Raw genomic sequence first — 56,405 nt, 5'->3', positions numbered from 1 at the left:
AGCGCGCCGTAGCCCTGGCGTTTCACCGAGGTCAGGGTGATGTCCGCCGGCAAGCCAAGCAGTGGCGCGACCTGTTGCGTCACGTCTTCGGGATTGGCTTGCGACCATTCACCCACCGCGCGCACCTCTTCGACGAGGGTCTTGATCACCTCGGGATTTTTCTGCGCGTAAGGTTTGGTCGCGAGATAGAACTGGTGGTTGTCGACGATGCCTTTGCCGTCACGCAGGGTGTGCGCTTGCAGTTGTTTCTCGGCAGCGGCCTGATACGGATCCCAGATGACCCAGGCGTCAACGCTGCCACGTTCGAACGCAGCGCGGGCATCGGCCGGTGGCAGGAACACGGTCTGAATATCGCTGTACTTGAGGCCGGCGTCTTCCAGCGCGCGCACCAGCAGGTAGTGCACGTTGGAGCCTTTGTTCAGGGCGACTTTCTTGCCTTTGAGGTCGGCCACCGATTTGATCGGCGAGTCTTTCGGCACGAGGATCGCTTCGCTGTTCGGCGCTGGCGGTTCATAGGCGACGTAGAGCAGATCCGCGCCAGCGGCCTGGGCGAAAACCGGCGGGGTTTCGCCGGTCACGCCGAAATCGATCGAGCCGACGTTGAGGCCTTCGAGCAGCTGCGGGCCGCCGGGAAACTCAGTCCATTGCACGTCGACGCCTTGCGCGGCGAGGCGTTTTTCCAGCGTGCCCTTGGCTTTGAGCAGCACCAGTGTGCCGTACTTCTGATAACCGATCCGCAATGTCTCGGCTTGAGCTTGGGTGATGGCGCCGAAGGTGACAGCCGCAGCAAACAGAGCGACCAGACCACGACGCAAAAATACAGTGCGCATAGCGCTCTCCTTTTTGCTGTTGGGTTTTGGCTGCACCTGCTTGCCCGTTGGCGGGCGAGTAAGGCCAGTACTTCAAATTTCGATGAGGCTTAAATGCTCCAGCGAGCACTCAACAAACGTTCGTTCAGCAGGCCCGGCTCCAGCGGTTTCGGCCGGCGCGCCATGGCGCCGATGAACTGGTCCAGGGCCTCGTGCAAGCGTTGCTCCAGGGCCGGCGCCAGTTGCGCTGCGGCACTGCCTTCGCCATAAGCGATCTGGCTGTCCTCGGCGAAAATGCCCTGAAGCATTTCCTGGGCCTTGAGTGCCGACAGCACAGGCTTGAGAGCGTAATCGACCACCAGCATGTGGGCGATGCTGCCGCCGGTAGCCATCGGCAAGACTACCTTGTGATTCAAGGCACGCTCGGGGAGCAGATCCAGCAGGGTCTTCAGCGCACCGGAAAACGAGGCCTTGTACACCGGCGTGGCGATCAGCAGGCCATCGGCGTTTGCGATCTGTTGCAACAGGTCGAGGACCTTCGGGCTGTCGAAGCGCGCGTGGAGCAGATCCTCGGCCGGGAAGTCCCGCACCTGATAACTCACCACTTCCACCCCTTGCTGTTGCAACCAGCGTTGCGAACGCTCCAGCAGCACCCCGGAACGGGAGCGCAGGCTGGGGCTGCCACCGAGTGAGACGACCAGCATTGCAGATTCCTTTAAGCGTTACGGGCGATTCGCAGGCTGCGATCTCGCTTCAATGGCAGTGACCTTACCAGCTGATTTATATATCCATAAATCATATTTATTCATTTGGTTATGCATTTAAGAGATATACCTCTGCGCAGAATACAGGCGAAAAAAAAGGCCGTCGAAACGGCCGAAATTCCCCTGCGTTGTAGTCACACGAAGATCGTTCCCACGCTCTGCGTGGCAATGAATCCATGGACGCTCCGCGTCCACTGTGACGCGGAGCGTCACGGGCGGCATTCCCACGCAGAGCGTGGGAACGATCAAAATCTCACTGACTTATTTGTTAGGCTGCGGCGTCAGGCGCAGGTACGGCTTCACCGCGCGATAGCCTTTCGGGAAGCGCTGCTTGATTTCGTCCTCATCCTTGAGCGACGGCACTATCACCACCTCTTCACCGTCCTGCCAGTTGGCCGGAGTGGCGACCTTGTAGTTGTCGGTGAGCTGCAGCGAGTCGATCACCCGCAGAAGCTCGTGAAAGTTGCGCCCGGTGCTCGCCGGGTAGGTAATGGTCAGGCGGATCTTCTTGTTCGGATCGATGACGAACAGCGAACGTACCGTCAGGGTGTCGTTGGCGTTCGGGTGGATCAGGTCGTAGAGATCGGAGACCTTGCGATCGGCATCGGCCAGGATCGGGAAGTTGACGATGGTGTTCTGGGTTTCGTTGATGTCCTCGATCCACTTGTGGTGCGAGTCCACCGGGTCGACCGACAGCGCGATGGCTTTGACGCCGCGCTGGCTGAATTCATCCTTGAGCTTGGCGGTGAAACCCAGCTCGGTGGTGCACACCGGAGTGAAGTCCGCCGGATGGGAAAACAGCACGCCCCAGCTATCGCCCAGCCATTCGTGGAAACGAATCTTGCCGGCGCTGGAGTCTTGTTCGAAATCGGGGGCGATGTCGCCGAGTCTGAGGCTCATGGTGCTGCTCCTGATGAGGAATGGGAGACAACAACTGTAGCTCGGGATCGATCAGTGTGAAAAAGAATAAATAACTAGATATCTAGATGATTATGGAATATTAAACATCTGTTCATTGGACACCGGCCGGCATCGCGACGAACATCCAACGCAAGGTTCGAGAAGGCCTTGAGTTGCAGCAAAGAGGGAAATCGAGAAAGGCTTACGGGGGTGAGCCTGACTCGAAACGCAAAAGCCCCGTCCGGCGCGATGCCGGACGGGGCTTTTTTTGCTTCAGTTGCTTGAGCGCTATTACAACAGCGGGATCGAGTAGCTGAGGATCAGACGGTTTTCGTCCTGGTCGCGTTGACCAGCGATGTCGGTGCGCCACGAAGCGTTTTTCCACATGAAGCCGACGTTTTTCAACGGGCCTTCTGGAACAACGTACGCTACGGTCAGATCGCGTTCCCACTCGGAAGCGCCATTCGAAGTCTGGACGCGACCGGCGTTGTACGTATCGACGTTGTCGCCACGCAGGTAAACCATACCGGCGGTCAGGCCTGGCAAGCCAACCTTGGCGAAGTCATAGGAGTAGCGTGCTTGCCAGGTGCGCTCGCCGGCACGGGCGAACTTCTGGATCTGCATGTCGGTGATGGTGTAGTTCGACGAACCGTCGCCCTGGTTCAGCCAAGGGAAGTCGCTGCTGCCGTTGCTCACCTGATAGCCGCCACCAAAGGTGTGACCGGCAACGGTGTAGAGGAACAAACCACTGTAGAGGTTGTTGTCGACTTTGCCGCGACCGTTGGCGAAACCAGAGTAGCTACCGTTGCTGAAGTAAGCAGGTGTGTTGCCGTTGGCGCCGTCGTCGGAACTGTTGAAGTAACGCAAGTCAGACTTCAAAACGCCCGGGCCGATTGCCCAGTTGTGAACCAGACCCAGGAAGTGTTGCTTGTAGAAATCTTCCAGGTTGCCGTAGTAGTACTGGGCAGTCAGGTCTTTGGTGATTTTGTAGTCACCACCGGCGTAGATGAACTTGTTGCTGTTAATGGTGCGCGCGCTTGCACCACCGATAGACAGCTGTTCATTGTTGCTGGAGTTACGACCTTTCACGTGCTCGATCTGGCCACCGACCAGAGTCAGGTCCTTGATCTCGCCGGAAGTGATCTGGCCACCCTGCCAGGTTTGCGGCAGCAGACGACCATCGTTAGTGACGATGACCGGGTTCTTCGGCTGCAGAGTACCCAGCTTCAGTTCGGTCTGGGAGATCTTGGCCTTGGCCGTCAGACCCAGGCTGGAGAAGTTATCAACCGCCTCACCGTTGGATTCGCTTGGGAAAACAGTGCCGCCGTAAGCAGTACCTGGGCCGCCGCCGGAGGCAACGTTACCGTTGGTGCCGCCGCCCGAATCCAGACGCACACCCAACAGACCGATGGCATCAATACCGAAGCCGACGGTGCCTTGGGTGTAACCGGAGATGAAACGCAGGTCGAAGCCTTGGCCCCACTCTTCGTTGCGACTTGGTTCGGCAGTGCCGTTACGGTTGTCAGTGTTGATATAGAAGTTGCGCAGACCCAGAGTAGCCTTGCTGTCTTCGATGAAACCGGCGGCGCCTGCCTGCTGCGCCATAACCCCAACGGCCACAGCCAGGGCCAAGGTGGACTTGTTCATGTATCGCTCCTCTCGTTCTAATTCTTGTGTTCCTGGTTCGGGGTCGATTTGCCCTGAATCCTAAGATGCGCGATTAGCGCCAGACCGTGACTGCCAAGTCAATCGTAACCTTGTGTGTCTACGACCATCGTCTAATCGCCAGTGATTGGGTCCCTGCAGCGTAAAGACTTCCTGATAATCCCAAAAAGAATTTATTCATCCTTTTTCATACCATTCGGACATATGGCCCATTAATGGCCCTTTGCGCCGGGAAACAGCGTATCGGCGCCTAAGCTCATTCCTAAATGGTATTTGTTGACCTTTTTTTAGATCGATTAGCTTTGCCTTGCTCCCAACACGGCAAATCCCATCGAAAAGGCGACGCATCATGGCGAAACGCGCACTATCAAGTCAATTTGTTACAGTTTGTGTGTCGGCACTGTTTTCTTTTTCCGCACATGCCGCCGGTCTGACGGTCGGCTACCAGACCGGGATCGATCCGAGCAAAGTGCCGCAGGCCGATGGTGTCTATGAAAAAACCATCGGCGAGAAGATCGACTGGCGTCGTTTCAACAGCGGCCCGGAAGTCGTCACTGCCATTGCTTCTGGCGACGTGCAGATCGGCAACCTTGGCTCAAGCCCACTGGCAGCAGCTGCTTCACGCAATCTGCCGATCGTGGCGTTTATCGTTTCGGCGCAGATTAATGCCGCCGAAGCCTTGGTGGTGCGCAACGGCAGCGGCATCGACAAACCACAGGACCTGATCGGCAAGACCATCGCCACGCCGTTCGTGTCGACCTCGCACTACAGTCTGCTTGGGGCGTTGAAGCACTGGGGCTTGACTACCTCGCAAGTCAAAGTGGTCAATCTGCAACCGGCCGAGATTGCCGCCGCCTGGAAGCGAGGCGACATCGACGGGGCGTTTGTCTGGTCGCCGGCACTGGGCGAGATCCGCAAGACCGGCAAGACCCTGACCGACGCCGCCCAGGTCGGCCAGTGGGGTGCGCCGACCTTCGAGGTGTGGGTGGCGCGCAAGGACTTTGCCGAGAAGCATCCCGAGGTCGTGGCCAAGTTTGCCAAGGTCACCCTGGACTCGTTCGCTGATTACGCCGCACACAAAGACAGCTGGACGGCCGACTCGGTGCCTGTGCAGAAAATCGCCAAATTGACCGGTGCCAACGCAGCAGATGTGCCGGAACTGCTGGCCGGTTCGGCGTTCCCGGATGCCAAGGCGCAGCAAACCACGGCGCTGCTGGACGGCGGCACCGCCAAGGCCATTGCCGAAACGGCGAAATTCCTGAAGGAACAGGGCAAGGTCGAGACGGTGCTGGCGGATTATTCGCCGTACGTCAGCGCCAAGTTCATCTCTGACTGAATGCAGAACCCTGTGGTGAGGGGATTTATCCCCGCTGGGTCGCGTAGCGACCACCTATGTTTTCACTTGGAAACGCTAGGGGACTGCTGCGCAGTCCAGCGGGGATGAATCCCCTGGCCACAGACCTCGCTGTTGTTCAAAGGGTCTTTTCGAAGATCTTCGAATTACGCTGATAGTTGTACAGCGACGCCCGTGCCGCTGGCAGGCGTTCGACGGTGCTTGGCTCGAACCCGCGCTCGCGGAACCAGTGCGCGGTGCGCGTGGTGAGTACGAACAGGGTCTTCAGACCCTGCGCCCTTGCCCGGGTTTCGATGCGCTCGAGCAATTCGTCGCCGCGACCGCCATGGCGGTATTCCGGGTTCACCGCCAGGCACGCCAGTTCACCGGCATCGGAATCGGCAATCTGATACAGCGCCGCACAGGCGATGATCATGCCTTCGCGCTCGACCACGCTGAACTGCTCGATCTCGCGCTCCAGCACTTCCCGCGAGCGGCGCACCAGAATGCCCTGCTCTTCCAGCGGACTGATCAGGTCGAGCAAACCGCCGACGTCTTCAATCGCCGCTTCGCGCACCAGTTCGAACTGCTCCTGCGCCACCAGCGTACCGCCACCGTCACGGGTGAACAGCTCCGTCAGCAGTGCGCCGTCTTCGGCGTAACTGACGATATGACTGCGCGCCACGCCGCCACGGCAGGCTTCGGCGGCGGCATCGAGCAACTCCGCTTGATAGTTGCTCATGCCCAGACGCTGCAAATGGGCCGGCACTTGCTGTGGGCGCAGTTCGCGCACCAGTTTGCCGTTCTCGTCGATCAGGCCGAGCTCGGCGCCGAACAACAGCAGCTTGTCCGCGCCCAGATCAATGGCGGCGCGAGTGGCGACGTCTTCGCAGGCAAGGTTGAAGATCTCGCCGGTCGGCGAATAGCCCAGCGGCGACAGCAGCACGATCGAGCGCTCGTCGAGAAGGCGGTTGATGCCCTTGCGATCAACCCGACGCACTTCACCGGTGTGGTGATAGTCGACACCTTCCAGCACACCGATCGGCCGCGCGGTGACGAGGTTGCCGCTGGCCACGCGCAGGCGCGAGCCCTGCATCGGCGACGAGGCCATGTCCATCGACAGCCGCGCTTCGATGGCGATGCGCAACTGGCCGACCGCGTCGATCACACATTCCAGGGTCGCGGCATCGGTGATGCGCATGCCGTGATGGTAATGCGGGGTCAGGCCACGGGCGGCGAGGCGGGTTTCGATCTGTGGGCGCGAGCCGTGCACCAGCACCAGACGCACGCCCAGACTGTGCAGCAAGACCAGGTCGTGGACGATGTTGCCAAAGTTGGGATGCTCGACGCCGTCGCCGGGCAGCATGACGACGAAGGTGCAATCGCGGTGGGCATTGATGTAAGGGGACGCGTGGCGAAGCCAATTGACGTATTCGGGCATGAACCTGGGCCTGTAATAAAGAGCAGCCGAAAAAAGGGGCGAAACGAAAAACGCACAGCGGGCTGATGGTTATCGTCGGAACAGGCTTGGCGACACGCGCGCTCTCCTCATGAATACGGGTTGGGGTGCAGGCAATTTACCGGGTTGATGCAAGACATTTAACCCTGTGGCAGCGAGCCTGCTCGCGAAAACGGTGGATCAGGTTCATCAATGGCGACTGACAAAACGCTTTCGCGAGCAGGCTCGCTCCCTCACAGGGCCATCATCGTTCGTCTGTCGTCAGGCAGTAATGTTCAATCAACTGCCGAATCAGATGCACGGTAGGCTGCAAACGTGACATTTCAAGGTACTCGCCGGGTTGATGCGCGCAGGCAATGTCGCCGGGGCCGAGGACGATGGTTTCGCAGCCGAGGCGCTGAAGATAAGGCGCTTCGGTGCCGAACGCTACTGCTTCGGCGCGATGGCCGGTGAGCTTTTCGGCGATGCGCACCAGTTCGGCATCCTCGGACTGTTCGAACGGCGGTACTTCCGGGAACAGCGGTCGGTAATCGATCTTCACCTTATGCCGCTCGGCCACCGGGTTGAGCTTGCGCAGGATTTCCGCACGCAGCAGGTTCGGGTCCATGCCCGGCAGCGGTCGCAGGTCGAACTCCAGCGAACACTGGCCGCAGATGCGATTGGGGTTGTCGCCGCCATGAATGCAGCCGAAGTTCATCGTCGGTTGCGGCACGCTGAATTGTGGATTGCTGAATTCGCGCTGCCACAACAGGCGCAGGCCGCGCAGTTCGCCGATGGCATCGTGCATCGCTTCAAGCGCGCTGTGGCCCAGACGCGGATCAGACGAGTGCCCGCTCTGCCCGAGAATGTCGATGCGCTCCATCATGATGCCTTTGTGCATGCGAATCGGCTTGAGCCCGGTCGGCTCGCCGATCACCGCCGCGCGGCCCAGCGGCTGCCCGGCCTCGGCCAGCGCGCGAGCGCCGGACATCGAGCTTTCTTCGTCGCAGGTGGCGAGGATCAGCAGCGGTTGCTTGAACGGCTGATCGAGCAGCGGCCGTACGGCTTCGATGATCAGCGCGAAGAAACCCTTCATGTCGCAGCTGCCCAGCCCGACCCAGCGGCCATCGACTTCAGTGAGCTTCAGCGGGTCGGTCTGCCACAACGCGTCGTCGTACGGCACGGTGTCGCTGTGCCCGGCCAGCACCAGGCCGCCGGGGCCGCTGCCGAAACTGGCGAGCAGATTGAATTTGCCGGGGCTGACCTGCCGGATATCGCAGCTGAAGCCCAGGTCACCGAGCCAGCCAGCGAGCAGATCAATGACGGCGCGGTTGGACTGGTCCAGGTTCGGTTGAGTACAGCTGACCGATGGCGCGGCAATCAGCGCGGCGAACTGGTCTTGCATGGACGGCAATGGCATCACTGACTCCAGGTCCCGGATTGAGGCCCACTATAGAACCATCCGGCGCGCGGAATAAACCGCCGCAGGGCGTAGGAAGTTTGACTCCTGTACACTGCACGGCCTTGGCAGCCACACATTCCCCCGGCTGCGCTCCCGATTCTGGATGTTCCGGCCATGCAAAAAGAAACTGAAATCAAACTCCGCGTCAGCCGCGAAACCCTCGCTGCCCTGCGCGAGCACCCGCTGCTGAAGAAACGCAACAAAAGTGGCTGGGAACGCCGTGAGTTGATGAACCAGTACTTCGACACCCCCGAGCGCGACCTCGCCCAAGCCAAAGTCGCACTGCGCCTGCGCAAGGACGGTGACGAAGTGATTCAGACCCTCAAGACCCGTGGCCAGAGCGTCGCCGGTCTGTCCGAGCGTAACGAGTACGACTGGAAACTGCCGAAAGCCAAGCTCGACGTAAAGAAACTCGACGGCGAATGCTGGCCCGAGGCATTGGCCGAGCTGGACAAGAAAACCCTCAAGCCGATCTTCACCACCGATTTCGTCCGCGAGCGCGCCGAAATCGCCTGGGGCCGTGGCAAGACCAAAGTGGTCATCGAAGCCGCGCTGGACCTCGGTCACGTGGTGGTTGGCAAGCAGAAGGAAGAGATCTGCGAGCTGGAACTGGAACTGCGCGAAGGCGAGCCTGCGGCGCTGCTGGAACTGGCTGCCGAACTGGCCGAAACCCTGGCGCTGATGCCATGCGATATCAGCAAGGCTGAGCGCGGTTATCGCCTGCACGACGCCAACAGCTACTCGCTGAGCCTCCCGGCGCCGCAGCTGACCAGCGAAACCCGTCTCGACGACGCCTTCGCCGCGCTGAGCTGGCATCTGCTCGGCAGCAGCCAGCGTCTGGCTGAACAATATCGTTTCAACGGCCACTGGCGCCTGTTGCAGGACTGGGTCGAGAACCTCGCGGAAATGCGCGCCCTGCTCAGCAGCCTCGGCCAGGCGGCGCCGCGTCAGTCGACCCACGATTTGCGCGTGGCCCTCGATGCCTTGCTCGAAGACTGGCGCCCGTTGGTGCAGGTCGGCATCGAGGACGAAGACGTGCGCAAGGCCGCGCCTGAGCAGTTCCTCGAAGAGCTGGAAGACCCGCGCTGGGGCCAGTTCTCGCTGAACGCTTCACGCTGGCTGCTGGCCCGCACCTGGACCGCCGACCGCAATACTCGCGGTAATCGTCAGGGTGACGCGCAATTGCACAGCTGGTTGCCGCGTCTGCTCGGCGAAGAAGCTACTGCTCTGCAGCTGCAACGCTATCAGCAGCAGCCGGAAGATCTTGCTGAACAACTGCCGCGTATCGAGCGCATTCAGGTCTGGTTGCACCATGCGCGCAACGTGCTGGACATCCCGGAAATGGATCGCCTGTACGGTGAATTGAACAAACTGGCGCAACTGGCCAACGAGCCGACCATCACCGACGAACTGCTCGATGCGCGCAAGCATCAGGCGATTGCGGTATACCAGAATCGCGCCTGGAAAATCCTCCTGCGCATGTGATGCCCCTGTGGCGAGGGGATTCATCCCCGCTGGGTCGCAAAGCGGCCCCGCTCTTGAAAAAGCGGGGACTGCTGCGCAGTCCATCGGGGATAAATCCCCTCGCCACAGTAAATACCCCCGCCACAGTAAAATCCCCTCGCCACGAAGGCCATCCGCACTAGACCGGCAGGCTGGTGGTGGACTTGATCTCCGACAGCGCCACGATCGAATTCACTTCCTGTATCCCCGGCACCAGCGACAGCTTCTCGAAAAAGAACCGCTCGTACGCCTCGATATCCGCCGCGACAATGCGCAGCATGAAATCCACCGCCCCCATCAGCACATAACACTCCAGCACTTCCGGAAAGCCGCGAATCGCCTCGGTGAACTCGGTGAAGTTCGAACGGCCGTGGGCATTGAGTTTGATCTCGGCGAAGATCTGCGTGTTCAGACCGATCTTCTTGCGATCCAGCAAGGTCACCTGGCCACGAATGATGCCCTCCTCCTTCATCCGCTGAATCCGTCGCCAGCACGGCGATTGCGACAGGCCCACCTGCTCGGCGATCTGCGCGCTCGACAGCGAAGCGTCTTCCTGGAGCAAGGCGAGAATCTTGCGGTCGTAGGCGTCCAGCTCGCTTTGCATAAAAAATCCTCAAAGATCAGCTTTCACGAATCAACTCTATCGATAAATCCGTTCAGACGCCGATCATAGCCAAGAAATACCCCGCACCGAATGTAAAAATTTCTCCAATGATTCTGGAGACTCGCCATGCCGCACCTCGAAGCCGTGAACAGCCCCGCCACCCGCGCCGATGTCTGGAACGTCAACAACGCCCACTGCCTGGCGCAATACCGGATCCTCGCCGAGGCCGAGCCGGATCTGCTGGTGCGGGTGCTGAATCTGTTCGCATTGCAGTTTCTGACGCCGGAGCAGGTCAAGGTCCAGCGCCAGGACGATCTGCTGTCGATCGATCTGCTCATGAGCGGCCTGAGCTGGCATCGCGCGCAAGTGATCGCGGAGAAACTGCGTAACCTGATCAGCGTCTGCGCGGTGGACCTGCACAACGCCGACACGGCGTGGCAGGCGCCCGCACAGGCTGCCGGCTGACAAATTCGGCAACGGCTTCGTCGGGTAGTGGCCCAACGGTCAGCGGGGCCACGACTATCCTTTTGCGCATGACGCTTAAAAAGGAAAGCCGCATGTCCGTTCAATTTGTCACTCAGGACCGCTGGCTGGACCTCAACGATGTATTACGGGAACTGGTCGCCCAAGGCTTCATCTGCCAGGACGCGGCGGAACAGGCGCTCAATGCCCGCCGTCGCCATGCTGCTCACGGGCAGATGCATCCGCTGGAATTCATCGCCAGCCAGCAACTCGACGACCTCAGCCGTCCGGGCAAACATCTGGATCTGGAAAGCCTGACCCTGTGGCTGGCGCAACAGGCCGGTCAGCCGTATTTGCGCATTGATCCGCTGAAAATCAATGTCGCGGCGATCACGCCGCTGATGTCCTATGCCTTCGCCCAGCGCCACAAGATTCTCGCCGTCGCCGTGGACCGCGACTCGGTCACCGTGGCCAGCGCTCAGCCCTACGTCAGCGGTTGGGAAGCCGACCTGACCCACGTATTGAAGCTGCCGATCAAACGTGTCGTGGCCAACCCGGTCGACATCCAGCGCTTTAGCGTCGAGTTTTTCCGGCTGGCCAAATCGGTCAGCGGTGCCAGCAATGCCGACGCCCAGAGCGGCAATCTCGGCAACTTCGAACAACTGCTCAACCTCGGCGCCAGCGATCAGGAGCCGGACGCCAACGACGCGCACATCGTCAACATCGTCGACTGGCTGTTCCAGTACGCCTTCCAGCAGCGCGCTAGCGATATCCACATCGAACCGCGCCGCGAGCACGGCACCGTGCGCTTTCGCATCGACGGCGTGCTGCACAACGTCTATCAATTCCCGCCGCAGGTGACCATGGCGATCGTCAGCCGCCTGAAAAGTCTTGGCCGCATGAACGTCGCGGAAAAGCGCAAACCCCAGGATGGCCGGGTCAAGACCAAGACCCCGGACGGCGGCGAAGTGGAGTTGCGGCTGTCGACTTTGCCGACAGCGTTCGGCGAAAAAATGGTCATGCGGATTTTCGACCCGGAAGTGCTGCTGAAGAATTTCGACCAGTTGGGTTTCAGCGCCGACGACCTGCGGCGCTGGCAGGACATGACCCGCCAGCCCAACGGCATCATTCTGGTCACAGGGCCGACCGGCTCGGGCAAGACCACCACCCTGTACACCACGCTGAAAAAACTGGCGACGCCGGAGGTTAACCTCTGCACCATCGAAGACCCGATCGAAATGGTCGAGCCGGCCTTCAACCAGATGCAGGTGCAGCACAACATTGAGCTGACTTTCGCCGCCGGGGTGCGCGCGCTGATGCGGCAGGACCCGGATATCATCATGATCGGCGAGATCCGCGATCTGGAAACTGCGGAAATGGCGATTCAGGCCGCGCTCACCGGGCACTTGGTGTTGTCCACTCTGCACACCAACGATGCGCCGAGCGCCATCAGTCGCTTGCTCGAACTGGGCGTACCGCATTACCTGATCAAAGCCACCGTGCTCGGCGTCATGGCTCAGCGTCTGGTGCGCACCTTGTGCCCGCACTGCAAGGCGCCGCTGACGCTCGAAGATGAAGACTGGCAAACCCTGACCCGGCCCTGGCAGGCGCCGCTGCCGAGCAATGCGCAACGGGCGATCGGATGCCTGGAATGCCGCGACACCGGCTATCGCGGCCGCGCCGGCGTGTACGAAATCATGCAGCTGAGCGACAGCCTCAAAGCGCTGATCACCCCGGATACCGACCTCACCGCGATCAGGCGTCAGGCCTTCAAGGAAGGCATGCGCAGCCTGCGCCTGTCCGGTGCGCAGAAAGTTGCGGCGGGGCTGACCACGGTGGAGGAAGTGCTGCGGGTGACACCGCAAAGTGAGTTGAAATAATTCAGCACGGAACTGGATCGGGGATCGGCTATCCAACGCCGTAGTCAATCCCAGGAGTCACCTCATCATGCGTCTCAAACTCGCTGTCGCCACCTTGGCCCTGCTGTCGCTTCCCGTTGGTTCGGCCATGGCGGACAGCTTTTGGCGTAACGTCATCTCCTCCGGTGCCACCACCGGCTCGACCTACCTGACCTTCAAGGATCACAAGCTGATCGTCGCCGCCCAGGACGACGCCGGCAGCTTCGTCGCCAGCGACGGCGGCATCCGTGGCCCGTACCTGGAAGCAGCCATGCAGAAAGTCCGCGCCGACAACCCTGGCCTGCAGGCTTCGGACATGGAACTGGCGAACGCGATTCTGGCGAAGAACGCCGTGGCTTCCGAGTAAGCCTCGCACCCTCAAAAATGCCGCTCGATCGAGCGGCATTTTTTTGCCCGGATTACCGCCTCACCACCATGCCTTGTGGGAGCGAGCCTGCTCGCGAAAGCGGTGAGCCAGTCACCGCAAATGCCGGCTGGACGATTGCTTTCGCGAGCAGGCTCGCTCCCACAGGGGCGGTGGTGGATTTAGAGATCAGCGGTAATCATCCACCGGCACACACGCGCAATACAGATTGCGATCGCCATAGACGTTATCCACCCGATTCACCGCCGGCCAATATTTGTGCAAGCGTGTGTGCGCATCCGGGGTGATGGCCTGTTCGATGCTGTAAGGCCGTTCCCAGATCCCAGTGACATCGGCCAAGGTATGCGGCGCACGTTTGAGCGGGTTGTCTTCGCCCGGCCAGTTGCCCTTCTGCACTTCATTGATCTCGGCGCGAATGCTCAGCATCGCCGCGATGAAGCGGTCGAGTTCTGCCTTGGATTCGCTCTCGGTCGGCTCGACCATCAACGTACCCGGTACCGGGAAGGACATGGTCGGCGCGTGGAAGCCGTAATCCATCAGCCGCTTGGCGACGTCTTCCTCGCTGATGCCGGTCTGCGCCTTCAGTCGGCGCAGATCAAGAATGCATTCATGGGCCACGCGGCCATTGCGCCCGGTGTAGAGCACAGGAAACGCGCCGGATAAATGCTGCGCCAGATAATTCGCCGCCAGAATCGCCACCTCGCTGGCGTCCGCCAGTTGCGGCCCCATCATGGCGATGTACATCCAACTGATCGGCAAAATGCTCGCACTGCCCCACGGCGCTGCGCTGACTGCGCCGTTCTGCGCCAGCGGCCCGTCAATCGGCACCACCGGATGGTTGGCGACAAACGGCGCCAGATGCGCGCGAACCCCGATCGGGCCCATGCCCGGCCCGCCGCCGCCATGGGGAATGCAGAAGGTCTTGTGCAGGTTCATGTGCGACACGTCGGCGCCGATGTCCGCTGGTCTGGCCAGGCCGACCTGGGCATTGAGATTGGCGCCATCCATATACACCTGGCCGCCGTGCTGGTGGATCACTGCGCAGATTTCGCTGATGCCTTCCTCGTAAACCCCGTGGGTCGACGGATAGGTTGCCATCAGGCACGACAACTTATTCCCCGCCTCGGCGGCTTTCAGCTGCAAATCATCCAGATCAACGTTGCCCGCCTCATCGCATTCGACAATCACCACACGCATCCCGGCCATCTGCGCCGAGGCCGGGTTGGTGCCGTGGGCCGACGACGGAATCAGGCAGATATCCCGCGCGCCCTCCCCCCGGCTCTCGTGATATTTACGGATCGCCAGGAGCCCGGCGTATTCGCCCTGGGCGCCGGAGTTGGGCTGCATGCAGATCGCATCGAAACCGGTAATCGCGCAGAGCCAACGCTCAAGCTCCTCGATCATCAGCGTGTAACCGACAGCCTGCTCCCTCGGCACGAACGGGTGCAGATCGGCGAACTGCGGCCAGGTGATCGGGATCATCTCGCTGGTGGCGTTGAGTTTCATCGTGCACGAGCCCAGCGGGATCATCGATTGGTTGAGCGCCAGATCCTTGTTTTCGAGCTGTTTGAGGTAACGCAGCATCTCGGTTTCGCTGTGGTGAGCGTTGAACACCGGATGTTGCAGGTACGGCGTACTGCGCTGGAGTTCGTCGGGAATTCCCGAGGCGATGTCCTGCGCATCAAGCGCATCCACGCTCAGGCCGTGATCGGCGCCGAGCAGCACATCGAACAGCTTCGCCACGGTGTGTTCATCACAGGTCTCGTCCAGACTCAGACCGACGCGGCCACGACCAAGAATACGCAGGTTGATCTGCGCTGCCTGAGCACTTTCGATGATCGCCGTTTGCGCACCGCCGACCTCCAGCGTCAGCGTGTCGAAGAACTGCCTGTTGAGCCGTTTGATGCCGTTGCGCTCGAGTCCCGCCGCGAGGATGCAGGTCAGACGATGCACGCGCTGGGCGATACGCTTCAAACCCTCGGGGCCGTGATACACCGCATAACAACTGGCGATATTGGCCAGCAGCACCTGCGCGGTGCAGATGTTCGAATTGGCTTTCTCGCGGCGGATGTGTTGCTCGCGGGTTTGCAGGGCCATGCGCAGCGCGACGTTGCCGCGAGCATCTTTCGACACACCGATGATCCGCCCCGGAATCGCCCGTTTGTATTCCTCGCGGCTGGCGAAGAACGCCGCGTGCGGGCCGCCATAACCCATCGGCACACCGAAACGCTGGGACGAACCGAACACCACATCGGCACCCAACTCACCCGGCGGCGTCAGCACCAGCAGGCTGAGCAAATCGGTGGCGACGCAGGCCAGGGCCTGTTGTGCGTGCAGGTGGTTGATCAAGGGTTTGAGATCGCGGATTTCGCCGTGGGTGTCGGGGTATTGCAGCAGCGCGCCGAACACCTCGTGCTGCGCCAGGTTATCCACCGCGTCGACGATCAGCTCGAAGCCGAAACCTTCGGCGCGGGTCTGTACCACGGAGAGAGTTTGCGGATGGCAATTTTCATCCACAAAAAACAGATTGCTCTTCGACTTCGCCACGCGCTTGGCCAAAGCCATGGCTTCGGCCGCTGCGGTAGCCTCATCGAGCAGCGAGGCGTTGGCCAGTTCCAGGCCGGTGAGGTCGATCGTCAGTTGCTGAAAATTGAGCAACGCTTCGAGCCGGCCCTGGGCGATCTCTGGTTGATATGGGGTGTACGCGGTGTACCAACCGGGATTTTCCAGCACGTTGCGCAAGATGACGGTCGGCGTGACAGTGCCGTGATAGCCCATGCCGATCAGGCTGGTGAACAGCTGATTCTGCTCGGCATAACCGCGCAGTTTCGCCAGCGCAGTCTGTTCGTCGAGTGCCGGCGGCAGATCCAGTGCGCGATTGAAGCGAATGCCCGGCGGCACGGTCTGCTCGATCAGCTCGGCGCGACTGCCCAGGCCGAGGCTGTCGAGCATCGCCTGCTGCTCGGCGGCATCCGGGCCGAGGTGGCGGCGCAGAAAGGCTTCGGGATCGCGTAACTGGCTCAGGGACGGCGACTGGGACATGACGGGCTCTCCTGGCTGGCGCTTGGCGTCAATCGACACGGTCAAACCAGCATAGCAGGCGAATTTTCAAGATCACGCCGCCCCTGTGGGAGCGAGCCTGCTCGCGAAAGCGGTGTTTCAGAAACCTTGGCATTGACTGATATGGCGCTTTCGCGAGCAGGCTCACTCCCACAAAGGGATATTCGTCTCCCATAAAAAAGCCCCGACGAATCGGGGCTTTGGGGCGCGCCGGCAAGTTACTCGCCGATGGCAGCCTTGTAAGCCGCCGCATCCAGCAGCTTGTCCAGCTCGGCCTTGTCGCTTGGCTTGAGCTTGAAGATCCACGCGCCGTACGGGTCGGAGTTCAGCAGTTCGGGCGAGCCGCTCAGGTCTTCGTTGATCGCGATGACCTCACCGCTGACCGGGGCGTAGATGTCGGAGGCGGCTTTCACCGACTCGACCACGCCGGATTGATCACCGGCGGCGAACACCTTGCCGACTTCGGTCAGCTCGACGAACACCACGTCGCCCAGCGCTTCCTGCGCGTGATCGCTGATGCCCACAGTGACGGTGCCGTCGGCTTCCAAACGCGCCCATTCATGACTTTCGGCAAATCGCAGTTCGGCAGGGATATCGCTCATCTTCGGTTCCTCGGAAATTGGTCAGCGGTCATGCCCGCCAGAAAAGGTTAGATCAAGGTTTTGCCATGGCGCACGAAGGTCGGTTTGACCACTCGCACCGGATACCACTTGCCACGGATTTCCACTTCGGCGCGGTCGGCGGTTGCCATCGGAACACGCGCCAGGGCAATCGATTTGCTCAGCGTAGGAGAGAAACTACCACTGGTGATCTCCCCTTCGCCAACATCGGCGATGCGAACCACCTGGTGAGCACGCAAAACCCCGCGTTCTTCCAGTACCAGACCGACCAGTTTGTGCGCCACACCGGCGGCTTTTTCCGCCTCCAGCGCCGCGCGGCCGATGAACTGCCGCGAGGCCGGCTCCCAGGCGATGCTCCAGGCCATGTTCGAGGCCAGCGGTGAAACGTCCTGATGAATGTCCTGACCGTACAGGTTCATCCCAGCCTCGACCCGCAAGGTGTCACGGGCACCGAGGCCAATCGGCGAAATGCCGGCGCCGACGAGGTCGTTGAAGAAACCCGGCGCCTGATTCGCGGGCAGGCAGATTTCCAGGCCATCCTCACCGGTGTAACCGGTACGCGCGATGAACCAGTCGCCGTCGATGGCGCCTTCGAAAGGTTTGAGTTGCTGGATCAGCGTGGCACGGGACTGGGTGACCAGTTCGGCAATCTTGTGCCGGGCCTGCGGGCCCTGGATGGCGAGCATCGCCAGCTCGGCGCGCTCGTGCAGTTGCACGTCGTAGGCGCCGAGCTGGGCGTTCATCCAGGCCAGATCCTGATCGCGGGTCGAGGCGTTGAACACCAGCCGGTACGCGTCGTCGAGGCGATAGACGATCATGTCGTCGACGATGCCACCGCGCTCATTGAGCATGGTGCTGTACAACGCCCGGCCGGGGCGGTGCAGACGTTCGACGTCGTTGGCCAGCAAATGCTGGAGCCAGGCTTTGGCCTGGGCGCCGTTGACATCGATCACGGTCATATGGGAAACATCGAACACCCCGCAATCGCGGCGCACTTCGTGGTGCTCCTCGACCTGCGAGCCGTAATGCAGTGGCATGTCCCAACCGCCAAAATCGACCATCTTCGCGCCGAGCGCGAGGTGCAGGTCATACAGAGGCGTACGCTGTCCCATGGGTTTCTCCTTCCGGGCGTGGCGAGGGTGCGGACCGCCGCTATACGGCTGAAAGCCTTGATGAATAAGGCTTTCAGCCGATTCCAGCGCACGGGTCTGTCAGACGAACCGCACCGAATGCCGCGCATTGTAGCCGCATGATGTAGGACTGACGACTAAGTGTTTCGGTGCGCCGAACGTCGAATCAATCCGATCACCGGCACCAACCCGACCAGCACCAGCGTCAATGCCGGCAATGAGGCGCGCGCCCATTCGCCTTCGCTGGTCATTTCGAAGATGCGCACCGCCAGCGTGTCCCAGCCAAACGGGCGCATCAGCAGGGTCGCGGGCATTTCCTTGAGCACATCGACGAACACCAGCAACGCGGCGCTCAAGGTGCCGGGCAGCAACAGCGGCAGATACACTTTGAAAAACAGTCGCGGCCCACTGACACCCAGGCTACGTGCCGCTTCGGGCAAAGATGGCCGTATACGCGCCAGACTGCTTTCCAGCGGCCCATACGCCACGGCAATGAAGCGCACCAGATACGCCATCAGCAACGCCGCGAGGCTGCCGAGCAGCAACGGTTTGCCGGCACCACCGAGCCAGGCGGAGAGCGGAATCACCAGTTCACGATCCAGATAACTGAAGGCAAGCATGATCGACACCGCCAGCACCGAACCGGGCAAGGCGTAGCCGAGATTGGCCAGACCTACGCCGGAGTTGATGGCTGGGGTCGGCGCCAGGCGCCGGGCAAACGCCAGCAACAGCGCAACGCTGACGGTGATAAGCGCCGCCATCGCGCCCAAGTACAGCGTGTGCAGAATCAGTCCGGCGTAGCGCTCATCCAAATCGAAGCGTCCACGCTGCCAGAACCACACGATCAGTTGCAGCACCGGGATAACGAAGGCGCAGGCGAATACCAATGCACACCAGCCCGTCGCCGCGAAGGCCTTGATTCCCCGCAGGTGATACAGCGCTTTCACCCGTGGCCGCTCGTTGCTGGCCCGATTCGCCCCGCGTGCCCGGCGCTCGCCGTACAGCACCAGCATCACTACCAGCAGCAACAGACTGGCCAGTTGCGCAGCGCTAGGCAGGCTGAAGAAGCCGTACCAGGTTTTGTAGATGGCCGTGGTGAAGGTGTCGAAGTTGAACACTGAGACCGCACCAAAATCGGCGAGGGTTTCCATCAGCGCCAGCGCCACGCCCGCGCCGATCGCCGGACGCGCCATCGGCAGCGCAACCCGCCAGAACGCCTGCCAAGGCGACTGCCCGAGCACCCGCGCCGCTTCCATCAGGCCTTTGCCCTGAGCCAGGAATGCGGTGCGCGCCAGCAGATAAACGTAGGGATAAAACACCAGCACCAGCACCACGATCACCCCGCCGGTGGAACGCACTCGCGGCAGGCGCAGACCCGTGCCGAACCATTCGCGCAGCAGGGTTTGCACGGGGCCGGCGAAATCGAGCAGGCCGACGAAAACGAACGCCAGTACATACGCTGGAATGGCGAAGGGCAGCATCAGCGCCCAGTCGAGCCAGCGCCGACCGGGGAATTCACAGAGACTGGTCAGCCACGCCAGGCTGACACCCAGCAGGGTCACGCCGACACCGACGCCGAGGATCAGCGTCAGGGTATTGCCGAGCAGTCGCGGCATCTGGGTTTGCCACAGATGCGACCAGATCTGCTGATCGATGGTCTGCCACGACAGCAGCATCACGCTCAGCGGCAACAACACCAGCGCGGCGATGGCGAAGACGATGGGGTACCAGCGGCGTTGGGCGGGGTGGGCCACTTTTGGGTCTCTGGAGGGATTGGGGTGTTCTTGGATTGCGTATTTCAGGTTGGGATTGCTGCCCTCACCCTAGCCCTCTCCCGGAGGGAGAGGGAACTGACCGAGGTGCTCATGCAAACTACATCGACCTGAGATATTGAGTCGCTCAAGTTTCGAAAGCAACACAAGTTGGCTCCCTCTCCCTCCGGGAGAGGGCTGGGGTGAGGGAGCGATCTTGAAAGATCAACAGTTACACGAAACGCCTCAGTTCCACCCCGCCCGATCCATCATCCGGATCGCCTCGGCCTGACGCTTGCCCGCCACTTCAACCGGCAAGGTATCGGCGACAAACTTGCCCCACGCCGCCACTTCTTCCGAGGGTGCCACCGCCGGGTTGGCCGGGAATTCCTGGTTCACGTCGGCAAAAATCTTCTGTGCCTCAGGCGTGGTCATCCATTCGACCAAAGCCTTGGCCGCTTCCGGGTGCGGTGCATGTTTGGTCAGGCCGATGCCCGACAGGTTCACATGCACACCACGATCAGCCTGGTTCGGCCAGAACAGCTTCACCGGCAATTCAGGCTTCTGCTTATGCAGGCGACCGTAGTAGTAGGTGTTGACGATGCCAACGTCGCACTGCCCGGCGTTGATCGCTTCCAGCACTGCAACGTCATCGGAGAACACGTCAGTGGACAGGTTGTTGACCCAGCCCTTGAGGATTTTCTCGGTCTTCTCGGCGCCGTGGACTTCGATCATGGTTGCAGTCAGCGACTGGTTGTAGACCTTCTTCGCCGTGCGCAGGCACAGGCGGCCTTCCCAATTCTTGTCGGCCAGCGCTTCGTAAGTGGTCAGTTCGCCCGGCTTCACCCGCTCGGTGGAATAGGCGATGGTCCGCGCGCGCAGGCTCAGGCCGGTCCAGGCGTGGGTGGACGAGCGATATTGCAGGGGGATGTTGGCGTCGATGGTTTTCGAAGTGAACGGCTGGAGGATGCCCATCTGCTCGGCCTGCCACAGGTTGCCGGCATCGACGGTGAGCAGCAGATCGGCGGTGGCGTTTTCACCTTCGGCCTTGATGCGCTGCATCAGCGGCGCTTCCTTGTCGGTGATGAACTTGATCTTCACCCCGGTCTTGGCGGTGTAGGCATCGAATACCGGTTTGATCAGCTCATCGATACGCGACGAGTAAACCACCACCTCATCGGCGGCCTGGGCAGTGGTGCTGCCGATCAGGGTCAAGGCCAGTGCGGTCAGAAGACGCTTGGATGCCAACATGGGAGTGGTCTCACGGTCGGGAAATGTGGGCCAAATGATAAGGACTCACATTTACCACCACAATCGAACACTGGGGGAAGGCGTTACCAGATGTTGCACGACTCAAAACTGCGGTAAGTGGGCGGACGCTTTCGCGAGCAGGTTCGCTCCCACATTGGAATGCATCTCAACTGTGGGAGCGAGCCTGCTCGCGAAGGGGCCATCAGCCTCAATGAGGAGGTCAGGGCTTTGCCAGAGCTGGAAGATCCCCGGTCAACCCCAGCGCCTCGCGCACAAACAACGCCTTCGCCTCGGGCATCTGCTCGACCAGCTTCAACCCGGCATTGCGCAACCAGCGCAGCGGCAGCGGGTCGGCCTGGAACAACCGCTCGAAGCCTTCCATCGCCGCCATCAGCGCCAAATTGTGCGGCATACGCCGACGCTCGTAGCGGCTCAGCACCTTCACGTCTGCCAGTCGCTCACCGCGCTCATGCGCTTGCAGCAACACTTCCGCCAGCACCGCTGCATCGAGGAAACCAAGGTTCACACCCTGCCCGGCCAAGGGGTGAATGGTGTGCGCCGCATCACCGATCAAGACCAGGCCCTCAGCGACGTAGCGCTTGGCGTGACGCTGACGCAACGGCACGCACAGACGCGGGTCGGCGCTGATGACTTCACCGAGGCGTCCCTCGAAGGCTCGCTCCAGCTCAGCGCAAAACGCAGTCTCTTCCAGCGCCATCAAGCGCTCGGCTTCAGCCGGTGTGGTCGACCAGACGATCGAGCACCAGTCCTGCTGACCGTCACGCTCCAGTGGCAAAAACGCCAGCGGCCCGTGATCGGTAAAGCGCTGCCAGGCGGTTTTGCGGTGCGGCTGGCTGCAGCGCACGCTGGTGACGATGGCGTGATGCAGATAATCCCACTCGCGGGTCGCCACGCCGGTCAGACGGCGCACCGCTGAATTGGCGCCGTCCGCCGCGATCACCAGCGGCGCGCGCAAGGTGCGGCCATCGGCCAGGGTCAGCAGCCAGTCATCGCCGGAACGACGCATCTGCTCCAGCCGTGCATTGGCCAGCATGCCGAGGTCGCAATCATGCAAACGCTCGAGCAGCGCATCCTGGACCACGCGGTTTTCGACGATGTGGCCGAGCACATCGGCATGTACGCTGCTCGCCGAGAAATGAATCTGCCCGGTGCCGCTGCCGTCCCAGACGTGCATGTCGGTGTACGGGCTGCTGCGCCGCTGGGCGATGCCGTCCCAGACGCCAAGGCGCTCGAGAATGCGCTGGCTCGCCGCCGACAATGCGCTGACGCGCGGTTCGAACGCCGCCTCGGCATCGAACGGCTTCACGCTCAACGGGCTGCCGTCGAGCAACAGCACTTCCAGCCCACTGTCCTGTAGCGCCAGCGCCAGGGCGCTGCCGACCATTCCGGCTCCGACAATCAGCAGATCTGCGCGCATTTCCATGCTTTAGGCCTGTCTCGCTTGCGGCTTGAGCCGCACGTAAAGGGTTTTACCGACCCGCGCCACAAGGTTGCCGGCGCCGTCATGAATGTCGACCTGCAACTGCGGCAGGTATTTATCGCCGTTGGCGGTCTGCCGGCGGATCTCGTCGAGCAGGGTCTGGTCGATGTTGAACCGGGCGAACACCGGGCCTTTGCCCGGCGCAATGAAATCGATGTCGGCGGCCTTGTCCCAGACGATGTACTTCGGACCGAGGTTTTCCATGAGCATCAACATGAAGAACGGGTCGACCATCGAATACAGACTGCCGCCAAACTGGGTGCCGACATAGTTGCGGTTGTACCAGCCCAACCCCATGGACACCTGCACATCGCGAAAGTCGTCACTGATGTGCCGAACGCGCACTCCGGCGCCGAGATACGGCGGGTAGAAGGTCATTACCCAGCGCATCAATCGTGCCTTGCCGAATTTTTTGCTCAGCCACTCAAGCATCCGGACGGGTTCCCAGGCCCATCGCCTGCCGGGCGAACCAGCGTTTGGCTGGCGGCAGCAGGTCGAGGCCGAGCAGGCCGAGATTGCGCCCCAGCGACACCAGCGGCTGGGTGCTGCCGAACAGGCGCGTGACCTGATCGGAGAAGCCCACCGTCAGGTCCTGATCGAGGCGCTGCCGTTCGCGATAGGCCTGCAACGTGGCGAAGTCGCCCAGCGGCTTATCACTCGCAAGCAGCGCGGCAGCCAAGGCATCGGCGTCACGCAGCGACAGGTTGAAGCCCTGGCCGGCGATCGGGTGCAGGCTGTGTGCGGCGTTGCCAAGTACGGCCAGATGCGAGCGCACCTGTTCTTCAGCTTCGATCAGTGACAGCGGATAAAGATGCCGTGCGCCGACCTGTTTCAAAGTGCCGAGGCGGTAACCGAACACGCCTTGCAGCTCGCTGAGAAAATCACGCTCGCTCAATTCAGTCAGACGCTGCGCGTCCATGCCCAGACGGGTCCAGACCAGCGCGCAGCGATTGTCCGGCAGCGGCAGCAGGGCCATTGGGCCTTCGTCGGTAAAGCGCTCGAAGGCCATGCCGTTGTGCGCTTCACTCGGGGTGATGTTGGCGATCAGTGCGCTCTGGTTGTACGGGCGCTTGCGCACGTTGATGCCCAACTGTTCGCGCAACCCGGAGCGGCCGCCATCGGCGAGTACCGCGAGATCGCATTCCAGTGTGGTTTCGTCGTTGAGGGTCAGGCGGTAGCCATCGGCCAACGGTTCCATGCGCGTGACTTCCGCCGGGCAGCGCCACGTGATCACGTCTTTATCGAGGTGTTGCCACAGGCACTGGCCGAGCCAGGCGTTTTCCACCACGTAACCGAGCGCTGGCACACCCTCTTCCATCGCCGACAAGCGCGCGGTGGAGAAGCGGCCACGGTCGGAGACGTGAATCTGTTTGATCGGCTCGGCGCGGCGGGAAATTTCCTGCCACACGCCCAGGCGCTGATAAATCTGCCGCGAGCCGAACGAAAGGGCTGAGGAGCGGGCGTCGTAGCTCGGTTGCCAGCTGTCGCCGGGGGCGAACGGTTCGATCAGGACGATCTTCCAGCCCTGCGCCTTGGCCCCGGCCTGCAACGCCAACGCCAGACTGGCGCCGACCAGACCGCCACCGATGATTGCCAGATTGACTCGACTCATGCTGCGTGTGTCCTTGCTTGTGCCATCAGCGCTTCGATCTCGGCGACGGTTTTTGGCACGCCGCTGGTGAGGATTTCACAACCGGATCGGGTCACGACCACGTCATCCTCGATACGCACGCCAATACCGCGCCATTTCTTCGCCACGTTCTGATTGTCCGCCGCGATGTAGATGCCAGGCTCCACGGTCAGCGCCATGCCGACCTCCAGCACACGCCATTCGCCGCCGACCTTGTACTCGCCAACGTCATGCACATCCATGCCCAGCCAGTGGCCGGCGCGGTGCATATAAAAAGCCTTGTAGGCTTCGCTTGCGATCAACTCGTCAACCTCGCCCTGCAACAAGCCAAGCTTGACCAGACCTGCGGTGATCACCCGCACCGTGGCTTCGTGCGCCTGGTTCCAGTGCTTGTTGGGGGCGATCTCGGCGAACGCCGCTTCCTGCGAAGCCAGCACCAACTCGTAGATCGCCTTCTGCTCCGGCGAAAACTTGCCGTTGACCGGCCACGTGCGGGTGATGTCGCTGGCGTAGCAGTCGATCTCGCAACCGGCGTCAATCAACACCAGATCGCCGTCCCTGAGCAGCGCGTCATTCTGCTGGTAATGCAGGATGCAGCTGTTGCGCCCGGCGGCGACGATCGAACCGTAGGCCGGCATCTTCGCCCCGCCCTTGCGGAATTCGTAATCCAGTTCGGCTTCGAGGCTGTATTCATACAGCCCCGGACGACTGGCCTGCATCGCGCGGATATGCGCCTGCGCCGAAATCCGCGCGGCTTCGCGCATCACCTTCACTTCTGCCGCCGATTTATACAGGCGCATGTCGTGCAGCAGATGATCCAGGGCAACGAATTCATTCGGCGGTTGCGCGCCGAGGTGTGCCTTGGAGCGGATCACGTTGATCCAGTCCATCAGGTGCCGATCAAATTCGGGGTTGCTGCCCATCGCCGAATACACCCGGTCGCGGCCTTCGATCAGGCCCGGGAGGATGTCGTCGATGTCGGTAATCGGAAAAGCATCGTCGGCGCCATATTCGCGAATCGCGCCTTCCTGCCCGGCACGCAGGCCATCCCACAATTCGCGCTCGGCGTTGCGTTCACGGCAGAACAGGATGTACTCACCGTGCTCGCGACCGGGCATCAGGACGATGACGGCTTGTGGCTCGGGAAAACCGCTGAGGTACTGGAAGTCGCTGTCCTGGCGGTAGACATGCTCAACGTCGCGGTTGCGGATGGCCACCGCGGCGGCGGGCAGGATCGCGATGCTGTTGGGTTCCATCTGCGCCATCAGGGCCTTGCGGCGACGGCTGTATTCCGCTTTGGGGATGTGGGTCATGGGCAGATGGCTTTCCCTGGCACGCGATTAATGCAGCGACGGCTTGGCGGCTGGCGGCACATCGGCTTTTTTGGTTTCCGAGAACAGCAGCAACGGCGCGACGCGCAGGTATTCCATGACTTCCATGTAGTCGGATTCGCCGTCTTCGGATTCTTCCAGCGCGTCCTGCACCTGAGCGATGGCGGCCAGATCCCGCAGCACTTCGTTGGCTTCCTCACCCAGTGCATAAGCACGGCGGGTCAGACCGAAACCGCTGAGGAAGCCCTGGCACCACTCGCCCAGTGCGGCGGCGCGCTCGGCCAGCGGTGCATCGTCGGTCGGCAGCAGCAGCACGACGGTGATGTCGGCGCCGGTCAGCTCGCCTTTGACCATCTCCTGCAGGCCGATCAGGGCGTTGCGGACGTTGTCCTGGATATCGCCTTCGAGCAGTTCGGCGGCGTCGATCAACCAGCCTTCGTGATCGAAGCCGGCCCCGGCGCAACTGCGCCCGAGCAGCACGCCGTGCAGTTCGGCAGGCGAGACGTTGTGGCCGCTGGCAGTCAGCAGGGTGGCAAAGGCTTGGTACGGGGAATTCGCAATGGTCATGGGCAGCTAGGCGCCAGACGGCGCTATGTCTAGAATGAAGGCCTTGTATCCTACATCGACAGCCCCGCCAAGACCATTAAAGGCTGTCCGCCAGTTACCACCCATCAGACGAACACGTGGACCCAATGGAAGACACCGACCTGCAAGCGCTGATGGCCAGACTCGAACTGCTGATTGGCCGAGTCGAGCAACTTAAGAGTCAAAACGCACTCTTACTAGCTCAGGAAAAAACCTGGCGCGAGGAACGCGCTCACCTCATTGAAAAAAACGAAATCGCCCGGCGTAAGGTCGAATCGATGATTTCGCGCCTCAAGGCCCTGGAGCAAGACTCATGAGTTCAAGCAATAGCGTTACCGTGCAGATCCTCGACAAAGAGTATTCGATCATCTGCCCGCCGGAAGAACGCAGCAATCTGGTCAGTGCCGCCCGCTACCTGGATGGCAAGATGCGCGAGATCCGCAGCAGCGGCAAAGTCATCGGCGCCGATCGCATTGCCGTGATGGCCGCGCTGAACATCACCCACGACCTGTTGCACAAAGAAGAGCGCCCGGACATCCAGGCCAGCGGTTCGACCCGCGAACAGGTACGCGACTTGCTCGATCGTGTCGATCTGGTTCTGGCCGACGATCAGAACACCGCCAAGGGCTGATTCGACTGACAGCTTGAGGTATACTCGCGGCACTCCCTGGGGTGCTTGCCAGTTGACGATGTCCCGGAGCCGATTCGCACTACCCTGGAAGTTGCACGTTGGGCTGGTGTGCATGTCCGCTAGACGGAAAGCCTTAAAGTCTACTGCTTCTTCCACCTTGAACTTTCGGGTTCAAGGGCTGAGTTGACAGCGGTTCATCCGGGGAGCCTGATTCGAATCCGATGTCGGTGTATGCCGACATCGGATTTTTTATGCGTACGTTTTTGCATCCACCTGCCGAAGCCGAACCATGACCGAACCCGCGCTGCTGCCCCGCCCGCAACTCCGCCGCCTGCTGCGCAAGGCGCGCCGCGCACTGACGCCGGGCGAACAACGCCGGGCTGCCAAAGGCCTGTTCCGGCAATTGGCGCAAGACCCGCACTTTCGCCGGGCGAAACATATCTCTCTGTATTTGCCCACCGACGGTGAAATCGATCCGCGCCTGCTCCTGCGCGAAGCCCAGCGTCGCGGCAAGGCGACTTATCTGCCGGTACTCAGCGCGTGGCCACGAACGAAAATGGTCTTCCAGCGCATCCGCCCCGGCGAAAAGCTCACGCCCAATCGTTTCCGCATCCTCGAGCCCCGGGCCAATCTGGCTCGGCAACGCAAGGTCTGGACGCTGGATCTGGTGCTGTTGCCGCTGGTGGGGTTTGACGATGTCGGCGGACGCTTGGGCATGGGCGGCGGGTTTTATGATCGCAGCCTCGCCTATCTGGCCCGGCGCAAGAACTGGCGCAAGCCGACGCTGCTGGGCCTGGCCCATGAGTGTCAGAAAGTCGAGCGTCTGGCGCAGGCGAGCTGGGATGTGCCGTTACAAGGCACGGTCACCGACAAGGCGTGGTATTTCGCAGAGTAGACGCCGCATGGAACAGCGGCGTCGAAGAGACAGGTTCAGCGTTTGAAAGCGGTCGACTGTTGCACCTGTTGCGCCACTTCAATCGGCGCGTCGGTCTTGTTCGCCCACAGGCTCTGCGCGTAACCGGTGGTTACCACGCCCAGGCCAAACAAAATTACCAAAGTCCATAGCAAATCCGGTTTGCGTTTCATCGATTGCCCCCCTCAAGGCACATCATCACGATGACAGCAGCGGTTTCCGTTCGTAGGCCGTGCAGCAGCGTCAAGCTTTAAAGGCCGGCATTTTGCGGCAACGTGAACCTGTGCGCAAACGCTGACGTCAACCGACTGTCGGTTTGTCATAAAATTGCCCGACAACCTGCCCAATGACCGCTTCAGGAGCACACCACATGGCCTATTGGCTGATGAAATCAGAGCCCGACGAACTCTCAATCAAGGGTCTGGAAAAGCTCGGCAAGGCGCGCTGGGACGGGGTTCGCAACTATCAGGCACGCAACTTCCTGCGGGCGATGGCGGTCGGTGACGAGTTCTTTTTCTACCATTCCAGCTGCCCCGAGCCGGGGATTGCCGGGATTGGCAAAATTATCCAAGCAGCGTATCCCGATCCGACGGCGCTGGAGCCAGACAGTCACTACTTCGATCCGAAAGCTACGCCGGAGAAAAATGCCTGGAGCGCGATCGATGTCGAGCATGTCGAGACGTTCGAGCGGGTGTTGAAGCTGGATTATTTGAAGCAGCAGACGGCGCTGGCGGAGCTGCCGCTGGTGCAGAAGGGCTCGCGGTTGTCGGTGATGCCGGTTACACCAGAACAGTGGACGGCGGTTATCGGGCTCAAACCCTGATTCATTTATGCCGGATAAATAGCTTTCGCGAGCAGGCTCGCTCCCACAGGAACATGCAGTCCAATGTGGGAGCGAGCCTGCTCGCGAAGAGGCCAGCCCGGACAGCGAATGACTTACTGAATGATCAGGTTGTTGAACAACAGATCCTCAACAACAGGCTTGCCGGTCTCGTCATTCATGACCTGCTGGGTCTGCTTCAACGCTTCCTGACGCAGCTTTTCCTTGCCCTCGATGCTGCCCATCGCCTCGGTCGACTGCTGAGTGAACAACGCCACCAGCTGATTGCGGATCAGCGGCTCGTTGGCCTTGACCAGTTTGGTCGCCTCTTCGCCAGTTACGCGCAGGGCCACATCGGCCTTGTAGACCTTGAGCTTGGCGGTGCCGTCGAGGCCATAGTTGCCGACGAACGGCGGGCTCAGGGTGATGTAATTGACCTTCGGCGCCTCGCCTTCTTTGGCTTCTTCGGCCAGTGCTGCCACAGGCAGAGACAGGGCCAGCAACAACATGATCCACGCTTTCACAATTCGCTCCTTATCCGGTTTGCGGCCTAGCATAACGACCCGCCGCGCAAGCACAAGCTTATGGCTGACTATCAGGGCCGGGCATGCTCGTTGACCCGTTGATTCACACACCTACACTTATCGGCCATCACTCCCAAAGGAATAGCCCTGATGAAAGCCGTGCTGTGCAAAGCCTTCGGCCCTGCCGAATCGCTGGTGCTGGAAGACGTCGCCAGCCCTGTCGCCAAGAAGAATGAAATCCTGCTGGACGTGCACGCTGCCGGAGTCAATTTCCCCGACACGCTGATCATCGAGGGCAAATACCAGTTCAAACCGCCCTTCCCGTTTTCGCCAGGCGGTGAAGCGGCGGGCGTGGTGCGCGAAGCCGGGGAAAAGGTCAGCCATCTGAAAGTCGGCGACCGGGTCATGGCGCTGACCGGTTGGGGCAGTTTTGCCGAGCAGGTGGCGGTGCCGGGCTACAACGTCCTGCCGATTCCGCCGTCGATGGATTTCAACGTCGCCGCTGCATTCAGCATGACCTATGGCACGTCGATGCATGCGCTCAAACAACGCGCCAACCTGCAACCGGGCGAAACCCTGCTGGTGCTCGGCGCGTCGGGCGGCGTCGGCCTCGCCGCGGTGGAGATCGGCAAAGCCATGGGCGCCCGCGTGATCGCCGCCGCCAGCAGTGCCGAGAAACTCGCGGTGGCCAAGGCTGCCGGCGCCGATGAACTGATCAACTACAGCGAAGCCAGCCTCAAGGAAGAGATCAAACGCCTCACCGACGGCCAGGGCGCCGACGTGATCTACGACCCGGTCGGCGGCGACCTGTTCGACCAGGCCATCCGCGCCATCGCCTGGAACGGCCGCCTGCTGGTGGTCGGCTTCGCCAGCGGACGCATCCCCGAACTGCCGGTCAACCTCGCCCTGCTCAAAGGCGCGGCGGTGCTCGGCGTGTTCTGGGGCTCCTTTGCCCAGCGCCAACCCCAGGACAACGCAGCAAACTTCCAGCAGCTGTTCGCCTGGTTTGCCGAGGGCAAGCTGAAACCTCTGGTATCGCAGGTGTATCCGCTGAGCAATACCGCGCAGGCGATCGATGATCTCGGCCAGCGCAAGGCTGTGGGCAAGGTTGTCGTTCAGGTTCGTTAACAACATGGAGCGATCCGGAGCAACCATCCGGATCGCTTTACCGTTGAGGTCTGCCTCTTCCATACGTCAAACCGCAGAAACCCACCCGAGCCACCATCCCCTCAGCGCCGCCTTCTTATCTCAGAGCGACATGTTCATAAAGGAACGCTCATCTGCCCAAATTTCCGCTGTTTTGCCGACGTGAAGCGATGCTATTTTCGGTAACGAAACTGTAACATTCGCATCCGCAGTCAAAACAAGAAAACTGGAGCTCTTGAATGTTTGCTTTCTTTCGTCCTGCCGCACATCAGGCTCCATTGCCTGAAGAAAAAATAGACAGCACCTACCGCCGCCTGCGCTGGCAGATCTTCGCCGGTATCTTTATCGGCTACGCCGGTTACTACCTGCTGCGCAAGAACTTCTCCCTGGCCATGCCGTACCTGATCGACGAAGGCTATAGCCGTGGCGACCTCGGCTTGGCGATGTCGGCGATCGCCATTGCGTATGGTTTGTCGAAGTTCCTCATGGGCCTGGTGTCCGACCGTTCCAACCCGCGCTTCTTCCTGCCGTTCGGTCTGCTGGTCTCGGCCGGGGTGATGTTCATTTTCGGTTTCGCGCCGTGGGCAACGTCCAGCGTGACGATGATGTTCATTCTCCTGTTCATCAACGGCTGGGCGCAGGGCATGGGCTGGCCGCCGAGCGGGCGGACCATGGTGCACTGGTGGTCGCAGAAGGAACGCGGCGGCGTGGTCTCGGTGTGGAACGTAGCGCATAACGTCGGCGGCGGTCTGATCGGCCCGCTGTTCCTGATCGGCATGGGCCTGTTCAATGACTGGCACGCGGCGTTCTACGTCCCGGCAGCGGTCGCGCTGGGCGTGGCGGTATTCGCCTTCATCACCATGCGTGACACCCCGCAATCAGTCGGCCTGCCGCCGATCGAGCAGTACAAGAACGATTACCCGGAAGGCTACGACGCCAGCCACGAAGACGAATTCAGCGCCAAGGAAATCTTCGTCAAATACGTGCTGCGCAACAAAATGCTCTGGTACATCGCTCTGGCCAACGTCTTCGTCTACTTGCTGCGCTACGGCGTGCTGGACTGGGCGCCGACGTACCTGAAGGAAGCCAAGGGCTTCACCGTGGATAAGACCTCGTGGGCCTATTTCTTCTACGAGTGGGCAGGCATCCCGGGCACGCTGCTGTGCGGCTGGATGTCGGACAAGATCTTCCGTGGCAACCGTGGCCTGACCGGCATGGTGTTCATGGCCCTGGTGACTGTCGCGACCCTGGTTTACTGGCTGAATCCGGCCGGCAACCCGATGGTCGACATGATCGCCCTGCTGTCGATCGGCTTCCTGATCTACGGTCCGGTGATGCTGATCGGCCTGCAAGCGCTGGAACTGGCGCCGAAGAAAGCCGCCGGTACCGCAGCGGGCTTCACCGGTCTGTTCGGTTATCTGGGGGGTTCGGTCGCGGCCAGTGCGGCGATGGGCTACACCGTTGACCACTTCGGCTGGGATGGCGGTTTCGTCCTGCTGGTCGGCGCTTGCCTGCTGGCGATGGCCTTCCTTGCGCCAACGCTGTGGCACAAGCAAGTCGCCAGTCAGAGCCGTGAAGCGGTCGCCTGATCGCTGTGTGATTTACAGCGCTTGAGCCGCGCCTCCAGATTGCGGTCTGGCATGGCGTGGCTGCGCAGGGCGTGCGCGGTCTGCTCGACATAATCGCGAGTGGTGCCGTAACGCCCGCTGGCGTTGGCGAACACCTGGCTGAGCACATGATCCGGCAAGTTGCCGGCATAGCTCGGCAGGTGACGCTCCAGAACGAATCCCAAGGCCTGCACCTGAGTGCCATCTTCGAGCCGGCAATTGAGCCAGTGCGGGCGATACGAGGGAAACGGCATCTCGCGTTTCCACAGCGCATACAGCGCGGTATCGAGATTGTCTTCCGGCAAGCGGTAGGCAAAGCCACTGCATGAACCGCCACGATCCAGACCGAACACCAGACCGGGCATTTCCGGGGTGCCCCGATGCTCGTGGGACCACAGGTACAAGCCACGATGGTAGCCATGCACGCGACCGCGCATGCGCTCAACTGCCGTGCATTCCGGCCGCCAGATCAGCGAGCCATACGCGAACAGCCACACCGGCCCGCCCTTGTGGCGTGCCATGGTCGATTGCATGGAAGCGAGAAGTTGTTCGTGCGTCAGCTGCGGCCCAAGATCGAGCCGCGGAGGGTAAGCCAGGTTCAGAATTGCGTTTTCAATGGCGCTCATGGCGAATAGCGTTCAGCTCCCCGCGGGTGAAGAATTACTTAATAGAACGCACCGCTGTAACAATAAGGCACATATGTTTTAAGGCAAATTAAGTGCCACTGATTAATTGCCTGATTCATATATAACCTAGCGATATTTACTGTTTAAGGTAAATACCGATCGGCTATATACCAAGTTATAAGTCTCAGGAGCGCGGCGCATAGGCGAAGACGTCGGCGCGCATCTGATGCGCATCCATCCCCGCCTCGACCAGCGCGTCCAGCGTGCCATAGACCATCGCCGGCGAACCGCTGGCATAGACGTGCAGCGGCTTCAGATCGGGGAAATCCTCGCAAACCGCCTCGTGCAACATCCCGCAGCGCCCTTCCCAGCCGCACTGGTCGCTGACCACTTTGTGCAGGAACAGATTGGGCAGCTTCAGCCATTCGTCCCAGTGCTCGATCTGATAGAAATCTTCCGGGCGGCGTACGCCCCAATACAGATGCACTGGATGTTTGAAGCCTTCGGCTCGGCAATGTTCGATCAGACTGTGAATCTGGCCCATGCCGGTGCCGGCGGCGATCAACACCAGAGGACCGTCGGGTAGCTCCGCAAGATGTGTGTCGCCAAAGGGCAGCTCGACACGCACCATCGGGTTGCGTTGCAGCTGCTCGATCAGGCTCAACGCACTGGTTTCGCGCGCCAGCACATGGATTTCCAGATCACGCCCGCCGTGGGGTGCCGAGGCCATGGAGAACGCGGATTTCTCACCGCTCTCGCGCTCGATCATCAAATATTGCCCAGCGTGATAGCGCGGCGGCTTGCCCGCCGGTGCACGCAGACGCACGCGCCAGGTGTCGCCGCCGACCTCGCGGCACTCGATGACCTGACACGACAGGCTACGCACCGGCAGCTCACCCAGTGCGAGCACGCCATCCCACAACAGCACGCAGTCTTCCAGCGGTGCGGCGATGCAGGTGTAGAACTCGCCATGATCGTGGACTTTGCCGGCCTGTTCGACGCGGCCTTCGACCAGCAGCGCTGCACACACGTGGCAATTGCCGTTGCGGCAGCTTTGCGGGCAGTCATAGCCCAGGCGCCGCGCACCGTCGAGAATCCGCTCACCGGGCTGTATCTCGAGCACTGCTCCGGAAGGCTGCAGGGTTACACGCATCAATCTATTCCTAACTGATTCCAGATGGCATCGATCCGTTGGGTGACGGCGTCGTCCTTGACGATCACGCGGCCCCATTCGCGGGTGGTTTCGCCCGGCCACTTGTGGGTGGCATCCAGGCCCATTTTCGAGCCCAGGCCGGAAATCGGCGAAGCGAAGTCGAGGTAGTCGATCGGCGTGTTGTCGATCATCACCGTGTCGCGCTTGGGGTCCATGCGCGTGGTGATGGCCCAGATCACGTCGTTCCAGTCGCGGGCGTTGATATCGTCGTCAGTGACGATAACGAACTTGGTGTACATGAACTGTCGCAAAAACGACCAGACGCCGAGCATCACGCGCTTGGCATGCCCCGGATACGACTTCTTCATCGTCACCACGGCCATGCGGTACGAGCAGCCTTCCGGCGGCAGGTAGAAGTCGGTGATCTCCGGGAATTGCTTCTGCAGGATCGGCACGAACACTTCGTTCAGCGCCACGCCGAGAATCGCCGGCTCATCCGGCGGGCGGCCGGTGTAAGTGCTGTGATAGATCGGCTTGATCCGGTGGGTGATGCGCTCGACGGTGAACACCGGGAAGCTGTCGACTTCGTTGTAGTAACCGGTGTGGTCGCCATACGGGCCTTCGTCGGCCATTTCGCCGGGATGAATCACGCCTTCAAGGATGATTTCGGCGGTGGCCGGCACTTGCAGATCGTTGCCACGGCACTTGACCAGCTCGGTGCGGTTACCGCGCAAGAGCCCTGCAAAAGCATATTCGGAGAGGCTGTCCGGTACCGGCGTCACGGCACCGAGAATCGTTGCCGGATCGGCGCCAAGGGCTACGGACACCGGGAAAGGCTGACCCGGATGCTTCTCGCACCACTCGCGGAAGTCGAGAGCACCGCCACGATGGCTGAGCCAGCGCATGATCACCTTGTTGCGGCCAATCACTTGCTGGCGGTAGATACCGAGGTTCTGGCGTTCCTTGTTCGGGCCTTTGGTGACCGTCAGTCCCCAAGTGATCAGTGGGCCGACGTCGCCGGGCCAGCAGGTCTGCACCGGCAACATCGCCAGATCGACGTCGTCGCCTTCGATGACCACTTCCTGACACACCGCGTCTTTGACCACTTTCGGCGCCATCGAAATGATCTTGCGGAAGATCGGCAGTTTCGACCAGGCGTCCTTCAAGCCCTTCGGCGGCTCCGGCTCCTTGAGAAAGGCCAGCAGCTTGCCGATTTCGCGCAGTTCGCTGACCGACTCGGCGCCCATGCCCATGGCCACGCGCTCGGGGGTGCCGAACAGGTTGCCGAGCACCGGAATGTCGTAACCGGTGGGCTTCTCGAACAACAATGCCGGGCCTTTGGCCCGCAGCGTGCGGTCGCACACCTCAGTCATCTCCAGCACCGGCGAGACGGGAATCTGGATGCGTTTCAACTCTCCGCGCTGCTCAAGCTGCTGCACGAAATCCCGAAGATCCTTGAATTTCATTGACGATGGCACCCTCAAAATAGGCGTACATCCTACCTGCTCTGAGGAGCAAACAGCAGCCCGTCATTGCTCGATTGTGGCCCCCGCGCTGCGGCGAAGGCGCAGGCCTCGAACTCGGGAGTACGCTGCCGACGCCGCAAAATCGGCCCATCAACAGATATCCGTGATGGGCGCGAGATTTTTCGGGGCAAAAAAAACGCCCCCTTGCGGGAGCGTCCTTTGTTGAAACGCCAGCGTATTACTTGCGTTTCATCGACAAGAAGAACTCGTCGTTGGTCTTGGTCGTCTTCAGCTTGTCGACCAGGAACTCGATCGCGGCGACTTCGTCCATCGGGTGCAGCAGCTTGCGCAGAATCCACATGCGCTGCAGTTCGTCGTCGGCGGTCAGCAACTCTTCGCGGCGGGTGCCGGAGCGGTTGATGTTGATGGCCGGGAACACACGCTTCTCGGCGATCTTGCGATCCAGAGGCAGTTCCATGTTGCCGGTACCCTTGAACTCTTCGTAGATCACTTCGTCCATCTTCGAGCCGGTTTCAACCAGCGCGGTGGCGATAATGGTCAGCGAGCCGCCTTCTTCGATGTTACGCGCGGCACCGAAGAAGCGTTTTGGCTTCTCGAGGGCGTGGGCATCGACACCACCGGTCAATACCTTGCCGGAGCTCGGGATCACGGTGTTGTAGGCACGGGCCAGACGAGTGATGGAGTCGAGCAGGATCACCACGTCTTTCTTGTGTTCGACCAGGCGCTTGGCCTTCTCGATCACCATTTCAGCAACCTGCACGTGACGGGTCGGCGGCTCGTCGAAGGTCGAGGCAACCACTTCGCCGCGCACGGTGCGCTGCATTTCGGTCACTTCTTCCGGACGCTCGTCGATCAACAGCACGATCAGGTGAACTTCAGGATTGTTACGGGCGATGTTCGCTGCGATGTTCTGCAGCATGATCGTTTTACCGGCTTTCGGCGGTGCGACGATCAGACCGCGCTGGCCTTTGCCGATCGGTGCACACAGGTCGATCACGCGACCGGTCAAATCTTCGGTGGAACCGTTACCGGCTTCCATCTTCATGCGCACGGTCGGGAACAGCGGCGTCAGGTTCTCGAAGAGAATCTTGTTTTTCGCGTTCTCCGGACGATCGAAGTTGATCGTGTCGACCTTGAGCAGGGCGAAATACCGCTCGCCTTCCTTCGGAGGGCGGATCTTGCCAACGATGGTGTCACCGGTGCGCAAGTTGAAGCGGCGGATCTGGCTCGGCGAGACGTAGATGTCATCAGGGCCGGCGAGGTAGGAAGCGTCTGCGGAGCGCAGGAAGCCGAAGCCGTCCTGGAGAATCTCCAGCACGCCATCACCGGAGATTTCCTCGCCGCTTTTCGCGTGCTTTTTCAGCAGGGAGAAAATCACGTCCTGCTTGCGCGAACGGGCCATATTTTCTATGCCCATCTGTTCGGCCAATTCGAGCAGTTCGGTAATCGGCTTTTGCTTGAGTTCAGTCAGATTCATATAGGAATGACGTAATCATTTATGGAGGGGGGGAAATTAAGCTTTTGGCTTAATGAGGCCGCGCCGCGGAGAAGGCGACAGGATCGCGAACTAATTCGAAAAGGAGTGCGTCGGCGACGGCTAGCAGGGGGCATTGGAGAAACCAGTGCGGGGCCGAATGTACCACCTGAGTTTCGGAGCGTCTAGCCCTGAATACGCAAAAAGCCCCGCGATTTGCGGGGCTTTTTTTCAGCGTTTTACTGCGACGCTCAGATGTTGGCGTCGAGGAACGCCGCCAGCTGCGACTTCGACAGTGCGCCGACCTTGGTCGCTTCAACGTTGCCGTTCTTGAACAGCATCAGCGTCGGGATACCACGCACGCCATGCTTGGCCGGGGTTTCCTGGTTTTCGTCGATGTTCAGTTTGGCAACGGTCAGCTTGCCTTTGTAAGTCTCGGCAATCTCGTCCAGAACCGGTGCGATCATTTTGCAAGGGCCGCACCATTCAGCCCAGTAGTCGACCAGGACAGCGCCTTCGGCCTTGAGTACGTCGGCTTCGAAGCTAGCGTCGCTAACGTGTTTGATCAGATCGCTGCTCATGGAATTCTCCAGGTTGTAAGCAAAAAAACGTGGCCCATCATAGCCGCCCTTCCCTTGTTCAGGAAGCCGCAGATGATTGAGTGTTGCTATGGCCCTTGATGAGTTTGGGTATAGCTCAAGTCACGCCGTGGCGGGAGCGATGAAGGCGATTCCGGTACGCAGCGCGGCGTTGCGCACATGTTCCTGCATGGCTTTTTGCGCTGCTCCCGACGCACGGCGGGCCAGGGCACGGAGGATCTTGCGGTGTTCCTGCCAGGTTTCCATGGCGCGCTCGGCGCGGATGAACGGCAGTTTCTGGCTCTCGAGAAAGATCTCGGCGCTGGCGGTGAGAATGCTCAGCATCGCCTGATTACCGCTGGCAAGAAGGATGCGCCGGTGGAATTCGAAGTCGAGTTTCGCCGCTGCCTCAAAGTCGCCGAGCTTCAATTGCTCGCGCATGGCCGCAACGTTGTCTTCCAGCGCATCCAGATCGAACGTGCTCAACGTCACTGCCGCCAAACCTGCTGCAAACCCTTCGAGCGCATAGCGCAATTGAAAGATATCCAGCGGCGATGCCTGCGCCGCAAACGACCAGCCTGGCGCGTTGTCGCCGCGCGACAATTCGACCGGCGACTGCACGAACACGCCCTTGCCCGGCTGAATGCTGACCACGCCCAGTGCACTGAGCGACGACAGCGCTTCACGCAACGATGCCCGACTGACGCCCAGTTGCAGCGCCAGATCCCGTTGCGAAGGCAACGCGTCGCCGGCACCGAAGCCCTGTTCGGTGATCAGTTTGCGGATCGCTTGCAGCGCCACTTCGGGTACGGCGCGGGAGATCGAATTCATGATGTGCGGACGCGTCAGGGCCAAGATGCGGCTAGTTGTAAAGCTATTCGTCGAGTCCGGCAAGTCGTGCCCCAGCGGGGTTCGGCGCGCACTGCCGATGCGCCATCGCAGTGCGAAAACCGAGTTGACTGTTCAGACCAGTAAGACCGAACGAAGCCGCTGGTGCCGCGGCTTGCCGGGGCGAAATCCGCCTGTTGGCACGGCCCATGCTCTGTCCGATCGCAGCAACCACTTCCCGCCGATCCGGAGATTGTCCATGACCCAGCGTTACAGCGCCCTCCTCGCTTCCCTGTTTGCCGGCCTGCTGCTGTGCCAGGCCCCCGCTCACGCCGACGGTCTGGACGACGTGGTCAAACGCGGCACGCTGAAAGTTGCCGTGCCCCAGGACTTCCCGCCGTTCGGCTCGGTCGGCCCGGACATGAAGCCGCGCGGCCTGGATATCGACACGGCGAAACTGCTCGCTGACCAACTCAAGGTCAAACTTGAACTGACGCCGGTCAACAGCACCAACCGCATCCCGTTCCTCACCACCGGCAAAGTCGATCTGGTGATTTCCAGCCTCGGCAAAAACCCCGAGCGTGAGAAAGTCATCGACTTCTCCCGCGCCTATGCGCCGTTCTACCTCGCCGTGTTCGGCCCGCCAGACGCTGCGATCACCAGCCTCGACGACCTCAAGGGCAAGACCATCAGCGTCACCCGTGGCGCCATCGAAGACATCGAGCTGAGCAAAGTCGCCCCCGAAGGCGTGACCATCAAACGTTTCGAAGACAACAACTCGACCATCGCCGCTTATCTGGCAGGGCAAGTCGATCTGATCGCCAGCGGCAACGTGGTGATGGTGGCCATCAGCGAGAAGAATCCCAAGCGCGTGCCGGCGCTGAAGGTGAAGCTCAAGGATTCGCCGGTCTACGTCGGTGTGAACAAGAACGAAGCGGCGCTGCTGACCAAGGTCAACGACATCCTCAACACCGCCAAGGCTGACGGCGCACTGGAAAAGAACTCGCAGACCTGGCTGAAAGAGCCGCTGCCGGCCGATCTCTGATCGACTGCGCGGGAGACCTTCATGGCTTATCAGTTCGATTTTTTGCCGGTGGTGGAAAACACCGACCTGCTGCTGCGCGGCGCTTTGTTCACGCTGGAGCTGACCGCCATCGGCGCGCTGCTCGGGGTCGGCGTCGGGATTGTCGGGGCGCTGGTGCGGGCGTGGCAGATCCGCCCGTTCTCGGCGATCTTCGGCGTCTACGTCGAGTTGATCCGCAACACGCCGTTTCTGGTGCAACTGTTCTTCATCTTCTTCGGCCTGCCGTCGCTCGGCGTGCAGATTTCCGAATGGCAGGCGGCGGTGCTGGCGATGGTGATCAACCTTGGCGCCTATTCGACCGAGATCATCCGCGCCGGCATCCAGGCGATTCCGCGCGGGCAGCTGGAAGCGGCAGCGGCACTGGCGATGACCCGCTTCGAAGCGTTCCGCCACGTCGTCCTGCTGCCGGCGCTGGGCAAGGTCTGGCCGGCGCTGAGCAGCCAGATCATCATTGTCATGCTCGGTTCGGCGGTGTGTTCGCAGATCGCCACGGAAGAATTGAGCTTCGCCGCCAACTTCATTCAGTCACGCAACTTCCGCGCCTTTGAAACCTACGCGCTGACTACCCTGATCTACCTGTGCATGGCGCTGCTGATCCGCCAATTGCTCAACTGGTTCGGCCGGCGGTTCATTGCGAGGAGCAGCCAATGAGCGATTTCACTTTCTGGGACATCCTGCGCAACCTGCTCACCGGCCTGCAATGGACGCTGGCGCTGTCGCTGGTGGCATTCATCGGCGGCGGCCTCGTCGGCCTGCTGATTCTGGTGATGCGCATCTCCAAGAACACGCTGCCCAGCAGCATCGCCCGCACCTGGATCGAGCTGTTTCAGGGCACGCCACTGTTGATGCAGCTGTTTCTGGTGTTCTTCGGTGTGGCGCTGGCCGGGATCGAGATTTCGCCGTGGATGGCCGCCGCGATCGCTTTGACCTTGTTCACCAGCGCCTATCTGGCGGAGATCTGGCGCGGTTGCGTCGAGGCTATTCCCCACGGTCAGTGGGAAGCTTCGTCGAGCCTGGCGCTCAATCCGCTGGAGCAGTTGCGCTACGTGATCCTGCCGCAAGCGCTGCGCATCGCCGTGGCGCCGACCGTGGGCTTCTCGGTGCAAGTGGTCAAAGGCACAGCGGTGACCTCGATCATCGGCTTCACCGAACTGACCAAGACCGGCGGCATGCTCGCCAACGCCACGTTCGAACCGTTCATGGTCTACGGCCTCGTCGCCCTCGGCTACTTCCTGCTCTGCTACCCCTTGTCCCTCAGTGCGCGCTACCTGGAAAGGAGACTGCATGCCTCTGCTTAGAATTTCCGCCCTGCATAAATACTACGGCGATCACCACGTACTCAAAGGCATCGACCTCAGCGTCGAGGAAGGCCAGGTCGTGGCGATCATCGGCCGCAGCGGCTCGGGCAAATCGACTCTGTTGCGCACACTCAACGGCCTGGAGTCGATCAACGACGGCGTGATCGAAGTCGACGGCGAATACCTCGACGCCGCCCGCGCTGATCTGCGCAGCCTGCGACAGAAGGTCGGCATGGTCTTCCAGCAGTTCAACCTGTTCCCGCACCTGACCGTCGGGGAGAACGTCATGCTCGCGCCGCAAGTGGTGCAAAAAATACCCAAGGCCAAGGCTGCCGAACTGGCGCGGGAAATGCTCGAGCGAGTCGGGCTCGGGGAGAAATTCGATGCCTTTCCGGATCGTCTGTCCGGCGGGCAGCAACAGCGGGTGGCGATCGCCCGGGCTTTGGCGATGTCGCCGAAGGTGCTGCTGTGCGATGAAATCACCTCGGCGCTGGACCCTGAGCTGGTCAATGAAGTGCTCAGCGTGGTGCGGCAATTGGCCAAGGAAGGCATGACGCTGATCATGGTCACCCACGAGATGCGCTTTGCCCGGGAAGTCGGCGACAAACTGGTGTTCATGCACCATGGCAAGGTGCATGAGGTGGGCGATCCAAAGGTGTTGTTTGCCAATCCGCAGACGGCCGAGCTGGCGAACTTTATTGGCACGGTGGAAGCGACAGCCTGAAGATTTTCTGAGGCAGTGATGCCCTCTTCGCGAGCAGGCTCGCTCCCACAGGGGAATGCGCTCATCTGTGGGAGCGAGCCTGCTCGCGAATGGCCGCGCCGCGATCCCCAGACTTTCTGCGCTGAATCAACGGTTTGAACCATGCGCGTTGGCGCCAGCGTTTGATCGTGGCACGATGTCGGGGTTATCGACCGAGACCCCCTGACCATGCCGCAATCCCAAGCCAAGAATCTGTCCCTGATCGCCGCAATCGACCTGGGCTCCAACAGCTTTCACATGGTCGTGGCCAAGGCCCAGAACGGCGAAATCCGCATTCTCGAGCGCCTCGGCGAGAAGGTGCAACTGGCCGCCGGCATCGACGATGCGCGCCAGCTCAACGAAGAATCGATGCAGCGCGGCCTCGATTGCCTCAAGCGCTTTGCCCAACTGATCAACGGTATGCCGCTCGGTGCCGTGCGCATCGTCGGCACCAACGCCCTGCGTGAAGCGCGCAACCGTGGCGAATTCATCCGCCGCGCCGAGGAAATCCTCGGCCACACGGTAGAAGTCATCTCCGGCCGTGAAGAAGCGCGCCTGATCTATCTCGGCGTTTCGCACACACTCGCCGATACCCCAGGCAAACGTTTGGTCGCCGACATCGGCGGCGGCAGTACTGAATTCATCATCGGCCAGCGCTTCGAGCCGTTGCTGCGCGAAAGCCTGCAAATGGGCTGCGTCAGTTTCACCCAGCGCTACTTCAAGGACGGCAAGATCACCCCGGCCCGCTACGCCCAGGCCTACACGGCGGCGCGCCTGGAGATCATGAGCATCGAGCACGCCCTGCATCGCCTGACCTGGGATGAAGCCATTGGCTCCTCCGGTACGATTCGCGCCATCGGTCTGGCCCTGAAGGCCGGCGGCCACGGCAGCGGCGAGGTCAACGCCGAAGGCCTGGCGTGGCTCAAGCGCAAACTGTTCAAGCTGGGCGACGCCGACAAGATCGATTTCGAAGGCATCAAGCCTGACCGCCGCGCGATCTTCCCGGCGGGCCTGGCGATTCTCGAAGCGATCTTCGACGCCCTCGAACTGCAACGCATGGATCATTGCGAAGGCGCGCTGCGTGAAGGCGTGCTCTACGACCTGCTCGGCCGCCATCATCACGAAGACGTGCGCGAACGCACCCTGACCTCGCTGATGGAGCGCTATCACGTCGATCTGGAACAGGCGGCGCGGGTCGAGCGCAAGGCCCTGCACGCGTTCGATCAGGTCGCCGTCGACTGGGAGCTGGATGACGGTATCTGGCGCGAACTGCTCGGCTGGGCGGCGAAAGTGCACGAAGTCGGCCTCGACATCGCTCACTATCACTACCACAAGCACGGTGCCTACCTGATCGAGCACTCCGATCTGGCCGGCTTCTCGCGAGAAGATCAGCAGATGCTCGCGCTATTGGTGCGCGGGCACCGGCGCAATATTCCCAAGGACAAGTTCGCCGAATTCGGCGATGACGGCATCAAGCTGATTCGCCTGTGCGTGCTGCTGCGGTTCGCCATTCTGTTCCATCACATTCGCGGAACCCAGGCGATGCCGCAGGTGGCGCTGCATGCGAGTGGCGATCATCTCGATGTGGAATTCCCGGAGAACTGGCTGGATGAAAATCAGCTGACCCAGGCGGATTTCGGGCTTGAGGCGGACTGGTTGACGCGGGTGGGGATTGTTCTCACGGTGCACTGAGTAACTGGCTGGCACAAAAAAGGCGATCCGTTAGGATCGCCTTTTTATTGGGTTTGTTTGAGAGCGGCGGTGTAGCTCTCCCCTCACCCCAGCCCTCTCCCGAGGGAGAGGGAGCCGATTTGTACTAGCGTTGAGGCCAGAGTTCGATCAGGTATTTCAGGTCAGTGTATGACGCGAGACACCTCGGTCAGTCCCCTCTCCCTCTGGGAGAGGGTTAGGGTGAGGGGCTTTTGACTTTCAGCTCTCAGCTGCTCACCGGCAATATCGGGCTGCCCAGCCGCTCCAGCAACGTCGCCTGCGCACTGCGCGGGTTCTGGTTTCCGGTGGGCGTGTTGCGAATGTAGCGGCCGTCCGACTGCAGACTCCAGCTGTGGGTGTTGTCGGTCAGGTACAGCTCCAGCTCCTTCTTGACCCGAGTCAGCAATTTCTTGCCTTCCACCGGGAAGCAGGTCTCGACGCGCTTGTCGAGGTTGCGCTCCATCCAGTCGGCGCTGGAGAGGAACATCTGCTCGTCGCCGCCGTTGAGGAAGTAGAACACCCGCGTGTGCTCGAGGAAGCGGCCGATGATCGAGCGCACATGAATGTTGTGCGAAACCCCAGCGATGCCCGGACGCAGGCAGCACATGCCGCGCACCACCAGATCGATGCGCACGCCGGACTGGCTGGCCTTGTACAGCGCGCGGATGATCTTCGGATCGGTCAGCGAGTTGAACTTGGCGATGATGTGCGCCGGTTTGCCTTCGAGGGCGAACTGGGTTTCGCGGGCAATCATGTCGAGCATGCCCTTCTTCAGGGTGAACGGCGCATGCAGCAGCTTTTTCATGCGCAGCGTCTTGCCCATGCCGATCAACTGGCTGAACAGTTTGCCGACGTCTTCGCACAAAGCGTCGTCGGAGGTCAGCAGGCTGTAGTCGGTGTAAAGCTTGGCGTTACCGGCGTGGTAGTTGCCGGTACCGAGGTGCGCGTAGCGGACGATTTCGCCAGCCTCACGGCGCAGGATCAGCATCATCTTGGCGTGGGTTTTGAAGCCGACCACGCCGTAGATCACCACCGCACCGGCCGCTTGCAGACGGCTGGCCAGTTGCAGGTTGGATTCTTCGTCGAAGCGCGCGCGCAGCTCGATCACCGCAGTGACTTCCTTGCCGTTACGCGCGGCATCCACCAGCGCATCGACGATCTCGGAGTTGGCGCCGGAGCGGTACAGGGTTTGCCGTACGGCGAGCACGTGCGGGTCTTTCGCGGCCTGACGCAGCAGGTCGACCACCGGGGTGAACGACTCGAACGGGTGCAGCAGGAGGATGTCCTGCTTGCTGACCACACTGAAGATGTTTTCGCTGTTTTGCAGCAGTTTCGGGATCTGCGGGGTGAACGGCGTGTATTGCAGCTCCGGATGGCTGTCCAGACCGGTGATGCTGAACAGGCGCGTCAGGTTGACCGGGCCGTTGACCTGATACAGCTCGGTCTCGCTCAGGTTGAACTGCTTGAGCAGATAGTCCGAGAGGTGTTTCGGGCAAGTGTCGGCGACTTCCAGACGCACCGCGTCACCGTAGCGCCGCGAGAACAACTCGCCACGCAGAGCGCGGGCCAAGTCTTCGACATCTTCGGAATCGAGCGCCAGGTCGGCGTTTCGGGTCAGACGGAACTGGTAGCAGCCTTTGACCTTCATGCCCTGGAACAGGTCGTCGGCGTGGGCGTGGATCATCGACGACAGGAACACATAGTTGTCGCCGGCGCCGCCGACTTCTTCCGGCACTTTGATGATCCGTGGCAGCAGGCGCGGCGCCGGAATGATCGCCAGACCGGAGTCGCGACCGAAGGCGTCGATACCTTCGAGCTCGACGATGAAGTTCAGACTCTTGTTCACCAGCAGCGGGAACGGGTGCGTCGGGTCGAGGCCGATCGGGGTGATGATCGGCGCGATCTCGTCGCGGAAATAGCGGCGGACCCAGGTCTTGAGCTTGGTCGTCCAGTTGCGCCGACGGATGAAGCGCACCTGATGCTTTTCCAGCTCCGGCAGGAGGATGTCGTTGAGGATCGCGTACTGGCGGTCAACGTGACCGTGAACCAGTTCGCTGATCCGCGCCAGCGCCTGATGCGGCTGCAAGCCGTCAGCGCCGGCCTGTTCGCGGGCAAAAGTGATCTGCTTTTTCAGCCCAGCGACGCGAATTTCGAAGAATTCGTCGAGGTTGCTGGAGAAGATCAGCAGGAACTTCAGCCGCTCCAGCAACGGGTAGGACTCGTCCAGCGCCTGTTCCAGCACGCGGATGTTGAACTGCAATTGCGAAAGCTCGCGGTGGATGTACAGGCTGCTGTCATCCAGGCCGGGAATGGCGATCGCCGGTACCGCCACAGCGGTTTCGGCAACCGGCGCGGGTGGCGCAGGCTCCAGTTCCGGCGGGGTTTCGGTGATTTGCTCGACCACCGGCTGAGCTTCTTTTACGGCAACTTCAGTGAGTCCTTCGGTATTCATGGAATGTTCCTGGGAGGGCTATTTCTGCTCTCGTAACAATTGAGCGGCACGAACGGCAAAGTAAGTCAGGATGCCATCTGCACCGGCACGTTTAAAGGCGGTCAGTGACTCGAGGATCACCGCTTCGCTCAACCAGCCATTCTGGATAGCGGCCATGTGCATGGCGTATTCGCCACTGACCTGATAGACGAAGGTCGGCACCTTGAAGGCATCTTTGACGCGAAAAAGAATGTCCAGGTAGGGCATGCCCGGCTTGACCATGACCATGTCCGCACCTTCGGACAAGTCGGCACCGACTTCGTGCAGCGCTTCGTCGCTGTTGGCCGGGTCCATCTGATAAGAAGCCTTGTTGGCCTTGCCCAGGTTCGACGCCGAACCCACAGCATCGCGGAATGGGCCGTAGTAGGCGCTGGCATACTTGGCCGAGTAGGCCATGATGCGCACGTTGACGTGACCGGCAATTTCCAGCGCCTCACGAATCGCCTGGATGCGACCGTCCATCATGTCCGATGGCGCCACCACCTGCGCGCCGGCGTCGGCGTGGGACAGCGCCTGACGCACCAGCGCATCGACAGTGATGTCGTTCTGCACGTAGCCGTCTTCGTCGAGAATGCCGTCCTGACCGTGGGTGGTGAACGGGTCCAGCGCGACGTCAGTGATCACGCCCAGCTCCGGGAAACGCTCGCGCAGGGCGCGAGTGGCGCGCTGGGCGATGCCTTCAGGGTTCCAGGCTTCGGCGGCATCGAGGGATTTCAGCTCAGGCGGGGTGACCGGGAACAGCGCCAGCGCCGGAATGCCCAGCTCGACCCATTTCGCCGCTTCTTCAAGCAGCAGATCAATGCTCAGTCGCTCGACGCCCGGCATCGAGGCCACGGCTTCGCGGCGGTTTTCACCGTCGAGCACGAACACCGGCAGGATCAGGTCATCGACCGTCAATACGTTTTCACGCACCAGGCGCCGCGAAAAATCATCACGACGATTGCGGCGCAGACGAGTGGCAGGGAACAGACGATTGGCGGGGGTAAAGCTCACGGCAGACTCCTGAGCCCGGGCAAACGGGCGAGCGTGACAGTTATAGACGGCCATTATGACCAACAGATGACAGTTATGTGTGCTCTGTGACAGGTAGCCGCAATCCATTGTCGATGTAGGAAATGTTCACGTCGAGACACATTTGGACACTTTCATGAATGTGCCCGAAGGGTTAGGCTGCGCGTTCATTTCGCCAGCACCCAGACAATGCTCCAACAATTTCTGCACGACTTTGGCTACTTTGCCTTGTTTCTCGGCACGTTCTTCGAAGGCGAAACCATTCTGGTGCTCGCAGGCTTCCTTGCGTTCCGTGGATACATGGACATCAACCTGGTGGTGGTCGTGGCGTTCTTCGGCAGTTATGCCGGTGATCAGCTGTGGTACTTCCTGGGGCGCAAGCACGGGCGCAAATTGCTTGCGCGCAAACCGCGCTGGCAGATGATGGGTGACCGCGCACTGGAGCACATCCGTAAACATCCGGACATCTGGGTCCTGAGCTTCCGCTTCGTTTATGGCCTGCGCACGGTGATGCCGGTGGCGATCGGCCTGTCCGGTTATCCACCGGGACGTTACTTGCTGCTCAACGGCATCGGCGCGGCGATCTGGGCCACCGCCCTGGCTGCGGCGGCTTACCACTTCGGCGCAGTGCTGGAAGGCATGCTCGGCAGCATCAAGAAGTACGAGCTGTGGGTGCTCGGCGCCTTGCTGATCCTCGGCCTGGGCCTGTGGCTGCGGCGCCGCTTCAAGAATGCGCAACTGGCGAAGAAAATCTATCAGGACGAGCAGCTCGCCAAGGCCGCCGAGGCAGAGCAGTTGCGCCAGGCCGAAGCGACCCCTCCTGCCGGGCCGAAAACGCCAGCCGAATAAGCCATTCGCTGGCGGCTGCCACGCGCAGTCCAGGCAAATAATGAACACCCCGCCGCCGTTGCGATCCATTGAGAGAGCGCTCTGTTCCCGCGCGCGTCAGCCATGCCCTTATGGCCACGCGCGACGATTTGAGGGACATTGAGCGCCATGAATCTGGAGAGAAGCCCATGAGCAAAAAAGTTGCAGTGATCCTGTCCGGCAGTGGCGTGTACGACGGCGCCGAAATCCAGGAAAGTGTCATCACCCTGCTGCGCCTCGACCAGCGCGGCGCGCAGGTGCAGTGCTTCGCGCCAAACATCGCGCAATTGCATGTGATCAACCACCTGACCGGCGAAGAAATGCCGGAATCGCGCAACGTGCTGGTGGAGTCGGCGCGCATTGCCCGGGGCAACGTCAAGGATATCCGCGATGCCGACGTCGAGGACTTCGACGCACTGATCGTGCCCGGCGGTTTCGGCGCGGCGAAGAACCTGTCGAACTTCGCCATCGAAGGCGCCGGCTGCACCGTGCAACCCGAAGTGCTGGCCCTGGCCGAAGCATTTGCCGAAGCGGGCAAACCGGTCGGGCTGATCTGCATCTCCCCGGCGCTGGCGGCGAAAATCTATGGCCCGGGCGTGACCTGCACCATCGGCAACGACGCCGACACCGCTGCGGCCATGAACAAGATGGGCGCCACCCACGAAGAATGCGCCGTCACCGAAATCGTCGAAGACAAGGCGCGCAAACTGGTCACCACCCCGGCGTACATGCTGGCGCAGACCATCAGTGAAGCGGCTTCGGGGATCAACAAACTGGTCGACCGCGTGCTCGAACTGACTCACGAAAACGACGCTTGAAATCAAAAGATCGCAGCCTTCGGCAGCTCCTACAGGTTCCGTGTCGCGCCGTGATATTGCGGCATACACCGCCCCGGTAGGAGCTGCCGCATGCTGCGATCTTTTCAGGGCTTGCGGGTGAGCCGGGTCAGAATCCGGTCCAGCGCATTGGCAAACGCCTGCTTCTCACGCTCGCCAAAGGGTGCCGGGCCGCCGCTCATCTGGCCCTGCTCCCTGAGATCGGTGAACAGATTCCGCACCGCCAGCCGCTCGCCCATGTTCTGCGCATCGAACTCCTTGCCGCGCGGATCCAGTGCCGTCACGCCCTTCTTCACCAGCCGATCGGCCAGCGGAATATCGCTGCAGATCACAAGTTCGCCCGGCACGGCGTGCTCGACCAGATAATCATCCGCGGCATCCGGCCCGCTCGGCACCACAATCAATTTGACGATCGCCAGCCCCGGTTTGATCTGCGGCTGCCCGGCTACCAGCACCACTTCGAACTGGCGCTTTAACGCGAACTTCACCACCAGATCCTTCGCCGCCCGCGGACAGGCGTCGGCATCGATCCATACACGCATGTTCTTGCCTCCAAAAAATTCGCGAGCAGGCTCGCCCCCACAGGATACATACCGAACCTGTGGGAGCGAGCCTGCTCGCGAATAGGAGCGCAGCGAATGCCTTTATGCAGCCGACACCCGACGCTTCTCCGCCACCCAACTGCGCCCATACAGCACAGCAATCGCCACAATCGCCACCACCTGCGCGGTCAGCGAATAGGCGTCGGCATGGATTCCCAGCCAGTCGAATTCAAAGAACGCCACTGGCCGTGTGCCGAAGATCCCGGCTTCCTGCAGGGCCTTGACGCCATGCCCGGCAAACACCACCGACAACGCGCACAGCAGCGCGGCGTTGATACTGAAGAACAAGGTCAGCGGCAGTTTCGCCGAGCCGCGCAGGATCACCCAGGCCAGACCGACCAGCAGCACCAGCGCCGTCGCACCGCCGGCCAACACGGCGTTGTGCCCGGCAGGCCCGGCCTGCAGCCACAGGGTTTCGTAGAACAGGATCACTTCAAACAACTCGCGATAGACCGAGAAGAACGCCAGGATCGCAAAACCGAAACGACCACCGCCGCCGACCAGGCTGCTCTTGATGTAATCCTGCCAAGCCGCCGCGTGACGGCGGTCATGCATCCACACGCCGAGCCACAACACCATGACGCTGGCAAACAGCGCGGTGGCGCCTTCCAGCAACTCACGCTGCGAACCGCTGACGTCGATTACATACGCCGCCAGCGCCCAGGTGCCCAAGCCTGCCAGCAAGGCCAGACCCCAACCGACGTTGACGCTGCGCACCGCTGACTGCTGGCCGGTGTTGCGCAGGAAGGCGAGGATCGCCGCCAGCACCAGAATCGCTTCCAGACCTTCGCGCAGCAGAATCAGCAGACCGGAGATGTAACTCAGCGACCAGCTCAGACCATCGCTGCCCAGCAGGCCGGCGGATTCCTTGAGTTTGGCTTTGGCCGCGTCCAGACGCTGCTCGGCCTGCTCGACGGGCAGACCATCCTGCAATGACTGCCGATACGCCATCAGCGATTTTTCGGTGTCCTTGCGCACGTTGGCATCGACGTTGTCCAGCGAGCTTTCCACCAGCTCGAAGCCTTCCAGATATGCCGCTACCGACAGGTCATAGGCCTGATCATGTTCCCCGGCGCGGTAGGCCGCGAGGCTCTTGTCCAGCGTGGCGGCAGTGTAATCAAGCAACTGTGCCGGACCACGTTTGACCTGCGGCGGTTGCGCGCGCTGGGCACGGAACGTCGCTGCGACCTCTGCGCCCTCGGCAGCCTGCACCTCGGCCGGGGTCTGCCGGGCCAGGTCGGCGATGTTGTAAACCTTGTCGGACTTGGCGGCCGCCGCATCGGCACTGAAGCCGGCGATGTAGGTGGCCAGATCCCAGCGCTGGCGATCATCGAGCTGATCGGCAAACGCCGGCATGTCGGTGCCTTCGACACCCTGGCCGAGGGTGCTGTAGATCGCGTACAGACTCAGGTGATCCATGCGCACAGCGTCGCGCAGGTTGGCTGGCGCGGGAGTCAGACCTAGGCCGGCCGGGCCGTCGCCGGCACCTGTATCGCCGTGGCACACCGAGCAGTTCTGCGCATACAACGGCGCACCGCGTGTCGGGTCCGGGGTGATGATCGGCGCCTGGCTGACTTCATAAGCCACCGCCAGTTTGGCCCCCAGCTGTCGGGCCTGACGGGCGACATCAACACCGTCATGCTTCGCAGCGATGGCGGCGTGCAAAGACTCGACGCCCTGTTCCAGCGCGGCTTTTTCCGGTTTGGCCGGTAATGCAGTGATCAAGCCTTGCAGAACCTGGGTGAATTCCAGCTGCTCGCGGTATTCGCCATCGTCGATGACTTTGCCTGCCGCGACCGTCGGCGGGTAATCGGCACTGATGTAATCGAGCAGGTGCAACGCTTGCGGCGCGCCTTCCACGGTATCGGCCAGCAGCGGCAGGCTGCTCAGGGACAATAACGGGAACAGCAGCCAGGCCAGCAATCGGGACGAGGCAGTCATGAACGAATCTCAAATGGAAATGCGAAGTTACATATTGTTCACTTCGAAGACATTTCTCTCAAGCTTTGTCGGCGTTTCGCTTTGATTGGCAGGAAATACCCGGCAGACGGCAGCAGCGTTTGTCGCCGAGTATTGCCGCACTACCCGCTGCCGATCGAGCCTCGACACGTTCGATCAAGATCACAGCCATTTGCCACCATCCACTTTATACTGCCCGCCCCAGAGCATTTGCGCGCAAGGAATCAACCTCAATGCGGAGTCTTCCGTTCGTTTTGCTGCTTTGCGTTGCTGTTCAGTTGAGCGGTTGTGCCGCCTATCGCAACTACGATCTTGAAATGCAGCAGACCACCGAGCAAATGACCCGGGGCAATCTGACCGGGGCTCTGGCACTGGTGGAAATGAACAACCCGTGGGAAGACAAGGATCTGCTGTACTACCTGGAAAAAGGCGCGATCCTCAGCGCTGGCAGTGCCCTGCCCGACAGCCAGGACGCCTGGCGCAATGCCGACCGGATGATCTTCCAGCGCGAGGAAGCCAACCCGTCCGGCGCGATGAAATTACTGGCGCGTTTCGGTGATGAAATGGGCACGATGCTGGTCAACGACAAGCTGCGGCGCTATGAAGGCTACGATTACGAAAAGGTCATGTTGACTACGCAAATGGCCTTGAACCAGCTATCCGTCAATGACTTTGCCGGCGCCCGCGCAGACATCAGGAAAACCCACGAACGCGAAGCATTGATCGCCCGCCAGCGTGAAAAGCAATACGAAGCGGCCGAGGAACAGGCAAAAGCTCAGGGCAAGATTCTCCAGTACAAAGAACTGGAAGGCTACCCGGTCGCCTTGCTTGATGCGCCGCAGGTCGTTGAGCTGAAAAACGGCTACCAAAGTGCGTTCAGCCACTATCTGGCCGGATTCACCTATGAAGCCCTCGGCGAACGCGCCCTCGCGGCGGCCGGTTATCGTCAGGCGATCGAACTGCGGCCGGACATGCCCTTGCTGCAAAAGGCCCTGCGCAATCTCGACAAACCGCAAGCGAAAGCCGATGAAAGCGATGTGTTGCTGATTATCCAGAGTGGCCTGGCCCCGGCTCGCAGCTCAGTGCAAGTGCCGATCCCGGTTCGTCTGAACGAAACGCTGGTCATCATTGCGCCCATTTCATTCCCGGTGATGGTGCCGGACGCAGTTACGCCCAACTTCAGCCATATCACCGTAGACGGTCGCAAACAGCCGTTGGTAGTGATCAACAGCGTGACTGACATGTCCATGCGCACACTGCGCGACGACATGCCGCAAATCATCTCGCGGGCGATGTTCCGCGCCAACATGGCCGCCATCGGTCAAGCGCAGGAAAACGAGCGCAACCCGGCGAAAGCCTCGTTGATCGTCACTCAGCATGATCCGTTCGAAGAAGCCGACACCCGCACATGGCGAGCGTTGCCGGACAAGACGCTGGTCGCCCGCCTGCGCTTGAAGAAAGGCCTGCATACCTTCCGTTTTGCGCCTGCGTCTATCGACCACGCTTTTGAAATGCGCGTCGACCAGGACCGCCAGATTCTGCACCTGCGGGTATTCCGGGATCAGGTCTATACCGTCGGATCAGCCTTTGTACCGAATAAAAAACCCACGTCGGATAAACCCGCTTCTGCGGAGAAGTGATGGCACCACATCTGAAAATGCACCCAAAAAGCTATTACATAGCCATCACGCCACGTTTATAATGCCGCGCCCTCGCCCAGCGAGCCGGCATCAAAAGCTCCTCACCCATGAGGAATTGGCAGGAGGCCAGCGCCGCCGTCGATAGGTCACACCAGCCCGACCAGCACACGCGGCTGCAAGTTTTGTTACTCAGGGAAGAAGTACCCATGGCATTCCGCGCTCCCATGCTGCTCGCGCTCAGCGCTGTCACGCTGTTGTCCGGCTGCGCAGCGTTTCGCAACTACGATTCCGAACTGGCCCAGACCAATCAGCAACTGGCTTCCGGCAACGTCGACGCGGCGCTGACCCTGCTGGAAAAGAACAACACCGGCACCGACAAAGACCTGCTCTATTACTTCGAGAAAGGTGAACTGCTGCGCGCCAAGGGCGACCTGTCGGGCAGCCAGAACGCCTGGGGCAGTGCCGATCAGGTGGTCGGTCAGTGGGAAGACGCGGTCAAGCTCGACTCGGCCAAGTACCTGGCACAGTTCGGCAGCTTCATCGTCAACGACAAGGTGCGTCGCTACGAAGGCTATGACTACGAAAAAGTCATGCTGACCACGCAGATGGCCCTGAACCTGTTGGCGGTCAACGATTTCGATGGCGCCCGCACGGCGATCAAAAAGACCCACGAACGCGAAGCGGTGATCGCCGACCTGCGCGACAAGGAATACCTCAAGAGCGAAGAAGAAGCCGAGAAAGAAGGCATCAAGACCCAGTACAAGGATCTGCAGGGTTATCCGGTGGCCAGCCTCGACGCGCCGGAAGTGGTCGGCCTGAAGAACAGCTACCAGAGTGCGTTCAGCCATTACCTGGCCGGTTTCGTTTACGAAGCTTTGGGCGAGAAGGATCTGGCCGCGCCGGGTTATCGCAAAGCTGCCGAACTGCGTCCGAACACGCCGCTGCTCGAGCAGGCGCTGGCCAATCTCGACAAGCCTTCCAAATCCGATGACAGCGACATTCTCATCGTCGTGCAGAGCGGTCTGGCCCCGGCCCGCGACTCGATTCGCGTGCCGCTGCCGCTGCCGATTTCCAACAACGTGGTGATCACTCCGCTGTCGTTCCCGATCATCAAACCGGACACCTCCACCGCGCCGTTTGCGCAGATCGGTGTCGACGGCAAGCAAGTCGACCTGACCGCGCTGAACAGCACCACCGCCATGTCCCGCCGCGCCCTGCGCGATGACATGCCGGGGATCATCGTGCGCACCACCGTGCGCGCAATCACCAAAGGCGTGGCGCAAAAGCAGATCAACGAAACCAACCCGCTGGCCGGTCTCGCCGTGGGTATTTCTTCAGCGGTGCTTGAAGGTGCCGATACCCGTACATGGCGCACCCTGCCGGACAACACGCAAGTGGTGCGTCTGCGCCTGAAAAAAGGTGAGCATCAGGTTACCCTGCCGAGCGCCGTCGGCGGCTCGGTGGTCAAGGTCACTGTCGACCAGCGCTACCAAGTGATCAGCCTGCGTGCCGTGGGCAACCAGGTATTCGCTGGCGGCATCGCTGCTCACGTAATGCCGAGCGCTGCCGCGACCAACGTCGCCAGCCTCAAACAACCTTAAGAACGGAGTCTTTGCAATGCGCTTGAAGATCATCGCCGTCGCCGCCCTCGCCTTGCTGGCAGGCTGCGCCACCCCGCCACCGCCGGAGCCGGGCAGCGCCGCGAGCAAAGTCGTGGCCATGGGCCCGCAGAAACACATCGTCGTCGGCGCCATGCGCGTGGCTCGTGAAAACGGCTTCATGACCGTCAACGTGCAGTTGAGCAACACCCTCAACAGCAACAAGATTTTCTACTACCGCTTCGCCTGGCTTGGCGCCGAAGGTTTCCCGGTTGCCGAAGAAGAAGTGTGGAAAAGCCAGATGATGTACGGCGCCCAGACCAGCTTCATTCAGGCCATCGCGCCGACCCCGAAAGCCGTGGATTTCCGTCTGGAAATCAAGACGCCGTAAACCCGCCACCCTATTTCTGATTGAGAGAGCTTTCTCATGTTTGCACGCTTTTCCTGCATCGCCGTCATCGCCCTGCTCGCCTCCGGTTGCGCCAACACCTCGCCGACCCTGGGCAGCAAGAACATCAGCTACGGCGACACCAAAGCGGTTGAAACCGTGACCAACGAATTCGGTTCGACCGACCTGCAAATGATCGCCGAGTCGATGACCCGCTCGCTGGCCCAGTCCGGCATCCTGCAGGGTCGTCCGGTGGTTCAGGTCTACGATGTGAAGAACAAGACCAGCGAGTACATCGATACCCGCGAAATCACCACCAGCATCAAGACTCAGTTGATGAAGACCGGTGTTGCGCGCTTCGCCAGCGACAACAATGCGATGCAGAGCCAGGTTGACCAGCTCAAGCTGCAAAACCAGAGCGGCCTGTACAAGAAAAGCACCGTGGCCAAGACCGGCAACATGGTTGCCGCCAAGTACCGCATCGAAGGCTCGATCAGCTCGATCGTCAAGCGCAGCAGCGACTACAAGGACGTCTTCTACAAATTCAGCCTGCAGTTGATCGACGTCGAAAGCGGTCTGGCCGAGTGGATGGACGAAAAAGAGATCCGCAAAACCACGGAGCGTTGATCGATGCGCACATGGATTGGCATGATGGCCCTGGCTTGCGCGTTCAGCGCGCAGGCGGCCCCGAAAGTGGCGGTGACGGATCTGGCGTATCAGGAGCGCGTGGAGCAATACATCCACATCGTTTCGGCGCAGAGCAATCACCGCGAGAATTACTACAGCGCCAGCGGTTCTTCGAGCTACAACGAGATCGAAGCGACCACCAGCTACATCGAACAGGGCGAGTTGCGCAAATTCACCGGCGACATCAAGGGTGAAATCCTGCGTACCGGCATGTTCCAGCTGGTGCAGGGCACGCCGTATACCGCCTCATCCAAAGGCGATGTGTATGACGTGATCAAGCGCATCAAGGCCGGCAACTTCAAGGGTGCCGACTATGTGCTGTTCGGCACTGTGTCCGACATCGATTTCACCCAGGACATCAACGAGCTGGCGCACACCGACAGCTACTCGGCGGTACTGGGCCTGACGCTGGTGGCGGATTTCAGTCTGATCAACACCAAGACCTACGAGATCACCTCGGCCTTCACGGCGATGGGTGAAGCGCAGGACACCAAACTGGTTAACCATCGCGACATCAAGATCTCGCTGAACCGCCCGCGGGTGGTGCGTGAGGTGTCCAAGGCCTTGGGCGAAGACGTGGCCGGGCAACTGAGCATGCAGCTCGGTGGTGGTGACGGTTATGAGCAGCCGCGTGAAGCGCCGCAGCGCAACAATCTGCCGCGTGATACGGCACCGGTGATCTTACGCTGAACCGGATCTGAGGACTTTTGTGGCGAAGGGCTCTGTGGCGAGGGATTTATCCCCGTTGGGTCGCGAAGCGGCCCTCGCTATTGATTCAAGAAAAGCTCGCTTGCCCCGATGTCTCGGTAGAAATGAAAAAGGCGACCTCTTGAGGTCGCCTTTTTTGTGCCCGAGCGTTTTACGCCGCCGCTTTGCGCAATGTCGCCATGAACGCCGCCGCGCCAATGAATAACCCGGCAAAGGTGCGGTTCATGCGTTTCTGCTGCTTGGGCGTGCGCAACAGGCGCAGCACCTTCGACGCCAGTCCGGTGTAACCGGCCATGACAATCAGGTCGACGAACACCATGGTCACGCCGATCACCAGATACTGAATCAGCAGCGGCGCATGGGGATTGATGAACTGAGGCAACACCGCGAGCATGAACACCAACGCCTTGGGGTTGCTGATGTTCACCAGAAAGCCGCGAAACACCAGGGCCAGTGGCTTGCCGATCGGCCGAACCGCGGCGTCATCGCTCATGTCCATGGGCAGCGCGCGCCATTGCTTGATCGCCAGATAAACCAGATAGGCGACACCGAACCATTTGATCGCATGGAATGCCGTGGCCGAAGCGGTGAGCACAGCGCCAACACCCGCGCCGACAATCGCGATCTGCACCGCCAGACCGATCTGCAGGCCCAGTGCATTCCAGTAGCCGCGCCAGAATCCGTACTGCAGACCGCTGGACATCGACGCGATGGCGCCCGCGCCCGGGGACAGGCTGATCACCCAGCAGGCGGCAAAAAATGCCAGCCATGTTTGAAGCTCCATCGCACACCTCGGCTGATGCTTGTGACAAGTCGTCAAAACTAATGCTGTTTGGGGCTAAAAGCAAAAGATCGCAGCATTCGGCAGCTCCTTGTATGTTCCCCACACACCAGCATGAATGAGATCTAAGCTCG

General features: G+C 60.9%; 53 protein-coding genes and 1 other RNA gene (1 of these 54 running past the window's edge). 24 read left to right on the top strand and 30 right to left on the bottom strand.

Features of this window, described 5'->3' with window-relative positions; genetic code table 11:
* The 4 genes from D8U61_RS05055 to D8U61_RS05040 form a co-directional block, all read right to left on the bottom strand.
* On the bottom strand, positions 1 to 830 hold the 5' portion of the coding sequence (locus D8U61_RS05055) for a sulfonate ABC transporter substrate-binding protein (RefSeq protein WP_110644464.1). Its footprint begins 145 nt before the window's first position; only the first 830 of its 975 coding nucleotides appear in the window; the start codon lies at positions 828 to 830; the stop codon falls past the left edge of the window.
* An 89-nt stretch (positions 831 to 919) separates the two neighbouring features.
* Positions 920 to 1,513: an NADPH-dependent FMN reductase gene (gene ssuE / locus D8U61_RS05050; RefSeq protein WP_016772651.1), complete on the bottom strand. Its 594-nt coding sequence runs from the start codon at positions 1,511 to 1,513 to the stop codon at positions 920 to 922.
* 321 nt (positions 1,514 to 1,834) lie between these two features.
* Complete coding sequence (locus D8U61_RS05045; protein ID WP_130926515.1) at positions 1,835 to 2,473, bottom strand: peroxiredoxin; 639 nt, start codon at positions 2,471 to 2,473, stop codon at positions 1,835 to 1,837.
* A 291-nt stretch (positions 2,474 to 2,764) separates the two neighbouring features.
* Positions 2,765 to 4,120 (bottom strand): OprD family porin, encoded by a 1,356-nt coding sequence (locus D8U61_RS05040; protein ID WP_130926514.1) that lies wholly within the window; start codon positions 4,118 to 4,120, stop codon positions 2,765 to 2,767.
* Positions 4,121 to 4,484: 364 nt separating this feature from the next.
* Here D8U61_RS05040 and tauA point away from each other — a divergent pair, with 364 nt between their 5' ends.
* On the top strand, positions 4,485 to 5,474 hold the full coding sequence (gene tauA / locus D8U61_RS05035) for a taurine ABC transporter substrate-binding protein (RefSeq protein ID WP_130926546.1): 990 nt from the start codon (positions 4,485 to 4,487) through the stop codon (positions 5,472 to 5,474).
* Positions 5,475 to 5,610: 136 nt separating this feature from the next.
* On the opposite strand, the gene argA is transcribed toward tauA, so the two are convergent.
* Together argA and argE are read right to left on the bottom strand one after the other, a co-directional pair.
* Positions 5,611 to 6,912 carry an amino-acid N-acetyltransferase gene (argA, locus tag D8U61_RS05030; RefSeq protein WP_130900332.1) on the bottom strand — a complete coding sequence of 434 codons (1,302 nt, stop codon included), beginning with the start codon at positions 6,910 to 6,912 and terminating at the stop codon, positions 5,611 to 5,613.
* 262 nt (positions 6,913 to 7,174) lie between these two features.
* Complete coding sequence (gene argE / locus D8U61_RS05025; RefSeq protein ID WP_122748321.1) at positions 7,175 to 8,329, bottom strand: acetylornithine deacetylase; 1,155 nt, start codon at positions 8,327 to 8,329, stop codon at positions 7,175 to 7,177.
* 156 nt (positions 8,330 to 8,485) lie between these two features.
* Between argE and D8U61_RS05020 the strand changes: the two genes are divergently transcribed.
* A complete protein-coding gene (locus D8U61_RS05020) occupies positions 8,486 to 9,856 on the top strand; it encodes a CYTH domain-containing protein (RefSeq protein ID WP_122612321.1) in 1,371 nt (456 codons plus the stop codon).
* A gap of 157 nt (positions 9,857 to 10,013) precedes the next feature.
* Here D8U61_RS05020 and D8U61_RS05015 read toward each other — a convergent pair whose 3' ends face one another.
* Complete coding sequence (locus tag D8U61_RS05015; RefSeq protein WP_125925402.1) at positions 10,014 to 10,478, bottom strand: Lrp/AsnC family transcriptional regulator; 465 nt, start codon at positions 10,476 to 10,478, stop codon at positions 10,014 to 10,016.
* Positions 10,479 to 10,604: 126 nt separating this feature from the next.
* On the opposite strand from D8U61_RS05015, the gene D8U61_RS05010 reads away from it, so the two are divergent.
* The 3 genes from D8U61_RS05010 (at position 10,605) to D8U61_RS05000 (ending at position 13,205) form a co-directional block, all read left to right on the top strand.
* Positions 10,605 to 10,943 carry a hypothetical protein gene (locus tag D8U61_RS05010; protein WP_125925401.1) on the top strand — a complete coding sequence of 113 codons (339 nt, stop codon included), beginning with the start codon at positions 10,605 to 10,607 and terminating at the stop codon, positions 10,941 to 10,943.
* Between the two features lie 92 nt (positions 10,944 to 11,035).
* The gene (locus D8U61_RS05005; protein ID WP_122506176.1) at positions 11,036 to 12,820 is read left to right on the top strand and encodes a GspE/PulE family protein; all 1,785 of its coding nucleotides are present in this window, start codon (positions 11,036 to 11,038) and stop codon (positions 12,818 to 12,820) included.
* Between the two features lie 64 nt (positions 12,821 to 12,884).
* Positions 12,885 to 13,205, top strand: coding sequence for a DUF2388 domain-containing protein (locus D8U61_RS05000; RefSeq protein WP_172667868.1), 321 nt, complete (start codon positions 12,885 to 12,887; stop codon positions 13,203 to 13,205).
* Positions 13,206 to 13,391: 186 nt separating this feature from the next.
* Here the strand turns inward: D8U61_RS05000 and gcvP are convergent, their stop codons facing one another.
* The 10 genes from gcvP to D8U61_RS04950 all read right to left on the bottom strand — a co-directional run bounded on the left by gcvP (position 13,392) and on the right by D8U61_RS04950 (position 26,064).
* Entirely contained in the window at positions 13,392 to 16,265 is a 2,874-nt protein-coding gene (gene gcvP, locus D8U61_RS04995; RefSeq protein WP_130926513.1) for an aminomethyl-transferring glycine dehydrogenase, read from the bottom strand.
* 236 nt (positions 16,266 to 16,501) lie between these two features.
* Positions 16,502 to 16,885 carry a glycine cleavage system protein GcvH gene (gene gcvH, locus D8U61_RS04990; RefSeq protein WP_125916753.1) on the bottom strand — a complete coding sequence of 128 codons (384 nt, stop codon included), beginning with the start codon at positions 16,883 to 16,885 and terminating at the stop codon, positions 16,502 to 16,504.
* Between the two features lie 47 nt (positions 16,886 to 16,932).
* Positions 16,933 to 18,015 carry a glycine cleavage system aminomethyltransferase GcvT gene (gcvT, locus tag D8U61_RS04985; protein ID WP_130889093.1) on the bottom strand — a complete coding sequence of 361 codons (1,083 nt, stop codon included), beginning with the start codon at positions 18,013 to 18,015 and terminating at the stop codon, positions 16,933 to 16,935.
* Between the two features lie 155 nt (positions 18,016 to 18,170).
* Entirely contained in the window at positions 18,171 to 19,787 is a 1,617-nt protein-coding gene (locus D8U61_RS04980) for an iron ABC transporter permease (protein ID WP_130926512.1), read from the bottom strand.
* 243 nt (positions 19,788 to 20,030) lie between these two features.
* A complete protein-coding gene (locus D8U61_RS04975) occupies positions 20,031 to 21,035 on the bottom strand; it encodes an extracellular solute-binding protein (RefSeq protein ID WP_130926511.1) in 1,005 nt (334 codons plus the stop codon).
* A gap of 220 nt (positions 21,036 to 21,255) precedes the next feature.
* The gene (locus D8U61_RS04970; RefSeq protein ID WP_177433303.1) at positions 21,256 to 22,473 is read right to left on the bottom strand and encodes a 2-octaprenyl-3-methyl-6-methoxy-1,4-benzoquinol hydroxylase; all 1,218 of its coding nucleotides are present in this window, start codon (positions 22,471 to 22,473) and stop codon (positions 21,256 to 21,258) included.
* 9 nt (positions 22,474 to 22,482) lie between these two features.
* A complete protein-coding gene (locus tag D8U61_RS04965) occupies positions 22,483 to 22,968 on the bottom strand; it encodes a DUF4442 domain-containing protein (protein ID WP_122880324.1) in 486 nt (161 codons plus the stop codon).
* Entirely contained in the window at positions 22,961 to 24,148 is a 1,188-nt protein-coding gene (gene ubiH / locus D8U61_RS04960; RefSeq protein ID WP_095181278.1) for a 2-octaprenyl-6-methoxyphenyl hydroxylase, read from the bottom strand. Before ubiH ends, D8U61_RS04965 begins: the two co-directional genes overlap by 8 nt.
* A complete protein-coding gene (gene pepP, locus D8U61_RS04955; protein ID WP_130901501.1) occupies positions 24,145 to 25,479 on the bottom strand; it encodes a Xaa-Pro aminopeptidase in 1,335 nt (444 codons plus the stop codon). The genes ubiH and pepP overlap by 4 nt, the downstream gene beginning before the upstream one ends.
* Positions 25,480 to 25,506: 27 nt before the next feature.
* Positions 25,507 to 26,064, bottom strand: coding sequence for a YecA family protein (locus D8U61_RS04950; protein WP_130926510.1), 558 nt, complete (start codon positions 26,062 to 26,064; stop codon positions 25,507 to 25,509).
* A gap of 125 nt (positions 26,065 to 26,189) precedes the next feature.
* Here D8U61_RS04950 and D8U61_RS04945 point away from each other — a divergent pair, with 125 nt between their 5' ends.
* From D8U61_RS04945 to D8U61_RS04930, 4 genes are all read left to right on the top strand, one after another.
* Positions 26,190 to 26,399 (top strand): TIGR02449 family protein, encoded by a 210-nt coding sequence (locus tag D8U61_RS04945; RefSeq protein WP_007911197.1) that lies wholly within the window; start codon positions 26,190 to 26,192, stop codon positions 26,397 to 26,399.
* On the top strand, positions 26,396 to 26,713 hold the full coding sequence (locus D8U61_RS04940; protein WP_016772632.1) for a cell division protein ZapA: 318 nt from the start codon (positions 26,396 to 26,398) through the stop codon (positions 26,711 to 26,713). The genes D8U61_RS04945 and D8U61_RS04940 overlap by 4 nt, the downstream gene beginning before the upstream one ends.
* A 30-nt stretch (positions 26,714 to 26,743) precedes the next feature.
* Positions 26,744 to 26,922, top strand: a non-coding RNA gene (gene ssrS, locus D8U61_RS04935) — 6S RNA.
* Positions 26,923 to 27,002: 80 nt separating this feature from the next.
* Positions 27,003 to 27,608 (top strand): 5-formyltetrahydrofolate cyclo-ligase, encoded by a 606-nt coding sequence (locus D8U61_RS04930; protein WP_125925392.1) that lies wholly within the window; start codon positions 27,003 to 27,005, stop codon positions 27,606 to 27,608.
* Positions 27,609 to 27,643: 35 nt separating this feature from the next.
* Here the strand turns inward: D8U61_RS04930 and D8U61_RS27755 are convergent, their stop codons facing one another.
* The gene (locus D8U61_RS27755) at positions 27,644 to 27,799 is read right to left on the bottom strand and encodes a hypothetical protein (protein WP_024014743.1); all 156 of its coding nucleotides are present in this window, start codon (positions 27,797 to 27,799) and stop codon (positions 27,644 to 27,646) included.
* Positions 27,800 to 27,996: 197 nt separating this feature from the next.
* On the opposite strand from D8U61_RS27755, the gene D8U61_RS04925 reads away from it, so the two are divergent.
* Positions 27,997 to 28,449 carry an EVE domain-containing protein gene (locus tag D8U61_RS04925; protein ID WP_125925391.1) on the top strand — a complete coding sequence of 151 codons (453 nt, stop codon included), beginning with the start codon at positions 27,997 to 27,999 and terminating at the stop codon, positions 28,447 to 28,449.
* Positions 28,450 to 28,562: 113 nt separating this feature from the next.
* Here the strand turns inward: D8U61_RS04925 and D8U61_RS04920 are convergent, their stop codons facing one another.
* A complete protein-coding gene (locus D8U61_RS04920) occupies positions 28,563 to 28,970 on the bottom strand; it encodes a flagellar basal body-associated protein FliL (RefSeq protein WP_056791694.1) in 408 nt (135 codons plus the stop codon).
* Positions 28,971 to 29,120: 150 nt separating this feature from the next.
* Here D8U61_RS04920 and D8U61_RS04915 point away from each other — a divergent pair, with 150 nt between their 5' ends.
* Complete coding sequence (locus D8U61_RS04915) at positions 29,121 to 30,098, top strand: NADPH:quinone oxidoreductase family protein (protein WP_130926509.1); 978 nt, start codon at positions 29,121 to 29,123, stop codon at positions 30,096 to 30,098.
* A 257-nt stretch (positions 30,099 to 30,355) separates the two neighbouring features.
* Positions 30,356 to 31,705, top strand: coding sequence for a glycerol-3-phosphate transporter (gene glpT, locus D8U61_RS04910; protein ID WP_024014747.1), 1,350 nt, complete (start codon positions 30,356 to 30,358; stop codon positions 31,703 to 31,705).
* Here the strand turns inward: glpT and D8U61_RS04905 are convergent.
* The 6 genes from D8U61_RS04905 to D8U61_RS04880 all read right to left on the bottom strand — a co-directional run bounded on the left by D8U61_RS04905 (position 31,681) and on the right by D8U61_RS04880 (position 37,872).
* Positions 31,681 to 32,349, bottom strand: coding sequence for a gamma-glutamylcyclotransferase (locus tag D8U61_RS04905; protein WP_125925390.1), 669 nt, complete (start codon positions 32,347 to 32,349; stop codon positions 31,681 to 31,683). The genes glpT and D8U61_RS04905 overlap by 25 nt on opposite strands.
* Positions 32,350 to 32,533: 184 nt before the next feature.
* Positions 32,534 to 33,502 carry a CDP-6-deoxy-delta-3,4-glucoseen reductase gene (locus D8U61_RS04900; protein ID WP_101161513.1) on the bottom strand — a complete coding sequence of 323 codons (969 nt, stop codon included), beginning with the start codon at positions 33,500 to 33,502 and terminating at the stop codon, positions 32,534 to 32,536.
* Positions 33,502 to 34,968 carry a 4-hydroxy-3-polyprenylbenzoate decarboxylase gene (ubiD, locus tag D8U61_RS04895; RefSeq protein ID WP_039757427.1) on the bottom strand — a complete coding sequence of 489 codons (1,467 nt, stop codon included), beginning with the start codon at positions 34,966 to 34,968 and terminating at the stop codon, positions 33,502 to 33,504. The genes D8U61_RS04900 and ubiD overlap by 1 nt, the downstream gene beginning before the upstream one ends.
* Positions 34,969 to 35,206: 238 nt before the next feature.
* Positions 35,207 to 36,466 carry a transcription termination factor Rho gene (gene rho / locus D8U61_RS04890; RefSeq protein ID WP_003229334.1) on the bottom strand — a complete coding sequence of 420 codons (1,260 nt, stop codon included), beginning with the start codon at positions 36,464 to 36,466 and terminating at the stop codon, positions 35,207 to 35,209.
* 248 nt (positions 36,467 to 36,714) lie between these two features.
* Positions 36,715 to 37,044 carry a thioredoxin TrxA gene (gene trxA, locus D8U61_RS04885; RefSeq protein WP_003206727.1) on the bottom strand — a complete coding sequence of 110 codons (330 nt, stop codon included), beginning with the start codon at positions 37,042 to 37,044 and terminating at the stop codon, positions 36,715 to 36,717.
* A gap of 120 nt (positions 37,045 to 37,164) precedes the next feature.
* Complete coding sequence (locus D8U61_RS04880) at positions 37,165 to 37,872, bottom strand: FadR/GntR family transcriptional regulator (RefSeq protein ID WP_073471078.1); 708 nt, start codon at positions 37,870 to 37,872, stop codon at positions 37,165 to 37,167.
* A 256-nt stretch (positions 37,873 to 38,128) separates the two neighbouring features.
* On the opposite strand from D8U61_RS04880, the gene D8U61_RS04875 reads away from it, so the two are divergent.
* The 5 genes from D8U61_RS04875 (at position 38,129) to ppx (ending at position 42,685) form a co-directional block, all read left to right on the top strand.
* Positions 38,129 to 38,914 carry a transporter substrate-binding domain-containing protein gene (locus D8U61_RS04875; RefSeq protein WP_123441794.1) on the top strand — a complete coding sequence of 262 codons (786 nt, stop codon included), beginning with the start codon at positions 38,129 to 38,131 and terminating at the stop codon, positions 38,912 to 38,914.
* 21 nt (positions 38,915 to 38,935) lie between these two features.
* A complete protein-coding gene (locus D8U61_RS04870) occupies positions 38,936 to 39,604 on the top strand; it encodes an amino acid ABC transporter permease (protein WP_122612308.1) in 669 nt (222 codons plus the stop codon).
* Positions 39,601 to 40,251: an amino acid ABC transporter permease gene (locus D8U61_RS04865; RefSeq protein WP_016772621.1), complete on the top strand. Its 651-nt coding sequence runs from the start codon at positions 39,601 to 39,603 to the stop codon at positions 40,249 to 40,251. The genes D8U61_RS04870 and D8U61_RS04865 overlap by 4 nt, the downstream gene beginning before the upstream one ends.
* Entirely contained in the window at positions 40,238 to 40,975 is a 738-nt protein-coding gene (locus D8U61_RS04860; protein ID WP_130926508.1) for an amino acid ABC transporter ATP-binding protein, read from the top strand. The genes D8U61_RS04865 and D8U61_RS04860 overlap by 14 nt, the downstream gene beginning before the upstream one ends.
* Positions 40,976 to 41,182: 207 nt before the next feature.
* Positions 41,183 to 42,685: an exopolyphosphatase gene (gene ppx, locus D8U61_RS04855; protein WP_076564507.1), complete on the top strand. Its 1,503-nt coding sequence runs from the start codon at positions 41,183 to 41,185 to the stop codon at positions 42,683 to 42,685.
* A 244-nt stretch (positions 42,686 to 42,929) separates the two neighbouring features.
* Here ppx and ppk1 read toward each other — a convergent pair whose 3' ends face one another.
* Both ppk1 and hemB read right to left on the bottom strand, forming a co-directional pair.
* Positions 42,930 to 45,155, bottom strand: coding sequence for a polyphosphate kinase 1 (gene ppk1 / locus D8U61_RS04850; RefSeq protein ID WP_016772619.1), 2,226 nt, complete (start codon positions 45,153 to 45,155; stop codon positions 42,930 to 42,932).
* 18 nt (positions 45,156 to 45,173) lie between these two features.
* Positions 45,174 to 46,187, bottom strand: coding sequence for a porphobilinogen synthase (gene hemB / locus D8U61_RS04845; RefSeq protein ID WP_130926507.1), 1,014 nt, complete (start codon positions 46,185 to 46,187; stop codon positions 45,174 to 45,176).
* Between the two features lie 207 nt (positions 46,188 to 46,394).
* Here hemB and D8U61_RS04840 point away from each other — a divergent pair, with 207 nt between their 5' ends.
* Positions 46,395 to 47,054: a DedA family protein gene (locus tag D8U61_RS04840; RefSeq protein ID WP_056791681.1), complete on the top strand. Its 660-nt coding sequence runs from the start codon at positions 46,395 to 46,397 to the stop codon at positions 47,052 to 47,054.
* 167 nt (positions 47,055 to 47,221) lie between these two features.
* On the top strand, positions 47,222 to 47,890 hold the full coding sequence (elbB, locus tag D8U61_RS04835) for an isoprenoid biosynthesis glyoxalase ElbB (protein ID WP_016772616.1): 669 nt from the start codon (positions 47,222 to 47,224) through the stop codon (positions 47,888 to 47,890).
* A 104-nt stretch (positions 47,891 to 47,994) separates the two neighbouring features.
* On the opposite strand, the gene D8U61_RS04830 is transcribed toward elbB, so the two are convergent.
* Entirely contained in the window at positions 47,995 to 48,450 is a 456-nt protein-coding gene (locus tag D8U61_RS04830; RefSeq protein WP_130901961.1) for a YaiI/YqxD family protein, read from the bottom strand.
* Positions 48,451 to 48,552: 102 nt separating this feature from the next.
* Positions 48,553 to 50,451, bottom strand: coding sequence for an FTR1 family protein (locus tag D8U61_RS04825; RefSeq protein WP_125925388.1), 1,899 nt, complete (start codon positions 50,449 to 50,451; stop codon positions 48,553 to 48,555).
* A 251-nt stretch (positions 50,452 to 50,702) separates the two neighbouring features.
* On the opposite strand from D8U61_RS04825, the gene D8U61_RS04820 reads away from it, so the two are divergent.
* The 5 genes from D8U61_RS04820 (at position 50,703) to D8U61_RS04800 (ending at position 55,472) form a co-directional block, all read left to right on the top strand.
* A complete protein-coding gene (locus D8U61_RS04820) occupies positions 50,703 to 52,109 on the top strand; it encodes a hypothetical protein (RefSeq protein ID WP_125925387.1) in 1,407 nt (468 codons plus the stop codon).
* 206 nt (positions 52,110 to 52,315) lie between these two features.
* Positions 52,316 to 53,710, top strand: a complete 1,395-nt coding sequence (locus tag D8U61_RS04815; RefSeq protein ID WP_130926506.1) for a hypothetical protein — start codon at positions 52,316 to 52,318, stop codon at positions 53,708 to 53,710.
* 16 nt (positions 53,711 to 53,726) lie between these two features.
* Complete coding sequence (locus D8U61_RS04810; RefSeq protein ID WP_016772611.1) at positions 53,727 to 54,098, top strand: YcfL family protein; 372 nt, start codon at positions 53,727 to 53,729, stop codon at positions 54,096 to 54,098.
* Positions 54,099 to 54,134: 36 nt separating this feature from the next.
* Positions 54,135 to 54,722, top strand: a complete 588-nt coding sequence (gene lpoB, locus D8U61_RS04805; RefSeq protein WP_016772610.1) for a penicillin-binding protein activator LpoB — start codon at positions 54,135 to 54,137, stop codon at positions 54,720 to 54,722.
* Between the two features lie 3 nt (positions 54,723 to 54,725).
* Positions 54,726 to 55,472, top strand: coding sequence for a penicillin-binding protein activator LpoB (locus D8U61_RS04800; RefSeq protein WP_125916784.1), 747 nt, complete (start codon positions 54,726 to 54,728; stop codon positions 55,470 to 55,472).
* A gap of 169 nt (positions 55,473 to 55,641) precedes the next feature.
* Here the strand turns inward: D8U61_RS04800 and rhtB are convergent, their stop codons facing one another.
* Entirely contained in the window at positions 55,642 to 56,274 is a 633-nt protein-coding gene (rhtB, locus tag D8U61_RS04795; protein WP_016772608.1) for a homoserine/homoserine lactone efflux protein, read from the bottom strand.
* Positions 56,275 to 56,405: the final 131 nt, after the last annotated feature.

Origin of the sequence: Pseudomonas sp. Sample_14 (assembly GCF_004307515.1) — a bacterium.
Lineage (GTDB): Bacteria > Pseudomonadota > Gammaproteobacteria > Pseudomonadales > Pseudomonadaceae > Aquipseudomonas > Aquipseudomonas atacamensis.
The sequence above is the reverse complement of the archived record's forward strand: the minus strand, read 5'-3'. Positions and strand labels throughout refer to the sequence as shown.

Bases quoted from the DNA above. Each gene is read 5' to 3' on its own strand.
- lpoB (WP_016772610.1), top strand. From the start codon at position 54,135: ATGTTTGCACGCTTTTCCTGCATCGCCGTCATCGCCCTGCTCGCCTCC.
- ssuE (WP_016772651.1), bottom strand. From the start codon at position 1,513: ATGCTGGTCGTCTCACTCGGTGGCAGCCCCAGCCTGCGCTCCCGTTCC.
- D8U61_RS04965 (WP_122880324.1), bottom strand. From the start codon at position 22,968: ATGCTTGAGTGGCTGAGCAAAAAATTCGGCAAGGCACGATTGATGCGC.
- trxA (WP_003206727.1), bottom strand. From the start codon at position 37,044: ATGAGCAGCGATCTGATCAAACACGTTAGCGACGCTAGCTTCGAAGCC.
- ubiH (WP_095181278.1), bottom strand. From the start codon at position 24,148: ATGAGTCGAGTCAATCTGGCAATCATCGGTGGCGGTCTGGTCGGCGCC.
- D8U61_RS05020 (WP_122612321.1), top strand. From the start codon at position 8,486: ATGCAAAAAGAAACTGAAATCAAACTCCGCGTCAGCCGCGAAACCCTC.
- pepP (WP_130901501.1), bottom strand. From the start codon at position 25,479: ATGACCCACATCCCCAAAGCGGAATACAGCCGTCGCCGCAAGGCCCTG.
- D8U61_RS04900 (WP_101161513.1), bottom strand. From the start codon at position 33,502: ATGCGTGTAACCCTGCAGCCTTCCGGAGCAGTGCTCGAGATACAGCCC.
- ubiD (WP_039757427.1), bottom strand. From the start codon at position 34,968: ATGAAATTCAAGGATCTTCGGGATTTCGTGCAGCAGCTTGAGCAGCGC.
- D8U61_RS04870 (WP_122612308.1), top strand. From the start codon at position 38,936: ATGGCTTATCAGTTCGATTTTTTGCCGGTGGTGGAAAACACCGACCTG.
- D8U61_RS04840 (WP_056791681.1), top strand. From the start codon at position 46,395: ATGCTCCAACAATTTCTGCACGACTTTGGCTACTTTGCCTTGTTTCTC.
- D8U61_RS27755 (WP_024014743.1), bottom strand. From the start codon at position 27,799: ATGAAACGCAAACCGGATTTGCTATGGACTTTGGTAATTTTGTTTGGC.
- argA (WP_130900332.1), bottom strand. From the start codon at position 6,912: ATGCCCGAATACGTCAATTGGCTTCGCCACGCGTCCCCTTACATCAAT.
- gcvP (WP_130926513.1), bottom strand. From the start codon at position 16,265: ATGTCCCAGTCGCCGTCCCTGAGCCAGTTACGCGATCCCGAAGCCTTT.
- elbB (WP_016772616.1), top strand. From the start codon at position 47,222: ATGAGCAAAAAAGTTGCAGTGATCCTGTCCGGCAGTGGCGTGTACGAC.
- D8U61_RS04865 (WP_016772621.1), top strand. From the start codon at position 39,601: ATGAGCGATTTCACTTTCTGGGACATCCTGCGCAACCTGCTCACCGGC.
- D8U61_RS04880 (WP_073471078.1), bottom strand. From the start codon at position 37,872: ATGAATTCGATCTCCCGCGCCGTACCCGAAGTGGCGCTGCAAGCGATC.
- D8U61_RS04915 (WP_130926509.1), top strand. From the start codon at position 29,121: ATGAAAGCCGTGCTGTGCAAAGCCTTCGGCCCTGCCGAATCGCTGGTG.
- ppx (WP_076564507.1), top strand. From the start codon at position 41,183: ATGCCGCAATCCCAAGCCAAGAATCTGTCCCTGATCGCCGCAATCGAC.
- D8U61_RS04925 (WP_125925391.1), top strand. From the start codon at position 27,997: ATGGCCTATTGGCTGATGAAATCAGAGCCCGACGAACTCTCAATCAAG.
- D8U61_RS04905 (WP_125925390.1), bottom strand. From the start codon at position 32,349: ATGAGCGCCATTGAAAACGCAATTCTGAACCTGGCTTACCCTCCGCGG.
- D8U61_RS05010 (WP_125925401.1), top strand. From the start codon at position 10,605: ATGCCGCACCTCGAAGCCGTGAACAGCCCCGCCACCCGCGCCGATGTC.
- D8U61_RS05045 (WP_130926515.1), bottom strand. From the start codon at position 2,473: ATGAGCCTCAGACTCGGCGACATCGCCCCCGATTTCGAACAAGACTCC.
- D8U61_RS04800 (WP_125916784.1), top strand. From the start codon at position 54,726: ATGCGCACATGGATTGGCATGATGGCCCTGGCTTGCGCGTTCAGCGCG.
- D8U61_RS04950 (WP_130926510.1), bottom strand. From the start codon at position 26,064: ATGACCATTGCGAATTCCCCGTACCAAGCCTTTGCCACCCTGCTGACT.
- D8U61_RS04930 (WP_125925392.1), top strand. From the start codon at position 27,003: ATGACCGAACCCGCGCTGCTGCCCCGCCCGCAACTCCGCCGCCTGCTG.
- D8U61_RS04815 (WP_130926506.1), top strand. From the start codon at position 52,316: ATGGCATTCCGCGCTCCCATGCTGCTCGCGCTCAGCGCTGTCACGCTG.
- rhtB (WP_016772608.1), bottom strand. From the start codon at position 56,274: ATGGAGCTTCAAACATGGCTGGCATTTTTTGCCGCCTGCTGGGTGATC.
- D8U61_RS04975 (WP_130926511.1), bottom strand. From the start codon at position 21,035: ATGTTGGCATCCAAGCGTCTTCTGACCGCACTGGCCTTGACCCTGATC.
- gcvH (WP_125916753.1), bottom strand. From the start codon at position 16,885: ATGAGCGATATCCCTGCCGAACTGCGATTTGCCGAAAGTCATGAATGG.
- D8U61_RS04860 (WP_130926508.1), top strand. From the start codon at position 40,238: ATGCCTCTGCTTAGAATTTCCGCCCTGCATAAATACTACGGCGATCAC.
- gcvT (WP_130889093.1), bottom strand. From the start codon at position 18,015: ATGGGACAGCGTACGCCTCTGTATGACCTGCACCTCGCGCTCGGCGCG.
- ppk1 (WP_016772619.1), bottom strand. From the start codon at position 45,155: ATGAATACCGAAGGACTCACTGAAGTTGCCGTAAAAGAAGCTCAGCCG.
- D8U61_RS05015 (WP_125925402.1), bottom strand. From the start codon at position 10,478: ATGCAAAGCGAGCTGGACGCCTACGACCGCAAGATTCTCGCCTTGCTC.
- D8U61_RS04940 (WP_016772632.1), top strand. From the start codon at position 26,396: ATGAGTTCAAGCAATAGCGTTACCGTGCAGATCCTCGACAAAGAGTAT.
- D8U61_RS04970 (WP_177433303.1), bottom strand. From the start codon at position 22,473: ATGCGCGCAGATCTGCTGATTGTCGGAGCCGGAATGGTCGGCAGCGCC.
- D8U61_RS04875 (WP_123441794.1), top strand. From the start codon at position 38,129: ATGACCCAGCGTTACAGCGCCCTCCTCGCTTCCCTGTTTGCCGGCCTG.
- D8U61_RS05005 (WP_122506176.1), top strand. From the start codon at position 11,036: ATGTCCGTTCAATTTGTCACTCAGGACCGCTGGCTGGACCTCAACGAT.
- D8U61_RS04820 (WP_125925387.1), top strand. From the start codon at position 50,703: ATGCGGAGTCTTCCGTTCGTTTTGCTGCTTTGCGTTGCTGTTCAGTTG.
- D8U61_RS04830 (WP_130901961.1), bottom strand. From the start codon at position 48,450: ATGCGTGTATGGATCGATGCCGACGCCTGTCCGCGGGCGGCGAAGGAT.
- argE (WP_122748321.1), bottom strand. From the start codon at position 8,329: ATGCCATTGCCGTCCATGCAAGACCAGTTCGCCGCGCTGATTGCCGCG.
- glpT (WP_024014747.1), top strand. From the start codon at position 30,356: ATGTTTGCTTTCTTTCGTCCTGCCGCACATCAGGCTCCATTGCCTGAA.
- D8U61_RS05040 (WP_130926514.1), bottom strand. From the start codon at position 4,120: ATGAACAAGTCCACCTTGGCCCTGGCTGTGGCCGTTGGGGTTATGGCG.
- D8U61_RS04825 (WP_125925388.1), bottom strand. From the start codon at position 50,451: ATGACTGCCTCGTCCCGATTGCTGGCCTGGCTGCTGTTCCCGTTATTG.
- D8U61_RS04945 (WP_007911197.1), top strand. From the start codon at position 26,190: ATGGAAGACACCGACCTGCAAGCGCTGATGGCCAGACTCGAACTGCTG.
- D8U61_RS04810 (WP_016772611.1), top strand. From the start codon at position 53,727: ATGCGCTTGAAGATCATCGCCGTCGCCGCCCTCGCCTTGCTGGCAGGC.
- rho (WP_003229334.1), bottom strand. From the start codon at position 36,466: ATGAATCTGACTGAACTCAAGCAAAAGCCGATTACCGAACTGCTCGAA.